Here is a 56,977-nt window from a genome sequence, read left to right as displayed (position 1 = left end):
TAGCTGCCGGAGGCATGCGCGCCACCGGTGTAGGATGCGCCCGCGTTCCACGCCGCGGCAACGTCCACGGCATCGCGCGAGACATCCACCTCGTGCACGCGCACGCCCCAGGCGCCCATCTGCGCGGAGATGGCGGTCACGGCCGCGGTGGCCGGGTCCGCGAGCAGCGGGCTGGACTCGGCACCGCGATCCTCCCGGATGGCGGCGAGGAAGCGCTTGCGGGAGGCTCCCACCAACAGCGGGAATTCGCCCTGGAGGAACTCCGGCAAGGCCTTGAGCAAAGCCCAGTTATCTTGTGGGGACTTGGCAAAGCCCAGGCCCGGATCCACGACGATATTGTCGTGGCTGACACCTGCTTGCAGGGCGCTATCGGCCAGCTTCGCCAAGGATTCGTGGACATCGCGCACAACATCCCCGCCGTGGTCGGCCACTCCGGCCGCGCTGCCGAATTGGACGGTGCGCCAGTGCATGAGGCACACCGGCAGGCCGGTCTCGGCCATGGTGCGGTACATGTCTGGGTCGGCGGCACCACCGGAGACATCATTGATCATGTCGACGCCGGCCTCCGCAGCGGCTTTGGCAACCGAGGCCCGCATCGTATCCACGGAGGTCTTAATCCCCTCCTCGTGCAGCGCCTTGATGACGGGCACGACGCGGCTCTCTTCCTCCTCGGCAGCCACGCGCACTGCGCCCGGGCGGGTGGACTCGCCGCCGACATCGATCATGTCCGCGCCGGATTCCACGAGGTGGCGGGCGTGGTTGAGCGCATCGTCGATGTTGATCCAGCGCCCGCCGTCGGAGAAGGAATCCTCCGTGACGTTAACAATGCCCATGACCAGCGTGCGGCCGGGAACAGTGAGATCGCTGACTGCCATTGCTGCTAGCTCCTAATCAGGCTCATGACCTCCGCGCGGGAGGCCGCATTCTTCTTGAAACCACCGCGCACCGCGGAGGTTGTCGTGGTCGCTCCCGGCTTGCGGATGCCGCGCATGGCCATGCACAGGTGCTCGCACTCGATGACGACGATGACGGACTGCGCGTGGAGGACCTCCACCAGTGCATCGGCGATCTGGCTCGTGAGGCGCTCCTGCACCTGCGGGCGCTTGGCGTACATGTCCGCCAGGCGAGCCAGCTTGGACAGTCCAGTGACGTGGCCGTCGGGACCGGGGATGTAGCCGATGTGCGCCGTGCCATAGAAGGGCACGAGGTGATGCTCGCACGTGGAGTAGATGGGAATATCACGCACCAGGACAAGCTCTTGGTGCTCCTCGGCAAAGGTCTTGTGCAGGACCTCAGTCGGATCCTGGTGGAGTCCTGCGAAGACCTCGGCATAGGCGCGGGCCACGCGGGCCGGGGTCTCGCGCAGGCCCTCGCGGTCGGGGTCCTCGCCCACTGCGATGAGAAGCTCGCGGATGGCTGCTTCGGCGCGCTCGTGATCGAAGTCGTGTTGCGCCGGGATGTTATCGCTCATTGGTGTCGCCATCCTTGTATGGGTTGTTGCGGTATTCGTTCTCTCCCCAGCCGGGTGCTCCCCAGGAGTGATCCTCCGGCTTGGCATGGCGGCCGCGGCGTTCCGGTTCGCGCGGTTGCGGCTGGGCTTCCGGCTGCGGTGCAGCGGCATTCGGCACACGCGGAATCTCTTGGGTGTCCTCGTGGCTAGGGCCGGCCTGTTCTGGGGCCACGGTCTCCTCTTGCGCCCCATCGCTGGCGGCCTCGTCTGCGCTGAGCTGGCGGCCGGTGGGCTCGGTGATATCGGACTCGCCGAAGAAGGTATTGCCCTTCTCCGGATCCACAAAGTCGCCTGCGTGCTGGCCAAAGCTGAAGCCGATCTCCTCGACCGGCGCCGCCGATGTCTCGGCGGCGCCATCGGGCTCCCCGCCGTTTTCCTTCGCGCGCTCGAGCTCCGCGTGGCGGCGCGCGCGGGCGGCACGGGAGGCGTCGAGAAGCGTCATGCGCTTCGGCAACTCCTCGCCGCGCTCCTGGGCCAGCTCGACCGGGGTCTTCACCGGCTCGCGGCCAGCCTGGCGCGGGAAGCGGGCGTCCTCGTTCGGGAAGACGTCGAAAGCCTCGCGCGGCTCAATGCCTTCGAAGATGCCCTCGAGGTCCGGGCGGCGCAGGGTTTCCTTCTCCAAGAGCATCTCGGCGAGCTTATCCAGGTAGTCGCGGTGCTCGGAAAGGATGTCATAGGCCTGCTGGTGCGCGCGGTCCAGCAGGTAGGCCATCTGCTCATCAATCTTGGCGGCCACGGCATCCGAATAGTCGATGGAGCCACCGCCGCCGGCGGCATAGGCGAAGGGATCGCCCTGCTCCTTGCCGTACTTGACGGTTCCCAAATCCGGGCTGAAGCCATACTCTGTGATCATGGAGCGCGCAATCTTGGTGGCGTGCTCAATATCCGAAGAAGCGCCGGTGGTGGGTGCTCCGAACACGAGCTCTTCCGCGGCGCGCCCGCCCATGGCAAAGACGAGGCGTGAGAACAACTCATCGCGGGTGTACATGCCCTTATCGTCTTCCTGCGCGGTCATGGCGTGGCCGCCGGTGCGGCCGCGGGCCAAGATGGTCACCTTGTAGACGCGCTCGATATCCTTCAGCGCCCACGCGGACAGGGTGTGGCCGCCCTCGTGGTAGGCGGTGACCTTCTTCTCATGTTCGGAGATGATCTTGCCCTGGCGGCGCGGGCCGCCGACGACGCGGTCGGTGGCCTCCTCCAGCGCGTCATAGGTAATGACGTTGCCGCCGATGCGGGCGGTGAGCAGGGCAGCCTCGTTGAGCACGTTGGCCAGGTCCGCGCCGGACATACCGGCGGTGCGCTTGGCCAGCTGCGCCACATCCACTTCCTTAGCCAGCGGCTTGTCCTTGGCGTGCACGCGCAGGATTTGCTCGCGGCCGGCCAGGTCCGGGTTGGTCACCGGGATCTGGCGGTCGAAGCGTCCCGGGCGCAGAAGCGCCGGGTCCAGAATGTCGGGGCGGTTGGTCGCGGCGATGAGGATGACGCCTTCGCGGTCGCCGAAGCCATCCATCTCCACGAGTAGCTGGTTCAGCGTCTGCTCGCGCTCATCATGGCCACCGCCGGTGCCGGAACCACGCTGGCGACCCACAGCGTCAATCTCATCGACGAAGATGATGCACGGGCTGTTCTGCTTGGCCTGCTTGAACAGGTCACGCACGCGGGAGGCACCCACGCCGACGAACATCTCCACGAAGTCGGAGCCGGAAATGGAATAGAAAGGCACGCCAGCCTCGCCCGCGACCGCGCGGGCCAGAAGGGTCTTACCCGTGCCGGGAGGGCCATAAAGCAGCACGCCGCGCGGGATCTTTGCGCCCAGCTCATGGTAGCGCTCCGGATCATCCAGGAAGTCCTTGATTTCCTGCAGCTCATCCACAGCTTCATCCGCGCCGGCCACATCCGCGAAGGTGTTGGTAGGCATGTCCTTGGTCAGCTCCTTCGCCTTGGAACCACCAATGCCGAACATGCCGCCCGCGCCCTGCTGCATGCGGGTCATCATCCAGAACAGCAGCGCGAAGAGGATCAGCATCGGCAGCAGGAAGCTGATCATGGAGCCAATGAAGGAATCCTGTGTGACCTTGGTCTGGTACTTATCCGCACCGGAATCCTTGACCGCGTTGAAGACCTGCTCGGAGGCGCGTGCCGGGTACTTGGCAATGACCTCTTCGATGCCCTCTTGCTCTTCTACCGTCACCGGCTTCTTGAGCTTGAGGCGCAGTTGCTGTTCGCGGTCATCGATCTGCGCTTCCTCGACGTTCTTAGAGCTCAACTGCTCCATGGCCACGGAGGTGTCGACCTGCTTGAAGCTCCGGGCATCGTTGCTAAAGAACGTAAAGGCGTACAGCAGAATGAGAACCAGGCCCGCGATCGAGCCATAGCGGATGATGTTCTTGTTTTTCATTAATTACCTTGCGAATTCGAGGCCTCAAACCAAAGAGGGCAAGAAAAGACTAGTCGTTGCTGTAGACCGCAGGCTCCAGGGTGCCCACGTAGGGCAGGTCGCGGTAGCGCTCCGCGAAATCCAGGCCATAGCCCACGACGAACTCATTCGGGATATCAAAGCCGACGTCGAAGAGATCCAGCTCCGCCTTGACCACCTCGGGCTTGCGCAGCAGCGTGACCACTTCCAGGGAACGCGGCTGGCGGCCCTGCAGGTTGCGGATGAGCCACGACAAGGTCAGGCCGGAATCAATGATGTCCTCCACGATGACCACATCGCGGCCTTCGATATCGCGGTCCAAGTCCTTCAAAATGCGCACCACGCCCGAAGAGGAGGCCGAATTACCGTAGGAGGACACCGCCATGAACTCTAGCTGGGACGGGATAGCCAGCTTGCGGGCAAAATCCGTCAGGAAGAAAACCGCGCCCTTGAGCACGCAGACCAAGATGAGGTCATCATCGGCGTTGCTGTATTTCTCGGACACGCGATCCGCCATCTCCTGGATGCGCGCCTGAAGATCGTCTTCGGTGATGAGAACGTTTTTGATGTCCTCTCCATAAGGATGGGCGGGGACGGCTAAATCATGGTTGTCGTGCACGTGAGCGCTCCTTTGCTGACCGAGGCAATAGTGACAGTTTGCCACCAACGCGTGCGACTTCCAACCTTGTACCTTTCTTTTCACTGCGGACGGCGACAGGGCCCTGTCCATGCCACCGCGTGCACAGGGCATCGATGCCGCGCACTGCCTCGCGAGTAACTTCTACTCCTTCCTCGCGCAGCCACGCGGCGATCGCCCGGCGACGCTTCGGTTCCGGAAGGGCGGCCAGCTCGGCGCAGTCGGAGGTGGGGGGTGGGCTCAGGAGGGCGTCGTCAAGCGCGGCGTCGTGGGCGGCCTGAGCCAAGGCCGGCACGGGGTCACCACCCACGATCTTCTGCAGGCGCGGGAGGATCTCGCGGCGCAGTGCTACGCGGCGGAAGGCCAGGTCCTGGTTTTGAGGGTCCTGCCAGACCTCCAGCCCCAGCTCCGCGCAGGCGGCCTCGGTCTGGGCGCGGCGCACGCTGAGCAGGGGGCGCACAACGCGCACGCCCTCGACATCGGAACGCTCGCGCATGCCCGCGACCTTCCCCCGCAGGGCGCTCAGCAGCAGGGTTTCGGCCTGGTCATCCGCAGTATGCGCCACCGCCACCTCGCCCCAGGGTGCGAAGGCACGGTACCGGGCGGCGCGGGCTTCTGCCTCAACGGAGCCGTGCTTGGCGACGTCCACCCGCAACACCTCCGCCCCCGCCCCCAAGGCGCGGGCCTGCTCGGCAGCCCGGCGCGCCTGCGTGGCCGAGCCTTCCTGGAGGCCGTGGTCGACACACAGCGCTGTCACCTCGTGTCCTTCGGCCACGAGAGCAGCAGTCAGCGCCAAGGAATCGGCCCCGCCGGACAGGCCCACCGCGATGGCGCGTGGTTGCTCACCCACCACGGCGCGGGCGGCCACGCGGCAGGCCAAGAAGTTGGGGCTTTTGCGCGGCCAAAAAGGTTTCTTAGAAGTCATGGAGTGCGGCGGCGAGGGCGTCTTGGGCCTGGCGGGCGGAAGTGACTTCGCCGTCGTTGACTAAGAAGGCGAAGGCGTACACGCGACCCGACTGGCCCTGGGCGGTGCCGGTTAGCGCGGAGGTTCCCGTGAGAGTGCCGGTCTTGGCGCGAACGTACCCGCGGGCGGGCGACTCGTGGTAGCGCTCGTAGAGCGTGCCCTCGCCGCCGGCAAGGGGGAGGTAGCCCAGGAGTGGGCGCAGCTCTTCGGTGGCTACGGCTTGATCTGCGATGTGGGCGAGTACGTCGGCGGGGATGCGGTTATCGCGGGAGAGGCCGGAGCCGTCCTTTAAGGTGACGCCGTTGACGTCGATGCCGTGGCCTTCAAGTACGTCGAGCATGGTTTTCGTGGCGCCCTCAAAGCTTGCCTCCGTGCCCTGGCCGACGGCCAGCTCGCGGGCGATGGCCTCCGCCATGACGTTGTCGGAGTCCTTCACTGCCTGCTGTGCGCGTAAGGCCAGCGGCTCGGATTCCGTCGCGGCGATGACCTCGGAGTTTTCGGGGGAAGCGGCGATATCCGCCTTGTCGGTTCCCAGGCGGGAGGCCAACGCGCGGGCGACGTCGAGGGCCGGCTCGTGAGAACGCGGAACGTCACCAGTCTTCTCCCCCAGGCGCCCGCCGTAGAGCATGGCCGGCTGGATGGGGGCGACGAAACCGCCGTCAATATTGTCATCATCCCAGCCCGGTGCCTGGTCGGGCCCGGCCCAGATGGAGGTGTCGATGGAGACCCGTGTGACGGTATCCATCTTCTGCTGGATCTGTTCTGCCAGCTCATCGAGGCGCTCGTCCGTCAGCCAGACATCGCCGGCGGCCTTGATAACCACTTCGCCTTCCTGCTCACCTGCGACCACTTCGGTGGTGAGGCGTTCTTCCTCATCGAGCGCGAGAGTTGCTGCGGCGAGGGTGAGGACCTTGGTGGCGGAGGCCGGGGTCAGCGGCTTCGCGGGCTCGCGTTCCCACAGCACGTCGTGGGTGGTGGTGTCGATGACCTGGCCGCCGAAGGTAGCGAGGGCCTTGTCCTTGCCCAGCTCATCCAACCGTGCTTTAAGCGCGGCGGCGTCAATGTCGCCGGGCTCGACGGGCTGGACCAGTGCTGCGGGTTCCTCCTGCTTATAGGGCTGACCGTGGTCCAGGTGATCGTAGGTGCGTTGGACTTCTACGCCCACTGCGGCCGTCGCCGCCACGACGCCGGCCGTGACGAGGGCCGCAGTACTCCACCAGACATGCTTCGCTTTCATCGCCCTTTAGACTAGCGCGGTAGACTAAGCGGAGCACATGCCAACCTATTAGTTATGGAGGATTCAGCCGTGAGCGTTGAAGTAACCATCGAGATCCCAAAGGGCTCCCGCAACAAGTACGAGATCGACCACGAGACCGGCAAGGTCCACCTCGACCGCTACCTGTTCACCCCGATGGCCTACCCGGCTGACTACGGCTTCATCGACCACACCCTGGGTGAGGACGGCGACCCGCTCGACGCACTGGTCATTCTCCCGGAACCGGTTTTCCCGGGCGTTGTCGTGGAAGCTCGCATCCTCGGCGTGTTCAAGATGACCGACGAGGCCGGCGGCGATGACAAGCTGCTCGCCGTTATCGATGACCCGCGCTGGGAGCGCTACCAGGACATCAACGATGTGGAGCAGCACATCAAGGATGAGATCGAGCACTTCTTCACCCGCTACAAGGACCTGGAGCCGAACAAGGAAGTTACCGGCTCCGGCTGGGGCGACAAGGCTGAGGCAGAGAAGATCCTCGAGGAAGCAAAGGCTCGCTTCAAGTAAGCCGCTGCTTCCGCGTGCCAGCGAGAGCACTGTCAGGTACGTTTTGGTAAATAAGGGCTGAAAACCTACCAGTTTTTCGCCACTATTTGCGAAAACGTACCTTTTTCGTTCCGGGGGGAACATTGATTGAGATTTATCGGGGACGCGATGTCTCCCGCGGGGCTCGGCGCAAGGGAGCCATCAAGATTGCGAATGGCTTTTACCTCTCAAAGGAGCCAACACCGCTTCAGCTAGCACAAATCATGTCGCGTGAATGGCCTGACTTAGCGCTTGACGGCTATTCCGCCGCTCGCCGGTACTTAGAACAGCCCCTTCAATTCCCGCTCGAGTTTATTCGCGACTCCACTCTCCCATCGAGCACGTACTTTCGCAGTCGGCGGGCGCGCCCCAAGGCGCTGGGCAGCATGAACGGAGTCAATGTATGTAGTCCCCTGCAATGCATTGAGACGATGGCGCAGGAGGATGCCGTAGCCTTCATCGAGGCCTTCTTCGCCGGGCCGCACGGACGCTCGCGCATCGAGACCGAACAGCTAGACTTTCGCCGCCTGCCCAAGCACACGCGTGAAATCCTAGAGAAAGCCATCGTTGGGGCGGATAGCAAGCCGGAGCGCGACCTCACCCGAGGCCTCGAGCCGCACGTCAAGGTCCGCAACAACGTGCGGGTTGGGTCCTACCGCTGGGACTTGGTGCTAGAGGAGTACAAGGTGGCCATCGAGGTGGACGGCTATGCCTATCACAAAGGCGAGAACCGGCAGCGTTTCGAAATCGACCGCCAGAAGCTTAACGACGCCATCCAGCGCGGCTACCGGCCCCTCCACTTCACCGCCGCCACGATTGAGCACCACCTCGACGTCGCTGTGTACCAGGTTCTCGCGGTCATACAAGGGCGGGGTGAGTTCGTGCCTCCGCCGTGGAAGTGGCACCACTACTGGCGGTGGGAAGGCGAGCGTTGGGCGGGCTAGCATTGCAGCTGTTCAGTCGCAACGTGCCGACAACGAACTGGGCTGACTAACGCTGCGGCTTACTAACACTGCAGCTAACTAACTACAGTGGGACGCGAGCCAGCCGTCGAGCTCGGATTCCGGGGCATCGGGAGCGATGGGGTCCTCGGCGAATTCCTCGCCCGTGCGCGCCTTGTCCTTGGCCGTGGTGAGCATGAGCGAGCGGCCGTCCGGATAATCCAGGACCACGTTGGCAGAGGCGTAGCCGGCAGTCGGCTCACCGAAGGTCCGCACGTTGTCCAGCCCGCGGAAGGCCAAGAGGGTGGCTTCGGCGGAGGAGGCGGTCTCACCGTCGGTCAGCACGGCGACGGGAACGTCGAGCTTGCCGCCCGCTGTGGTGGTTGCAGTACCTCCGCCGGTCACGGAGTTTCCGTCGATGACCACGTCAGTTGTGCCCATACGGCTGACGAAGGAGAGCGCGGTGCCATCCGGTAGCAGGGGGCTTAAGCCCGCATACATCGGCCCCATGTCGCCGCCGTCATTGCTCCGCAGATCCACCACGGCAGCGCAGGCCTCCGGGTGCGCGGCCAGACCTTGAGCGAGCGTATCGGCGTAGGCCTGGCCGTCATCGTGGCGGCCGATGGAGGGCACGGTCGCGCGCAGGACGCCGTCCTCGAAGTCGACCGAAGGCTCGGTGCTTTCGGCGGCCTTTTCCTTTTCGGTGCTAAAGACCTTGGAGTGCTTGCCGCCGGCGGCGTTGATGGCAGCATCGAGAAGCTCGGTGTTCGTGGGGTCCTCCTTGAAGGCCTCGCGTGCGCGCTGGAATTCCTCACTTTCGCCATAGATTCCGGAGAGCGCTGCGGTATCCACCATCGCGGTATTGATGCGCTTCTCGCTGGCATTAAAAAGAAACACGGGTTTTCCGAAGAATGCCCCACCGTAAGAGGGGCCGAAGAAATACACGGCCGCAGCCACGGCGATGAGGGCAACGAGAAAAAGTCCGCCGAAGATTTTCAGTACAGTTTTCATTCTTTTCTCCCTCCGGTTCGCAGCACGTAGCCGCGCAGGGGCTCAACAAGGATAATGGCAAGCAGCGTGACCAGCCAGCCCACGGCTAGGAATCCGAAGGCCATGAGCAGACGGCCAAGAACGTCGACATTGCTTTGTTCGACGCTGGAGAAGAACATCAGCGAGGCGATCCCACCGCCGAAGAGGAAGCCGAAGAAGCTCAACCCCACGACGGGCCCCATAATGGTCAGAACACCGGAACGGAACTGGAAACCGCGCGGCACGCCCATGAGATCCAGGGAGCGGATGAGTTCCTTGTCTTCGAAGATGCCGGAGACCTGCCCCAGAATGATGGACATGGTGGTCAGCGTGAAGCCGAAGATGAGGGTTAATAAGACACCGGTGGAGATGTCTTTGAATACCACGTTCATTCCGGGATCTTCCTTGAGCACGAGAGCCAAGGCGTCGGAGCCCAAGGGGGCGGCAACGAGGAAGCCCGCCAAGTAGCCGAAGAACGCGATGGCCGCACTTCGCTTCCATGCCGGGCGCGCATTGCCCGCCACTCGCTGGCAGGCCACGAAGTGCGCGGTGCCAGGAAAGAGAGACATGATGTGTGCGCCGAGCTGCAAGATAAAAGGGGAAATGAGGTTGATGCTCATCACCATGCCAAACATGACGACGATGACCATGGCGGTCGGCGGGCCCGCCTTCCCGGAGAGCAACACACCACCGATACCCGCGATGATGAGGAAGACGATGACGCGCCACCAACGATAGGCCGCGGGCATCTGGCGCTTGGCCACCCCCAGGGGGCTCACGCGCACGCGCTGCATGCCGACGAGTGCCGCACCGATAGCCAACACAAAGAGCACACCGGCCACGGCCAGATAACCCCACCACGGGAGAAGAATCTCGGATACAGCAATAGAACGCATCTGGAAGTCCACCTGCGTAAAGACCGGCGCGATGAGCAGGCTGATCAGCCCACCGAGCACGATGCCGATGATGGCTTGCAGGCCCGTCTCCACGATGGCCATGCGCTCCACCTGGCGGGAGCTCAACCCCAGAAGGCGGAGGGTGGCCAGGCGCTGCTCCCGGCCGGAGGCGCCGAGGACGGCGGCTTGGGCTGTGAGGTTAAACAGCGCCGGAAGAATGAAGGCGCAGGCCAAGAGGGCTAGGGCAAACCACGGGTAGAGGAAGGCCTCCATCTCGTTACCGAAGGCCTCCTTGAGCGCGGGCGCGGCTTCCTCGACGTGCTGGGCGCGTTGCCAAAACATCCACGTACCGCCCGCGACGAGGAAGGCAATGGCGGAACCAATGGTCAGGCTCACAATGGCCAGCAAGGAAACAATTCCTGTTCCGGAGCGCGCACGAATGGATTCGCGCTGCAGGTCAAAGACTAAAGTCGCGGTGTTCATCGGATCACCTCGAGGCGGCGGTCATCGTGGATGATGCCATCGCGAATCTCCACGCGGCGCTGCATCCAGTCGGCCACCTTCGGGTCGTGCGTGACCATGACCAGGCTCGCCCCGGACTGGCGCACGATGGTGGTCAGCATCTGCATGACCTCGTGACCCGTGGATTGGTCCAGCGCACCGGTGGGCTCGTCGGCGAAGACGACGCCCGGATTGGCCACCAGCGCACGCGCGATAGTCACGCGCTGCGCCTGGCCACCGGACACCTGCGCCGGGCGGCGATCCGCCAGGCCGCCCAGGCCCAGCTGGTCCAGCAGCTCCATCGCGCGCTTGCGTGCAGCACTCCGACCCATACCGTTAAGCATGGCTGGCAGCGCCACGTTATCCACGTTGCTCAGCTCCGGCAGCAATTGACCATCCTGGAAGACGAAGCCGAAGTTGCGCAGGCGGAGGCGGGAGCGGGGGCCGTCGCCAAGCGCGGAGAGCTCCTCATCTCCGTAGTGCACGCTGCCGTGCGTGGGGGTGAGCACGCCGGACATGCAGTGCAGCAGCGTGGACTTGCCGGAGCCGGACGGCCCCATGACGGCCACGAGCTCGCCCGGCGCGATGTCGAGGGAGATTCCGGCGAGCACCGGGCCGCCGCCGAAATCCTTGGTGATGTCTGTCAGGGAAAGTGTCTGTGCCATGTCTCTCATTCCACCGTGAAGGGCCCGCAGAAAGAACAGCCCTAGCGTTGCTCTTTACGGTAGTGCCAGCACTACCCCTGTAGTCGGTGGCGCCCGTTATGCTGAAAGCCGTGTTCCGAAGAAAGCCCCAGCCCGCCAACCATGAGCAACAGCAAGCACAGAAGATTGCGCAGCTCACGGCCTCGCGCCGCGCCATCGCGGATGCCTATGAGGTGGAGCGCGCACGCATCGAGCGCGACCTGCACGACGGCGCGCAGCAATACCTCGTGGCCGCGAGCATGAAGTTGGGAGAGGCACTTCTCGACGCCCCCGCAGACCTCGCCGAGCTGCTCACCGCCGCCAAGCAGGACGTGGACCGCGGCCTGCACTCCCTGCGTGCCACGGTGCACGGCATCCACCCGCAGGTCCTGCAGGATCATGGTTTGGTGGCCGCGCTTGCCGACGCTGCTTCTTCCCACGGCCCCCACGTCAGCGTCTTCGCCCCGCATCCTTTGCCAAAACTCTCCGCTTCCGTGCTGGCCTGCGGCTACTTCTTCGGCACGGAAGCTCTGACGAATGCGGCCAAGCACGCGCCCGGCGCGCCGGTCTCCGTTTTAGTGACCGCAGATGCCTCTTTAAAAATCACCGTGGTGGATGAGGGGCCGGGCGGCGCGCAGGTTGTACAAGGTCACGGCCTAGCAGGGATGGCCGAGCGCCTCGCCGCTTTCGGTGGGGAGATGACTTTATCGTCTCCCCCGGGCGGGTCCACGAGGCTGGCGTGCTCGATTCCTCTTCTTCTCGATCGCGGACAGTCAGGAGTGTAAGAAATGAGTTTGAGAATCGTGGTGGCGGATGATTCCGCCATTCTGCGTGAGGGTCTCGCCGGCCTTCTGGAGCGCCGCGGGCATTCGATTGTGGGCCAGGCGGATTCTGCGCCGGCGCTCGAGGCGGTGGTGGACAAGCTGCGCGATGAGCTGCCGGATATCGTCATCACGGACGTGCGCATGCCACCGGCCATGGGCGATGACGGTTTGAAAGCCGCCGTGAACTTGAGAAATACCTACCCGGGCTTACCCGTCATGGTGCTCTCCCAGTATGTAGCCCCCGCATACGCGGTGGAGCTCTTCGACTCCCCTGATGCTGGCACCGGCTACCTTTTGAAAGACCGCGTCTCCGAGGTGCGGGACTTCCTCTCCAGCCTGGACGTGGTGGCCCAGGGCGGTACCGTCATCGATCCCACCGTGGCGCAGGCTTTAATGAGCTCAGGGCGCAGCGGACTGGGCGAACTCACCCCGCGCGAGCGCGAGGTGCTCGAATTGATGTCGCGCGGAAAGTCCAACAAGGACATCGCCGCCGAGCTCGTCCTGTCTTCCGCCGCGGTGGCCAAGCACGTCTCCAATATCTTCACCAAGCTGCGTTTAGATCCCAGTGAAGACAACCGCCGCGTCAAGGCAATCTTGGAGTACCTCTCCGCGCACCGCTGAGGCCTGTGTCTGCCCACGCCGCCAAAGGCAACTTTGTCCTCTTGCGCCCACAGAAACCGCTGCGGGATGCCCGCGCTACGCTCACGGTAAATAAGGCCCAAATTTTCGCGATTTTCCGGCCTTATTTACCGTGAACGACATCAAGCACCCCTCGCACACTCACACAAAGAACCGGTGCCACATCCACGGCGGGTCCAGATACCGTTTCGTCCCTTGTGCCACCCCGCGCACCTGCTCCACCACCTTGTCTAGATGATGCTCAATCGTGGTCGCGGTGAAGTGGAGGGGCGTATAGCCGCGATGCACCACATCATTTAGCTTTTGACGGTCAAGCTCGAACTGCCGGCGGTTTTCCCCGCGGTGATAAGCGTAGCCGTCGACCTCGATGGCAATCTTGTGCTCTTCCAAAAGGAGATCCCACCGATAGGGACCGATTTTCGCGTTGTTGAGCACTTTAAAGAAGGGCTCCAATGCACGAGTAAGAGCTCGCTCGGGCACACTATCCGCACCGATGACTGCTTTCTCTAACACTCGCCGAGTGTGTTGCGGGAACCGCCGAAAGTCCATGGAGAGCAACTTCAGCCGCTTTTCCGCGTCCCTACCAGATAAGAACGTTTCCAGGAACTTCACCGCGTGCTTTTCTTCTATGGCCTCCACCGCCTGCAGTGGATTACAGACGTTTATCCCGTCATAGGGGAATACCCCCTTTGGGCGGGCACGGCGACCGACATAAAAGCGCGTATCCTCTAAGCCTTTTTCGCGAATGAGCTGCAGTGGAAAGCCAGGTTTCCGCTCAAGAAGCACCATCGCTGCGGAGTATCCGTCCAACGCACTGTCTGGCCAATGCCGGCTGAGCACCTGCGCTAGCTCGTATGCCGTTGGTTCACGCGGTAGGTACAGCCCCCGCGTAATTTTGATCGCCTCACCTTTGGCCGCTGCCGCTGCGCCTGCGCGGCCGACAATCTCCTCCATTTAGCCCCCTCCGATTCAAAGCCCCACCCCGCGCTTCTCACGATAAAGAACCCCCGCCACCCACGCAAGAAAACCCCGTAAGCTGGTGCGCATGCAGAACGTACAACCCACTGAAGTACCTGAAAACGCCCAGCTCATCGACGTCCGCGAGGGCCACGAGTGGAACACTGAGCATGCCCAAGGCGCCACCCACATCCCGATGGGAGACCTCGTCGAGCGCCTCGACGAGATTGACCCCGACCGCGATATCTACGTCATCTGCCATGCAGGCGGGCGCAGCATGCAGGTCTGCCAGTACCTCGAGCACGCGAAAGGCTGGGACGTCATCAATGTCGAGGGCGGCACGGACGCATGGAAGGCCCAAGGCCGCCCCATGGTTTACCCAAACTAATGGGCCATAACCCATGATTTAAGTTTGCTACGGTAGGCGCGTAGTATCGTCGGCATGCCTACCTTTAACTCCGTATCGATTCCCACCTCGCTCCTCGAGTCCCCCTCCTTCCAGCTGGAGCGCCTCCGCCGCCGCACCCGCGAAGGCGTCGAGGCCGCACTACAAACGCAGAAGACCACCCTGCGCGAGTACTGGGTTCTCACCTGCCTGGTTGCGGAAGCCGCGTCCTCCCAGTCCGCACTATCGGAAACCTTGGCCATTGACGCTTCCGACATGGTGCGCCTGCTGGATTCACTGGAGTCTCGCAATTGGGTTAAGCGTGAGCGTGACTCCAAGGACCGCCGCCGCCAAATCATTGCCTCCACCAAGAAAGGCGTGAAGGCGCACAAAGAGCTCACCGTTTTGGTAGCGAAGGCCGAGGACGAAGCCCTCGACGCGTCCACCAACAAGCAGCTCAAGCACCTGCGCAAACTGGCCACCGCCATCATCGCAGCGGACGCACCGGCTGATGCAGAAAGCAGTGATGCTTAAATGACGGAACCCGATAATCTTCCCAGTACAGGGGGCCGCCATGCCCTACACACAGACGAGCCCGAGATCCCAGTAATGCCCGAGGTCCCCGAGCACTACCTCCTTGGTGATGAGGCCGCACCCGCGCGCACCCTCTGGGATATCGTTCAAACCACCGCCGAGCACTACCCCGAGGCCGCGGCCCTCGACGACGGTGAGATCCTGACCTACGCCGAGCTGCTTGCCGACGTCTCCGCATGGGCCACCGAACTCTACGCCAGCGGTGTGCGTCGCGGCGACCGCATCGGCATCCGCATGACCTCGGGCAAGCGCGAGCTCTACCTGGCTATCCTGGCCACGCTCGCCGCCGGCGCGGCCTACGTGCCCGTCGATGCCGACGACCCCGATGAGCGCGCCGAGATGGTCTTCGGCGAAGCCGATATCGATGGTGTGTTCACCGACGAAGGTTTCCGCATGTTGCGGGAGGGCGGGGCGCGGATGGCGCGCCCCGCGTTCGACGAAAAGGATGGCGGTGGAGATGGCGTCCCCTTCGAGGAACCGCGACCCGAAGACACCGCGTGGATCATCTTCACTTCCGGCTCAACGGGTAAGCCCAAGGGCGTGGCCGTAAGCCACCGCTCCGCGGCCGCCTTCGTTGATGCCGAGGCTGCCCTCTTTTTGGTGGATAGCCCGCACGGTCCGCTCGGTCCGGAGGACCGCGTCCTGGCTGGCCTCTCCGTAGCCTTCGATGCCTCCTGCGAGGAAATGTGGCTGGCCTGGGGCCACGGCGCCTGCTTGGTCCCGGCCCCGCGCTCCCTGGTGCGCTCCGGCATGGACTTAGGTCCCTGGCTGATCCGCCGCGACATCACGGTGGTCTCCACTGTGCCGACCTTGGCCGGCCTCTGGCCCGCCGAGGCCCTGGACAACATCCGCCTCCTCATCGTCGGCGGCGAAGCCTGCTCCCAGGAGCTCACGGACCGCCTGGCCACCGAGGACCGCGAGATGTGGAATACCTACGGCCCCACCGAAGCCACGGTCGTGGCCTGCGCGCAGCGCATGCTGCCGGGCAAGCCCGTGTCGATTGGGCTGCCGCTGAAGGGCTGGGACCTGGTGGTCGTCGACAAGCACGGCGTCCCCGTAAACATCGGTGAGGTAGGCGAACTCGTCATCGGTGGTGTGGGCCTGGCTGCTTACCTGGACCCAGTGAAGGATGCGGAGAAGTACGCGCCGCTGGAGTCCCTGGGCTGGGAGCGCGCCTACCGCACCGGTGACCACGTGCGCCTGGAAGAGGACGGCCTGTATTTTGTGGGCCGCGTCGATGACCAGGTCAAGATTGGTGGCCGCCGCATCGAGCTCGGTGAGGTGGAAGCTAACGTCGCCGCGTTGCCGAACGTGTACAACTCCGCCGTGGCTGTGCAGAAGACACCGGGCGGCGAGTCCGTGCTCGTCGGCTATGTCTCCCTGGATGACCCGGATGCCGGCTTCGACCACGAGGCCGCGCACGCCCGCCTGGCGGAGTCCATGCCGGCAGCGCTCGTCCCGCGCATCTGCGTCATGGAGGAGCTACCAATTCGCACCTCCGGCAAGGTGGATAAGAAGGCACTGCCGTGGCCGCTGCCGGGAGTGGGCGTGGAGGCAGACGGCCTCAACCCCACCGAGCAGTGGCTGGCGGAGCTGTGGGTGGACACCCTGGGTGTTTCCGTCGAGGGCGTCAACGCTGACTTCTTCTCCCTCGGCGGCACCTCGCTGGCCGCGGCGACTTTGGTCGGCCGCATCCGCGAGCGCTTCCCCACCGTGGCCGTGCGCGATCTCTACGACCACCCGCGCCTGGGTTCCCTGGCGGAGCAGCTTGCCGGTGCCGAGTCCGTCGAGGACGCCGGGCCCGCGCGCGAGGTAAAACCCGTCGGCGCCGGCACGCGCATCGCGCAAACACTCATTCAGCTGCCCATCATGACGCTGGCCGCCACGACGTGGCTGGCCTGGCTGCTCTTGGGCTCCAACCTAGCGAACCTGCTGGGTGTGGAGTGGGCCATGACCACGCCATGGTGGCTGGTCATCCTCCTTATCGTCATCTTTGTCACCCCCATCGGCCGCATCCCCATCGGTGGTTTCGGCGCGCGGCTGATCACCGCCGGCATTAAGCCCGGCGAATACCCGCGCGGCGGCTCCACGCACCTGCGCATTTGGGCAGCGGAGCGCTGGGCCGATGCTTCTGGCTCGCGCTCGATCGCGGGCGCGACGTGGGTCAACAACTATGCCCGCGCGCTGGGAGTGAAGATGGGCCGCGGAGTGGACCTACACTCGCTGCCGCCTGTAACGGGCCTGCTGACCCTGGGCAAGCACGCCGCGATTGAGCCCGAGGTCGATCTCTCCGGCTACTGGCTCGACGGCGATATCCTGCACGTTGGCGCCATTGAGGTCAAGGAGGGTGCTCGCGTGGGCGCGCGCTCGACGCTGCTTCCAGGCACCGTCGTGGGCAAGGATGCCCACGTCGAGGCCGGCTCCACCGTCACTGGGCGCAAGAAGATCAAGGACGGCCAGCGCTGGTCCGGCTCGCCCGCCAAGAAGGTGGGCCGCTCCAAGCATCGCTTCCCGTCGCATGCCCCGAAGCGCCGCCCGTGGTGGGTAGCCATCTACGGCGCTACTTCTATCCTGCTGGCCCTCCAGCCCATCGTGGCGCTGGCCGTGGGTGCTGCCGTGGTCGTTGCCCTCATCGCGGTGACCGAGGGCTCTGCCTTCGTCGGCTCCATCTTCTTCGCCCCGCTGGGCGCGCTTGCGGCATTCGCCACCTTCATGCTGCAAACCTGGCTAGGCGTGCGCATCCTCTCACTGGGCATCAAGCCCGGTGTGGCACCGGTGCGCTCCGCCAAGGGCTGGCGCCTGTGGGCCATCGAACGCCTCATGGACGAGGCCCGCACGCAGCTCTTTCCCATCTATGCCTCGCAGCTCACCCCAGCGTGGCTGCGTTCCTTGGGCGCGACGATTGGCAAGGACGTGGAGATTTCCACAGCCGTCATGGTTCCCAAGCTCACCGAGGTCAAGGACGGTGCGTTCCTGGCGGATGACACCATGATCGGCGGCTATGAGCTCGGTGGCGGGTGGATGCTCACGGGTGAGACCAAGGTGGGCAAGCGTTCCTTCGTGGGCAACTCCGGCATCACCGGACCCGGACGCAAACTATCGAAGAACTCGCTGGTTGCCGTGCTCTCCTCGACGCCGAAGAAGACCAAGTCCGGTGCCAACTGGTGGGGTTCCCCGCCGGAGCGCATGCGCCGCGTGGAGGCCCACGTGGACGGTGTGGAGGGCGAATCCCTCACCTATAACCCGGGCTTTGGGGTCAAGGCCGCGCGTGGTGCGATTGAAACCATGCGCCTGCTGGCTCCGATGACCTCGGCCATGTTGCTGGCGGGAACCTTGGCATCGCTCTACGCGCTTGCCGACGCCCTCGGCATCGCCGCCGCCTGGGCCCTCGGCGGTGTCATCCTCATGGTGGCGGGCGCCATCGCGATGGCGATCACCGTGGCGGTCAAGTGGATCTGCGTGGGCACGCAGACCGCTGGCGACCACCCTCTGTGGTCCGCCTTCGTGTGGCTCAACGAGCTGCAGGACACCTTCGTGGAGGCGGTGGCCGCCCCGTGGTTCTTTACTCACACCTATGGCATGGGCGAAATCAACCAGGGCCTGCGCGCGCTGGGCGTGACGATTGGCCGCGGCGCCTGGATCGATTCCTACTGGTTCCCGGAGACGGACCTGTGCTTTGTGGGCGAAGGCGCGTCCGTCGGCCCGGGCACCGTGGTGCAAACGCACCTCTTCCAGGACCGCGTCATGAGCCTAGATACCGTCACCATCAAGGCCGGCGCTACCCTGGGCTCGCATTCGGTGGCGCTGCCGGCCTCGGTCATCGGCAGCGTGGCAACGGTTGGCCCCGGCTCCTTGGTGATGCGTGGCGACCAAGTCCCGGGCAACTCCGAGTGGCAGGGAAACCCTATCGAGCCCTGGAAGAAATAGATAAAAAAATAAAGGAGGCGGCAGGTTTACCTGCCGCCTCCTTTTATGCCTGACTCGCTAATGAGCGGTCGGGGTGCCGTGATTAGTCACCGATCTGGTCGCGACCGCGCTTGACAATCTTGTCATCCACCTGGTCAACGAGCTCGTGGTCCTTGTTGGTGTACTCAAACTTGGAGAGCACGTAGCGCATCGCGTTGATGCGGGCACGCTTCTTGTCGTTGGATTTAATGGTGATCCACGGAGACTCTTCCGTATCGGTGTAGCGGAACTGCTCCTCCTTGGCGCGGGTGTAATCATCCCACTTATCCAAGGACGCTAGGTCCATGGGCGAAAGCTTCCACTGACGGACGGGGTCAATCTGGCGAATAGCGAAGCGAGTGCGCTGTTCCTTGCGAGTCACGGAGAACCATAGCTTAGTCAGGGAGATACCCGAGCCTAGGAGCATGTTCTCCAGCATCGGTACCTCGCGCAGGAACTCTGCGTGCTGGGACTCTGTGCAGAAGCCCATGACGCGCTCCACACCGGAGCGGTTGTACCAGGAGCGGTCGAAGAAAACGATTTCACCACCGGACGGGAAGTGCTGAATATAGCGCTGGAAGTACCACGACGTGGACTCGCGCGGGGAAGGCTTCTCCAGCGCCACGGTGCGCGCACCACGCGGGTTGAGGTGCTCGTTGAAACGCTTAATGGTGCCGCCCTTACCCGCGGCATCGCGGCCCTCGAAGAGGATAATGTGGCGCTGGCCGGTTTCCTTCGTCCAGTTCTGCCATTTCAGCAGCTCAATCTGCAGGGCGCGCTTGATGGATTCGTACTCATCGCGCGTCATGCGCTCCTCGTACGGGTAGTTCTCGCGCCAAGTCTCGACAGGCGAGCCATCCGGCATGATCAGCGAGGGATCATCTTCATCAGAGTCATCGACGACGTAGCCGTCGGTCTGCGCAAGGTCGATCTCGGGGAGTTCGTCGTCTTTAATGTCAGCCATACCTTTAATTCTATCTAGGAAGCAGACATCTGGCGCGATAAAAGAAGTTGTAGCCGCGTGATTTACCCCCGTATGCCCGATGGGCGGCAGCATCCGCCCAGAATGTACGTTTCTAACAATTAGTGCCCCCGAAAGTTCTCGAAGATCTGGGGGGGCTTAAATGATCGTTTCGTACCCGCCGCGCGTACACGTTGGTACGTTTTCGCACGCAAGCTCATGAAACCGCCTGGTTTCGGGGGCTTATTTGCGAAAACGTACCATGCCACCGTGCTAGCCGGGCTCGGTCCGGCTGCCCAGCCCTGGGCGTCCGTCCGACGGCGAATTTTGGAAATGCGAAACCCCGCTGCCCAAATGGGTCAGCGGGGTTAGCGCTTAGTACTGCGTGAGCAGCGTGCTTTTTAGAGCAGGCCGATCAGCTTGGAAGCGCCGGAAGCCATGTCGCCCAGGTTGTAGAAAATGTTGAGCAGGAGGCCGATGATGCCGGAGGAAGAAAGGGTACCCATTTGAAATCTCCTTGGAATTGAAAGTGTGTGTTTAGTGCTGCCCTAAAGGGAAGCTAGTTTACTTCTTGGAGGACAGAGCCTCGAGAGCGTCGGTGTTCGGCTTAACAACGAAGGAGTCACCCTGCTGAGCAGCGCCGGAGATAGCATCGAAGACGCCAGCGAAGCCGGTGAAGAGCTTCTTGATGCCGTCAGCGAAGGTAGCGAAGTTACCGAGCTGGTCACCGATGAAAGAAAGATCCATTGTGGTCTCCTCTTGTGAAGTCCGGGTAAAGAGATTGCCCGGAGGGGGTTTGCGGTTTTGCAGACACCCTCAGCGGGCGTCACAAGGAACTATTTTGGCACACCACTGACACATTGCAAGTGAATTCGTGGGTGATTTTTCGCGCAAAGCGCTTTGACAATCAGAGTCACTTTTCAGGTTATTAATTCATCTTCTATTAACCCAGCCTGCAACAACGCGCCTATCTGCAGAAATAGGTAGCGCTCGAAATGAAGGCTTAAGAAATCTTCCTCAGAACGTAACGTTAGCTCCCTGAACCACGATTCATAGGCTTGCTTTACAGAGTAAACTCGCGAAATATTTTTCGCAGGAGCACCCCGAATTACCCCTATTCGGGGTGCTATAAGGACACAAAAGTGTCTCAAGAGGAAGAAAGCTCCCCACGGTCAACCGTGGGGAGCTCGTAATTTGTTAGGACCTGAAGTCGCAATGCGCTTCAGGCCGGGAGGCTAAGGACTAGAAGCCCATACCGCCCATTGCGTCAGCGTCCGGCATGCCAGCGCCTGCACCGGCCGGCTCCGGCTTATCAGCCACAACCGCCTCGGTGGTCAGGAACAGGGCTGCGATGGACGCAGCGTTCTGCAGCGCGGAGCGGGTGACCTTCACCGGGTCGTTGATGCCCGCAGCCATCAGGTCCACGTACTCGCCAGAAGCGGCGTTGAGTCCCTGGCCAGCCGGCAGGGAGGCAACCTTGTCAGCGACAACGCCCGGCTCCAGACCAGCGTTCTGGGCAATCTGCTTCAGCGGCGCAGAGAGTGCCTCGCGCACGATCTTGACGCCAGTAGCCTCGTCACCGGTGAGGTCCGAGAGGGAATCCAGAACCTCGGCTGCCTGCAGCAGAGCCACGCCACCACCGGCGACGATGCCCTCTTCTACGGCAGCCTTAGCGTTGCGCACGGCATCCTCGATGCGGTGCTTGCGCTCCTTGAGCTCAACCTCGGTAGCGGCACCAACCTTGAGGACTGCCACGCCGCCGGCCAGCTTGGCCAGGCGCTCCTGCAGCTTCTCGCGGTCGTAGTCAGAGTCGGAGTTCTCGATCTCGGCACGGATCTGCTTGATACGGCCGTCGATCTGCTCCTGGGAGCCGGCACCCTGAACGATGGTGGTCTCATCCTTGGTCACGACAACCTTGCGTGCCTGGCCAAGGTACTCGATCTCAGCGGTCTCCAGGGAGAGGCCAACCTCTTCGGAGATAACCTGGCCGCCGGTGAGGATAGCCATGTCCTGCAGGGTGGCCTTGCGGCGGTCACCGAAGCCCGGTGCCTTCACAGCAACGGACTTGAAGGTGCCGCGGATCTTGTTGACCACGAGGGTGGACAGGGCCTCGCCCTCGACATCCTCAGCGATAATCAGCAGCGGCTTGCCGGTCTGCATGACTTTCTCCAGCAGCGGGACGAGGTCCTTGATGTTGGAGATCTTGGAGGAAACCAGCAGGATGTACGGATCCTCGAGGACTGCCTCCTGGCGCTCCATGTCGGTAGCGAAGTAGCCGGAGATGTAGCCCTTGTCGAAGCGCATACCTTCAGTGACCTCAAGGTCCACGCCGAAGGTGTTGGACTCCTCAACGGTAATAACGGAATCCTTGTTCACGGAGCCGTTACCCACGGTGTACATAGCCTCGGCGATCTTCTCGCCGATTGCCGGGTCAGCGGCGGAGATGCCTGCGGTGGTGGCAATCTCTTCCTGGGTCTCTACTTCCTTTGCGGAGGAGAGCAGGGAGTCAACAACCTTCTTGGTGGCGGCCTCGATGCCGCGCTTGATGCCCATCGGGTTGGAACCAGCGGCTACGTTGCGCAGGCCCTCACGCACGAGAGCTTGTGCCAGAACGGTAGCGGTGGTGGTGCCGTCACCGGCGACGTCATCGGTCTTCTTGGCTACTTCCTTGACCAGCTCAGCGCCGATCTTCTCGTACGGGTCCTCGAGCTCGATCTCGCGCGCGATGGAGACACCGTCGTTGGTAATGGTCGGGGCGCCCCAGGACTTCTCCAGGACGACGTTGCGACCCTTGGGGCCGAGGGTGACCTTGACGGCGTCGGCCAGCGTGTTGAGACCACGCTCGAGGCCGCGACGTGCCTCTTCATCGAAGGCAATGATCTTTGCCATGTGTTTGTGCTCCTTAAGCTTTGTTGAGGACGACACTCACGTCTGATCTATGACGGACGCCCGCGACGGCACGGCTGGCGAGTGTTCTCCAGCCCCAACCACATAGATGATTCTGTTTATTTCTGGCACTTGCCATGTGGAAGTGCTAGCGACCATTCTGGCACTCAGCCCCCGCGACTGCAAGGTTCAACACGAACGGGCGGTGCATAAGCACCGCCCACTAGATCGCATCGCCCGTTAAACCGAACCACTCATCAACACGAAACCTTTATCGCGTTTAAGACGCAGCCTTCTTCGCCGTCCACTTGTAGGCCGCCGCGATACCGCCGACAAAGAGAATGACGCCAACGAACTTGGCTGCCGTCCCGCCTTCGAAAATCTCCAGCGGGGACTCGCCGGCCGAGGCCGCGATGATACCCGCGTTGACCACGCCGAAGAGGGACTCTCCCACGATGAGGCCAGTAGCCAGCAGCGTACCCATGCGCTTGACAAAATCCGGCTTGGACTGGCGGGCTGCCCAACGATTGTAGAAGTAACCCAGGAAAGCACCGATCGGCACCACAACGGTGATGGCTGCCGGCAGGTACATGCCCATGCCCACGGCCAGCGGCGACAGAGAGTACTTGTCGGTGAAGTAGCGCAGGCACTCGTCCACGATGATGATGACGGCACCAATTGCCGCGCCCAGACCGATGAGATCCCACGGCAGGGAGTTATCGAAAATACCGGAGGCCACCGAGGACATCAGTGCGGCCTGCGGTGCAGCCAGTGCATCCTCGCCAGCGCCCTCCATGCCCTGGAAGCCGAAGCCGGTGAGCATGACCTGGAGAATCGGCGGAATCACCAAGGAACCGAAGAGAACACCAATGATGAGCGCTACCTGCTGCTTCCATGGCGTTGCCCCAACCAGCTGACCAGTTTTGAGGTCCTGCAGGTTGTCATTGGAAATAGTCGCAATGCCGAAGACAATGGCCGCGGTAAACAGCGTGTAGGCCACAAGCGAGAGCGGCTCCGCATCCGTACCGCGGGTCACGGCGGCAATCAGCAGCGCCGCGGCGATGACCGCGATGATGCCAATAGAGGAAATCGGCGAGTTAGAGGCACCAATCAGGCCAGCCATGTAGCCGCACACCGACGCGATAACGAGGCCCACCAGCAAGGTGAAGAGCACGGAGACCGTGATCAGGACGGCCATGTGATCGTGAATATCGGTACCGCGCACGAAGTTCCACAGCAAAAGTCCAATCGGAATCATCAGGACCAAGATGGTGCCAATGACATAGGGCGCTGGAATATCGCGCTCCTCCACGGCCACGTGCTGGCCATCCTTGCGGTTGCGGGAAGAGGCGAAGGACTCAGCCATGCCCTTGACAATCGGGCCCGTAATCTTAATCAGCGTCCAAATGGCGGCGATGGCCATGGTGCCCACGCCGATGAAGCGGATCCTGTCGGAGAAGACCGTGTCGACGGTGTCCATGATCGTGGCCGGGTCACTCAGCGCCTCCCCACCGGTGAGGATGGGAAGCAGGATGAGGTAGGAGATAACCACGCCGACGAGCATGGCGATACCGACGGCCAGGCCCACGAGGTGGCCCACGCCGACCAGCGCCAGCGAGAGGGAGGTGCCTAGCGTCGTCGCACCTGAGCCGAATTTGAAGTAGGTGGCCACCTCAGAGGCAGCCGCCTTCATTGCTGCCAGTAAAGCCATAAACGCGGAGAGGATACCGCCAAAGACGATGACGCGCAGGCCCTTCGCGTTTTCCTCGTGGACGGCTTCGCCGTCCTCACCGGAGCTATCGCCCACCTTGAGGACCTCGGCCGCGGCCACACCCTCCGGGTAGGGCAGGTCCGAGCCCGTCACCAGCGCGCGGCGGAGCGGGATGGAGTACATCACGCCGAGCACACCACCGATGGCGCACACCGCGGCGGTATCGATGAAGGAAAAGCCCTGCCAGTAGCCCACCATCACCAGGCCTGGGAGCACGAAGATGATGGCGGACAAGGTACCGGCTGCCGACGCGATGGTCTGCACAATGTTGTTCTCTTTGACGTTGTGCCCGGCAAAGCGGCGCAGCACCGCCATGGAAATCACGGCGGCAGGAATGGACGTGGCAAATGTCAGGCCTACTTTAAGGCCGAGATACACGTTGGCGGCAGTAAAGATCAGAGTGATGAGTCCACCGATAATAATGCCGCGCAGCGTGAGCTCGCGGAGCGTGGACTGGGAACCTTCGGCGGTCGTCGTCGCCATGTCAGGTCCTTTCTAAGGAATAGTTACTAGAACCCGGGATATATTACTCCCTACTTGTCGATAGACCGATTCGGGGATACGAGTAGGTTGGAGGGCATGACCAAGATTTCTGAGTTTGTCAGCAACGACCGCGATACCATTTTCCAGCAGCTCAAGGAGCTCGTCTCCTTCAATTCCGTCCACAACGAGCCGGGTCTAGAGGAGCAGACCGCGAAGGCAGCGGAGTGGGTTCACGCCGCGCTTGTCGACGCCGGCTTCACCCCCGAAGCCATCACCACCGCTGATGGTTCCACGGCGATCGTCGCCAAGCGCCCCGGCAAGGAAGGCGCGAAGACGGTGCTGCTCTACTCGCACTATGATGTCGTGCCCGCCGGCAACCCGGAGGCCTGGGGCTCCGATCCCTTCACGCTGACCGAGCGCGATGGCCGCTGGTACGGCCGCGGCGCCGCGGACTGCAAGGGCAACGTCGCTATGCACCTAGCGGCCCTGCGCGCACTCGACGCTCACGGTGGAACCGACCTCAACCTCACCGTGCTTATTGAGGGTTCTGAGGAACGCGGCGGCGAGGGCCTGTCCGCACTCATCGAAGAGCGCCCGGAGCTCTTTGCTGCCGACGCCATCCTCATCGCCGATGCTGGCAACGCCAAGGTGGGTGTGCCGACGCTGACGACCTCCCTGCGCGGCGGCTCGCAGATCAACGTCAAGGTCTCCACCCTCCACTCGGCTGTGCACTCCGGCCAGTTCGGCGGCGCGGCTCCCGACGCCGTCAAGGCGCTCATGCGCGCGCTGGATTCCCTGACGGATGAGTATGGCCGCACGACTATCGACGGCGTCGATTGCGAGGGTACCTGGCCGCTGGCCGAGGGTCAGGACACCGCCTACAGCGAGGAAAACTTCCGCGCCGACGCGCAGATGCTTGAGGGCACCGAGGTCATGGGCGCGAAGGACCCGGCCGGTGCCACCGCCATCGCGGATATGATTTGGGCCCGCCCGGCGATTACCGTCACCGGCTTTACCTCCACCCCGGTGGCCGAGGCCGTCAACGCCGTGCCCGCTACCGCTGAGGCCAATATCAACCTGCGCACCCCCGCCACCATGGATCCCCGCGCCACCGCGGAGGCCGTGGCCGAGCACCTGAAGAAGCACGTCCCGTGGGGCGCACACATCGAGGTCACCATCCTGGAGGCCAACCTGGGATTCGAAACCGATCCGGCAAAGCCCGCCGTGGCTCTGCTCGGCGAGTGCCTCGGCGAGGCTTTCGGGGCCGAGACCATCACCCAGGGCATGGGCGGATCCATCCCGCTGACCGTGGAGCTGCAGGAGAAGCACCCGAATGCCGAGATCGCGCTCTTTGGCGTCGAGGAGCCGCAGTGCACCATCCACTCCGCCAATGAGTCGGTTGACCCGAGCGAAATTGAAAAGATCGCCATCGCTGAAGCACTCTTCCTCCAGCGCTTCGCCTAGGCACCAGCCCAACGCCCAGCCACAAGATCCGCCGGGCGTTGGTCTCCCTTCTCCTGAGCTAGGCAGTTGGCGAGGTGGCGGAACGCCAACAGGAGACGCATATATAACTGTATGAAACGAAGATGTGAAAACTGGGATTTCAGACTGTATCGTGAGCATTAGTGAACGCCCGCCAGCGCGGTGGGTTTAACCCAGTCCCCCGACAAGGAAAGGACGCCACCGCAACCTCGTGCTCACTCTCTTTTGCGCCTTGGTCGTAGCATCCATCGCCGCTCCATTCCTCATTTTCTACCTTGGCCGCCGCGCCTTCGGGCTCTTGGCAATCGCCCCTGCGGTCGGCTTCTTCTGGGTACTCCAGCAGCTCACTACTGGCACGCTACGCAACGGCAACCAGCTGGCTTATGACCTCAACTGGATGCCAGCCGCGCACCTCAATATCAGCTTCCGCATGGACGCGCTTTCCGCGTTATTCAGCCTCATCATCTTGGGAGTAGGCGCGCTGGTATTGCTTTATTGCTGGGGCTATTTCGACCATCCTCGGCGCCGCCTTGCCCTCTTCGGTGGCCAGATGGTGGGCTTTGCCACGGCCATGTATGGCCTGGTCATTTCCGATAATTTCCTGCTGCTCTACGTCTTCTGGGAAATCACCTCCCTGCTGTCTTTTCTCTTGGTGAGCTATTACGGCGAGCGCGCCTCGTCGCGTCGATCAGCGCAGCAGGCGCTCATGGTGACCGTTCTAGGCGGCCTCGCCATGCTGGTCGGTATCACCCTCCTCGGCCGCCAGACCGGCGCGTGGTCTTTCAGCGGTATCGCCGCCACCGAAGACCTCGCCAACACCCCCTACCTCACCGTGGCGATCGTGCTGATTCTCTGCGGTGCGCTCTCCAAGTCCGCCATCGCCCCGGCCCACTTCTGGCTGCCCGGCGCCATGGCCGCGCCGACCCCAGTCTCGGCTTACCTGCACTCCGCAGCGATGGTGAAGGCCGGTATCTACCTCGTCGCGCGCCTCGCTCCCTCGGTGCATGACATTCCTACCTGGCACCTCGTGGTCATCCCCCTGGGCGCCTTCACCATGCTGCTCGGCGGCTGGATGGCGCTCAAGCAGCGTGACCTGAAGCTGGTTTTGGCTTATGGCACCGTCTCACAGCTGGGTTTTATCACCGCCATCATCGCCATCGGATCCCGCGAGGCCATGCAGGCAGGACTGGCGCTAACGTTCGCGCATTCCCTCTTCAAGGCAGCGCTCTTCATGATCGTCGGTGCTATCGACCATTCGACGGGAACGAGGGACATCGACAAGCTTGCGGGCCTGGGCAGGAAGAGCCCCGCGCTGTATGTCCTAGCTATCCTCCCCGCGATGTCCATGGCGGGCATTCCACCGCTGCTGGGCTTCGTGTCCAAGGAAGCCACGCTGGAAGCCATCATGGGCGAGGAGCTGCTCGTCGGCATGCCGCGCAACATGCTACTCGTTGCCGTCGTCGTCGGCTCCGCGCTGACGATGGCCTATGCCCTGCGCTTCTTGTGGGGCGCGTTCTCCTCCAAGGGGCAGGAAGAGCCTTCGGAGGCAGTGGCACACATGCACCACATCGGCCCCTTCCTGTGGATCCCGCCGACGGTGCTGACCTTGCTCACCATCTTCTTTGGCCTGCGGCCGCTGCCGCTATCCCACGGCATCACGCAGCACCTGGACAACACTTTTGGGACGGAGCAGGCTTCCGAACTAGCCCTATGGCATGGCTTCACCATCGCGCTGCTGCTTTCCGTGGTCATTGTCGCCGCCGGTTTCCTCCTGCACTGGCAGCGCCAGGCGCTCACGAAGGCCCAGTTCACCTACCCGGCCCTGGGCTCGGCAGATGATTCCTACGACGCCGTGATCAACGCCCTACGCCAGCTCTCCCTGCGCATCACCGCCTCCACCCAGCGCGGTTCGCTGCAGTTCAACCTCACGGTCATTTTCGCTACGCTCATGGTGCTGCCCATCGTCATGCTCATCAACGGTGATATCACCAACGTGCACATGATCGTGGCTGAGAACCCTTGGCAGGCCATCGCTGCGGTGATCATCATCATCGCTGCTGTCGCAGCCACCGTGCTGGATAACCGCCTCTCGGGCGTCATCCTCGTCGGCGTGACCGGCTACGCCTTGTCTTTCATCTTCGCGCTACAGGGCGCACCGGACCTGGCGCTAACGCAGCTCCTTGTGGAGACCATCATCATGGTGCTCTTCATGCTGGTACTGCGCCGTATGCCGGCCAATACCGAGTGGAAGCAGGAGCCCAAAACCGGTCGCTTGCGCGCCTGGCTGGCAGTCGGCGTGGGCCTGGCCGTCACCGTGATCGGTATGTTCGCTATCAACGCCCGGCGCGAGGAACCCATCTCGCAGTACATGCCGGAGTTGGCCAAGGAGATTGGCCACGGCGCCAACACGGTCAACGTCCTGCTCGTGGACCTGCGTGCGTGGGATACCTTTGGCGAGATCACGGTGCTCGTCATTGCCGCAACGGGCATTGCCTCGTTGATTTTCCGCACGCAAAGCTTTACCCGTGCCTCCCGCCGCCCGACCTTGCAGGTCACCGGGCGCCGCTGGCTGGCTGCAGGCGTGGAATCGGAGAAGGCGCTCAACCGTTCGCTCATGGTGGACGTGAGCACCCGTATTCTCTTCCCCTCGATGATGGTGCTGTCCCTGTACTTCTTCTTCGGCGGCCACAACGCCCCTGGCGGCGGTTTTGCTGGCGGCCTCGTGGCAGCCTTGGCGCTGATTCTGCGCTACCTAGCTGGCGGCCGCGAGGAGCTCGAGGAGGCGCTGCCACTCGACGGCGGCCGCACCATGGCGGTAGGCCTGCTGTTCTCCCTCAGCGCCGTCATCACCCCGATGCTCCTGGGCTATCCACCACTGACCTCTGGGTACACGAAGATCGGCGTACCGCTCATCGGTGATGTTTCCTTGCCGTCGGCGCTCATTTTCGACGCCGGTGTCTACCTCATCGTCGTCGGTCTCACGCTCTATGTCTTGTCTTCCTTGGGTGCCAAGCTCGATGAGGAAGAAGAGATGCGTAAGCAGCGCGCCCGCGACCGCGCCCGTTCCCTGTCACGCCGGGCGAAAGAGAAAGAAACCACTGCCACCGCAGAGAAAGGACACGCCTAATGGATGCCAACCTCATGCTCCTGCTCGCTGCGGGCGTGCTCTGCGGCGCCGGGGTGTACTTATTGCTAGACCGCGCCATGACCAAGATGCTGCTCGGCATCTTGCTGCTGGGCAATGGCGCGAACCTCTTCATGCTCATGGCTGGCGGCAAGGCGGGCTCACCGCCAATCGACGGCCGGACCTCCTTGCCCTATGGCGAGGACATCGCCGATCCACTGGCCCAGGCGATGATCCTCACGGCCATCGTCATTTCGATGGCACTGACCGGCTTCATCCTCACCTTGGCCTACCGCCAATATCGCTACCGCACCGCGGACGTGATTGAGGATGACACCGAGGACGCCGCCATCGCGGCGATTGCCTCGCGCCCAGGCAACGCCTCGGCCGCCCCCGACCACGACGCTTCCAATGACCCGACCACCGGCCGTAACACCAAGGAAGGCGATAAGTTTGGCCCAGAGTTCTTCGAGGCTCCCGTGAAGGAGGCCACCGATGAGTGAGACCATCTCGCCCCTGGTGGATCTGTTGCTGCCGTATATCAGCTACCTGATCCCCCTCCCGATCATCATCCCGGCTTTGGCCGCCGCCCTGGCGATGCTCTTTGCGCGCAATGCGCATGCGCAGCGTCGCATCGCCTTCTTCTCGCTGCTCACGCTCGCGACGGTGAACGCCGCGCTGATTTTCATCGCGGATACCACCGGAATTCAGACCGTGCAGGTGGGCGGCTGGGACGCACCGGTGGGTATCACGCTCGTGGCGGACCGTTTGTCCACGGTCATGCTCTTTACCTCCTCCGTCGTCCTGTTCTCCGTCATGTGGTACGCCATTTCACAGGGCGTGCGCGACGGCACTAAGGACGAGCCGGTGGCGACCTTCCTGCCCACCTACATGTTGCTAACCATGGGCGTGAACGTGTCCTTCCTGGCCGGTGACTTGTTCAACCTCTACGTGGGCTTCGAAATCTTCCTCGTGGCCTCCTATGTGCTGCTGACCCTCGGCGCCTCGCCCGCGCGCGTGCGGGCCGGCGTGGGCTACGTCATGGTCTCCATGGCCTCCTCGCTCATCTTCGTACTGGCCTTGGCTTATATCTACGCCACGGTGGGCACGATGAACATGGCCCAGATTGGCATCCGGATGGAGGATATCCCGGCGGGCACCCGCTCCGCAGTGTTCGCCGTGCTGCTCATTGCCTTTGGCATTAAGGCGGCCGTCTTCCCGTTGGATGCCTGGCTGCCGGACTCCTACCCCACCGCACCGTCCCTCGTCACCGCGGTCTTCGCGGGCCTGCTCACCAAGGTTGGTGTCTACGCCATCATTCGCGCGCGTACCTCAATCTTCACCGATGGAGGGCTGGATGGCCTGCTCATGTGGGTCGCATTGGCCACGATGCTCGTGGGTATTTTGGGTGCTATCGCCCAATCGGATATCAAGCGATTGCTGTCCTTCACGCTGGTCAGCCATATCGGCTATATGATCTTCGGCGTTGCCCTCGGAACCGCGCAGGGATTGTCGGGCGCCATTTTCTACGCCGTGCACCACATTCTGGTGCAGACCGCGCTCTTCCTCGTGGTGGGCCTCATCGAACGCCAAGCCGGTACCTCCTCGCTGCGGCGCTTGGGCTCGCTGATCTACACCGCACCGCTCATCGCTATTTTGTACTTCATCCCAGCCATGAACCTGGGTGGCATCCCGCCCTTTTCCGGCTTCCTGGGCAAAATCATGCTGCTCCAAGCTGGCGCGAACGAGGGCTCGTGGATGTCCTGGGTCCTCATCGGCGGTGCGGTGGTCACCTCCCTGCTCACCTTGTATGTCATGGTGCTCGTCTGGGCCAAGGGCTTCCTGCGTGACCGCGGCGATGCCCCCGAGGGCAACCTCGCCATGGTGCGTCCTTCCCCGCTGGGAGAGGTCACCGAATACGTCGAACTGGCAGATCGCGATGATGTCGGCCGCGTGCCCTTCGGCATGCTGGCCTCCACGTCCCTACTCGTCATCGCTTCGGTGTCGATGTCCTTCCTGGCGGGCCCCATCTCCGGTGTCACCACCCGCGCGGCCACCTCGGCGCAGGATGATTCCATCTACCGTTATGCCGTGCTGGGTGATTCCGCCGAGGCCCCGACGCGCCACCTAGACCCCGCCGAGCGCTACGAGGAGGGCGCGGATTCCCGCAAGAACCGGAGCGAGCCCATCCCGGATCCGGAGCCGGTGGCGCCGACAACGAGGACGTCGCCAAGCGCCACGCCCGCTCTGCCCACCACCGTGCGCAAGGATGAAAAGGAGGTATCGCGATGAGATTTGCCGGGATTAAGCACCGCTTCCGGCCCTGGTTCATGGTGTGGATCATCGTCATGTGGTGCATGCTCATGGGCGAAGTCACCGTGGCGAACCTGGCAGGCGGGCTGCTTGCCAGCCTGTTCATCGTCTTCGCGCTACCGCTGCCGGCCATGCCCGTGGCAGGAATTTCGGTGAGCTGGGGCAAGCTTTTCATCTTCATGGCGCAGTGGTTTGTGGAGCTAATGGAAGCTTCCCTCAAGGTTGGCTGGCTGGCGGTGCGCCCGCAGGAAGTGCCGAAGACCGCAATTGTGAAGTTGCCGATGCGCGTGGAGAACGAGTTCGTTCTCGCGCTGGCGGTGAGCTTGTATAACCTGCAGCCGGGCGGCACGGTGTCCGATATCGATATTGCCAACCGCATGCTCACCATCCATCTCCTCAACGCTGACTCTGAGGAACACTTGGAGCGGGAGATCGCGGCGGTGCGCAAGCTGGAAGCCGATATGATTGCCATCTTCGAAAGGAGCCACCCCTGATGGATACTGACGTGTATAACATCCTGCTCACTGTGGCCGCGGGCTTCCTCGTGGTGGCCTTCCTCATCACCACGTGGCGCATCGTCATCGGCCCCAACTCGCTCGACCGGCTCATCGCCATGGACGGGCTCGTGGCCATGTTCCAATGCGCCCTGGCCACCTATATCTGTTGGACCTTGGACACCACAGTCTCCAACGCGATGCTGGTCGTGGCGCTCCTCGGATTCATTTCGACGGTCTCCGTTACTCGCTTCAGGAAGAGGGATTCATGAGTTACGCACTGATTGCCGATGTCCTCTCCATCATCCTCATCCTCGTCGGCTCGATACTCATTCTGGCGGCCGCGATTGGAGTGGCACGGTTTGGGGACACGATGGCGCGCGTGCATGCCATCGCTAAACCACAGACCACAGGGCTCATTTTCACCATTCTGGGCGCCATCATCAAGGTGACGGGTTCGGAGAGCTTCAGCGTGGCTGAGCGCGGCGACTTGGGCATCCTGGTGCTGCTTGTCCTTTTCGCCATGATCACCAGCCCGGTGACCGCACAAAGAACCACGCGTATCGCTCGCCGCGAGGGCCTGTACGGCACGCCGGATTCGATGCTGCGCAACGAGGCCCCCGCCGCGCGTTCCCTGCGCCGAAAGTAAGGACACGGGCCCCTTCTCCCAGGAAATGAGGGAGCATTAATATAGGCTGCAAAAGGCAATAATAGGTGCTCATTCGAGGAGAGTCGACGTGAAGAAGCTGCAAGGCGTACCAACGATATGCGCTGTCCTCGCACTGGGCATCGCTGTGATGGTGTACAAGTTCAGCCAATACGATGGACCCCACTCCTTCACCTACATCCTCCCCTTCGACCTCTCCATCTACCGCATGGCGGGCGAGGACCTCAACGCGGGCGGCCTGCTTTACGACGCCCCCTATATCTTCCAATTCCCCTTCACCTACCCGCCGTTCGCGGGCCTGCTGTTCAAGGTTTTGCCCTTCTTCAGCAAGGGTGCGCTGACCATTATCTGGCCCTCGCTCATGTTCCTAGCGGTGCTGGCGATCGTCGTCATGATCTTCCGCGAGCGGGGCGTGAAGATGACCCCGGCCGCGGTACTCGTCGCCGTGCTGCTCACCGCGCTCACCCCGGCGAATGAGGCGATGCACGGGTCGCTGTACTACGGGCAGGTCAACGTCTTCTTGATGCTGCTCGTGGCCTTGGATTTCCTGCCGCTTAAGCGCCGCCTGCCGGGCGTAGGAATTGGACTGGCCGCGGGCATCAAGCTGACCCCGGCCTATATGGGGTTGGCTTTGCTCTTTGAGAAGCGCTGGTGGGCCGCCGCGGGGGCGGTCATCACTTTCTTGGTCACGGTGGTCCTTGGCTTCCTCTTCGTGCCGGACGCGATGGATTTCTGGACCGATGCCATGTTCAATTCTTCCCGCGTGGGCGAGCATGCCAACCCCGGAGCAAAGTCGCTGCGCTCGCTTATGTTCCGCGAGCTCGGCATCGATGGCGGCATCTGGTGGCTGTTGGCGGTCATCGTGGTCTTCGCGCTTACCTGCCTGGCGCTGCGCACCGCATACCTGCGCGGCAACCGTACCGCGGCCTTCGCGCTAACGGGCCTGAGCACCTGCTTGGTCTCCCCCTTCTCGTGGTACCACCACTTCGTGTGGACCATCCCCTTCGTGGTCATGGTCTTCGTATCAGTCAACCAGGCGCTAACTGCTCGGCTATCCGGGAAGTTCGGCGAGCAGCTCGCCGGCCTTGCCTCCGTGGCGGCCCTGTTCGTGGTGTCGCTGCCCTTCATGTCGGTCCCGGTGTGGTTCACCATGTCCACGGCCAACCTCGACGCGATCGAATCCTTCCAGCCGTGGGCGACCTCGCTGTGGACGCTGTCTTGTATCGCCTTTATCGCCGTCTACGCCGTGTGGGGCTTCGTCGCGCCGCGCAAGCGTGCCGTGGAGAAGAGCTAGGGGCGGTTCGCCAGGTCTTGACAAGGTACGTTTTCGTAAATAGTGGCTCGAAAACTCGTGTTCTACAAGGCTTATTTACCAATCTGTACCTTCGCCCCCTAGGGCTTAGCCCTCAGCGAGCGGCAAGAGCTGCTCCATCTCATCCGCGGTGGCCTTGACCACCTTCTGCCAGCTGCCGGTCTCCTCATACAAGCGGCGTTGGCGCTCATAGCCCGCACCAGAATCGATGATCTCCTGCACCAGCTGCAGCTCCCGGGCACAGCCTAGTTCTTCTGAGAGCGGGGCCAGCTCCACCAACAGATCCGCCAGCTCATCTTTGATCCAGCGCTCATCGGTCTCGCGCGAGGTGATGACCAGCGCGTCCATGCCATAGCGCGCACCGCGCCACTTGTTCTCCGCCACGTGCCACGGCTGGAGGGTTGGCAGCTTTTCGCCCGCATCGATCATGCGGTCATAGTGCACCACCAGGCAGTGCGTGAGCGCCACGATGGCGGAGAGCTCGCGGAGATTGGAGGCGGCATCGGAAATGCGCACCTCCACGGTTCCCCACTTCGAGGCCGGGCGGACATCGAAGTGCATCGAGCCCGTGTGGTTGATAACTCCCGAAATCGCCTGGTCCCGCATGTAGGACTGCCACTGCGCCCAGTTTTCAAATTGGTAGGGCATACCCGCTGTGGGCAGCTGTTGGTAGAGCATCGTGCGGTTGGAGGCGTAACCGGTATCGAGTCCCTCCCACCCCGGCGAGCACGCGGAGATGGCCAGCAGGTGGGGGTATTTGGTCATCAGCGCATTGATGATGGGCCACACGCGCTCCTCGTGGCTAATGCCAACGTGCACGTGCGTGCCCCACAGCAGCATCTGCTGGCCCCAGTACTGGGTGCGGTTGATGATTTCGGAGTAGCTCTCCTTCGCGGAGACGGGGTTCTTCCGGAAGTCCGTGAAGGGGTGCCCGCCCGAGGCCCAGAGGCGCACATCCATGGAATTGGCCGCTTCACGCACTGCGCTGAGCGACGTCTGCAAGTCCCCCATCGCCTCCGGCACCGTCCGGCATACCCCGGTCACCAGCTCCACCGTGTTCTGGAGGAATTCCTTTTCCAAGTGGACGTCGGGGTGAGCAGCGTGTACGCGGTCAATCAGCTCCGCACCACGCGGCACGAGGTCCCAGGTCACTGGGTCAACGAGGGCGACTTCCCACTCCACGCCCAGGGTGGGTTCGGGCGAGCGGGCGAAGTTCTCTTCCGGAATGTTCACCCGTTCATCCTATCCACCAACAGGGTGAATTTAATAAGTTTTTATTCCCTAGGCCTGGGGAACGGCGAGGACCACGACGACGGCATCGCCCTTGGTGTAATCCCCGGTCAGCTCAGCCGGGTAAGGCGCAATGGCTTCCGCCGGAACGTTGCCGCCGTAGTACTGGGCGGCGACTTCCTTGGCCAGGTTCTCGGCGGCGGCATCACCCTGCGGGAAGAAGATGGTGGTCTGCGGTGCGACGAGGACGTCACCGCTGATGTTGCCTACCTCAGCCACCTTGACCTTTTCGGTCTTGAGGCGCTCTGCCTCGTCAGCGGCGTAGTTGGCGCGGCCGGAGTTGTTGAAAACGTTGACGGGGATCTCCGCCTGCGGGCGGTCAGAGTTGCCTACGGCGGCGCCCGCCTCAGCGTTCTCTTCGCGGTTCTCCTTGCGCTCCGCGCCGGCCTGGTCAGCGTTCTCCGAGTCGGCGTCGGCATCAGCCGGGCGCTCGTGCTCGGCGGCGTCCTTGTTCTTGTCGGCTTCGCCCTCCGCACCGCCGGTAGCAGCATCGCCTTCAACGCCACCGGTGGCGGGACCGGAGACGGCGGCGTCGTTGGCGGGCGCATCCTGCGCGGTGTCCTCGGAACCATCCGAGGTCATGGCGTAGAGAGCCCACATGCCGAGCATGACGGCCACGGCGATGAGCACCATGGCAACACCACGCAGCGGGAGCTTGCTAGCGGAGGCCGGGGCGGCGGCAGCCGAATCGGAATCGGCGGCGTGGCGCGCGCGGTCAGCGGACGAGGCAGATTTTTCCGAATTCACATTAGTCACACTGGCAACTCTAGTATCTATGGGCCTCAGTCCGGTGCATTGTCGTGTGCGGCGCGCCGGACGTCCTCGCGGGCGTCGCGAAGCCGGCGCAAACGCGTCACCAACAACGGGTAGGAAGCATGCGCGGCGGGGTTATCAAGGAGCACGTTAAGGCGTTGGTGATAGCGCACCGGAGTAATATCCAGCTGCGCACGGATGGCCTCCTCCTTGGCGCCGATATCGCGCGGGGCGTGGGACTCGAACTCCAAAATCGCGGCGTCTAGGTCTGACAGGGAATGCATGCTTAAACTGTATTCCATGACTATTCGTCCCATCGTTATCCACGGCGACCCGGTCCTCCACAACCCCACCGAGCCGGTCACCGAGCCCATCGACTCCCCCGAGCTACAGGAGCTCATCGCAGACATGCACGAAACCATGGATGCCGCGCACGGTGTCGGCCTGGCCGCAAACCAGATCGGCGTGAACAAGCGCCTCTTTGTCTACCACTGCCCCGACACCGACGGGCCAGATGGCACCGAGCTTCCCGAAGGCGGCATGCGGCGCGGCTGCGTGATCAACCCGGTGCTGGAAACCTCCGAGATCCCGGAGACCATGCCGGCTGACGACGGCTCCGAGGACGAAGGCTGCCTCTCCGTTCCGGGCGAGGGCTTCCCCACCGGCCGCGCTGACTGGGCGCGTGTGACCGGCAAGAATGAAAAGGGCGAGGACATCTCCATCGAGGGCTATGGTTTCTTCGCGCGCATGCTGCAGCACGAAACCGGCCACCTCGACGGCTTCGTCTACACCGACGTGCTCACCGGCCGCTACAAGCGCCAGGCCAAGAAGGCTATTAAGCGCAACGGCTGGACCGAGGCCGGGCTTACCTGGCTGCCAGGCGAGGACGAAGATCCCTTCGGGCACGACGACTAATGTCCCGCATCTTCCGCTCCGATTCCGTCCAGGTGGGCGAGCGCGTGGTGGCCCGGCGCGATTTCGGCGGCGTGCACAGTGATGTCATCGGCCACGTGCTCAGCCTGGAGCCGCTGGTCATCCGCCCCCAGGAAGTCGGCGGCTACCCCTCTTCGCTCGACGCAGTGGAGATCCCGCCAGAGCAGCTCAAGATCATTAAACGCCTCTCCCCGCGCACCGTCCGCAACTCCGATATCCGCGCCGTCGAGGTAGCCACCGCGGCTGCCTTCCCGGGCAAGGAGCACACGTGGACCTCCGATGGGCAGTGGCTCATGCGCGCGGGCGATGGCGTGACGGGCCGCTCAAACTCCGCGATTCCGCTGGGCCCTTCCGCGGGATTTCTGCCGGTACCGATGGAGGAGATCGACGCGTTTTATGCGCGCCACGATCTTCCTGTGCGCTTGGCCATCCCGGAGCGCATCGGCGCCTCCGCAGAAAAGCTCGTGGCGGCCGAACCCGAAGCCTGGGAGCTCGAGCCGGAAATCCTAGTGATGGTGCGTGATGTGACGGATCTCCCAGAACCGGAAGAGGTCACCTTCCGCATCGACGAGCAGCCCGATTCCGAGTGGCTCGACCTCTATCACTTCCGCGGTCAAGCTTTGCCGCCTTTAGCTTTGGAGTACCTGCGAAGCCACATCGAGGGAACGATGGGCTTCGGGCGCCTCCTCTCCCCTACGGGCGAAACCATCGCTATTACGCGCGGCACCCTAACGGAATCCGGGGACGGCACCGTGTGGCTGGGTTACTCCGCCGTGGAAGTGGCCGAAGGTTGGCGCCGCAAAGGATTGGGCACCGCCTTGGGCGCGCACATGCTGGCCTGGGGCAAGGCCCAGGGTGCGGAAAAGGCCTACCTGCAGGTCGTGGCAGGAAACACGGCTGGGATCCGGCTCTATGAGAAGCTCGGCTTCCTCGAGCAGCACCGCCACCGTTACGCCCGCCGCCTGCCTCAAGTACCCTAAACCACATGCGCATCGCTACCTGGAACATCAACTCCGTTCGCACCCGCGCTCAGCGCGCGGTGGATCTGCTGGCCAAGCACGACATCGACGTGCTCTGCCTGCAAGAAACCAAGGTGGCGGATGCGAAGTTCCCCCGCGAGCCTTTCGAGGAAGCCGGCTACCACGTCACCTGCCACGGGCTGAACCAGTGGAATGGCGTGGCCATCCTGTCCAAGGAAGAACCGGAAGAGGTCCAGACCTTCTTCCCCGGTCAGCCTGGGTTCCACAAGGACCCCACTAAGGAGCAGGCGCGCGAGGCCCGGGCGCTATCGGCCCGCATCCGCGGGATTGAGATGTGGTCCCTCTACGTTCCCAACGGGCGCGACATCACGGACCGGCACTTCGACTACAAACTGGACTTCCTCTACTCTTTGGCGCGCTATGCGGAGACTCGGGCGCAGTCGAAACTCTTGCTCACGGGTGACTTCAACATCGCGCCGCGGGATGAGGATGTCTGGGATATGTCGCTCTTCCGCGGCAAGACGCACGTCACCGAGCCGGAGCGCGCCGCCTTCCAGATGCTGGAGGAGTCCGGGCTGGTGGAAGTCACCCGCCGCTTCACTAAGGAGGAGCGCTGGACCTACTTTGATTACAAGTCTCTGCGCTTCCAGAAGAACGAGGGCATGCGCATCGATTTCCAGCTGGCCAGCGAAACCCTCGCACGCCTCGTCCAAGGAGCGCAGGTGGACATGGTTGAACGCGCCGGCGACAAGACCTCCGACCACGTTCCACTGATCGCGGATTTCGATGTCCCCGATTTCGCGTCAGTGCGCTAACCTGCCATGAACCTCAACATCGATCTCTCCGTCTGGCAGTTTGTACTGCTGCTTATTGATTACGGCATCAAAATCATCGCCATCGGCGTCGTTCCCGAAGGCCGCCGCCCCTCCAGCTCCACTGCCTGGCTGCTGGCCATTCTTGTGCTGCCCATCGTGGGTCTGCCGTTGTTCTTGCTCATGGGCTCGCCCTATATCAACCGCCGGCGCCACCGCATCCAGCAGGAGGCCAACGCGCTGCTTAGCGACGTCACCGCCTCCACACCCAACCACCCCTCGGGCCGCCTCTCTCCGGAGGTGGAATCCCTCATCCAGCTCAATCGCAACCTCACCGGCCACCCAGCTCTCATTGGCCACAACAAAGGCCTGCATGCCTCCTATGAGGAAGCCATCCTGGCCATGGCTCGAGCGGTGGACCGCGCTGAGAAATACGTGCTCATTGAAATCTACATTCAGTCCTGGGATGAGGTGACCGATGTTTTCTTCCAGTCCCTGGCACGTGCCCGCGAGCGCGGAGTAGAGGTCAAACTGCTGCTAGACCAGATCGGCAGTTTGAAGTACAAGGGCTACTTCACGCTGGGCAAACGCCTCACCGAGATTGACGTCGACTGGCGGCTCATGCTTCCGCTGCAGCTGCACAAAGGCCGCTTCCGCCGCCCGGATTTGCGCAACCACCGCAAGATCGTGGTCATTGACGGCCACACGGGCTTCTTGGGCTCGATGAACATGATCAAGCGTGAATACAAGACCAAGGACCGCGCATGGATCGACTACATGGTCGAGATGACCGGCCCTGTGGTGACGTCCTTGGCCTCGGTGTTCGCGGTGGATTGGTACCTGGAATCCGAAGAGCAGCTGTCCTTGGATATGCAGCCCTATGACGACGCCATGACGGCCGACTCCAACCACCTCCAGTTGGTCCCCTCCGGCCCCGGTTACACCACGGAACCCAACCTGCGCATGTTTAATTCGGTGGTGCACCACGCCAAGGAGAAGCTCATTCTCTGCTCGCCCTACTTCATCCCGGACGAGTCCCTCTTGGAGGCGGTCACCACCGCGTGCTACCGCGACGTTGAGGTAGAGCTCTTGGTGTCCGCGAAGGCAGACCAGTTCATGGTCAACCACGCGCAGTCCTCCTACTACCAGGCACTGTTGGAGGCTGGCGTGCGGATCTTTCAATTCCCCGAGCCCTTCGTGCTGCACTCCAAGTTCATTCTTGCGGACCCGAACCTGCCGGAGCGCGACTCCTTGTGCATGTTTGGTTCCTCCAACATGGATATGCGCTCCTTCGGTCTCAACTATGAATCGACCATGTTGGTGGCCAAGGGCGACCTCATCGATGACTTCACCCAGTTGGCCAGCAACTACAAGAAGGTCTGCCACGAGCTCACCCTCGAGGAGTGGAACGAGCGCGGCCTGCTGCGCCGCTACGTGGACAACGTCATGCGCCTGACCTCCGCCCTGCAGTAGGGGATGCATGGGGACCCGCACGTGGTTCCAGTCAAAAGGCTCCAGTCAGGTGGTTCCAGTCAAACGGTTCCTCTGGGGGCAAACAAACCTTCTACGAGGCGGTAGATGGTTCGTTTGGGGGCAAACGAACCATCTGACTAGAACCATCTCTGAGGATGGCAAGAGCCCCGCCCTGGTGTACTCGCCGCGCACGTGGCGCGCGCCGCAAGACATCCGACGAAGGCATCTAGTAAATGGCATCTCCCAGAAGGCATCTCTCAAAAGGTGTTTTTGGTGCTAAAAACGCCATCTAGGACCCGCAAAAGGCGTTTTTAGAGGAAAAGACGCCTTTCGACTGATGCCATTTGTGGGATGCCTTTTGCAAGGCGCCGTTTGGGTGCTCGATGGCTTGAGTTCGGCGGCCTGTGCACGAGACGGCGCGGTGCACTACGAGGCGCCGCGGGCCAGCCGCGTGGATACCACAAGGCCGCACAGCGAGATGAAGCTGCAGCACACCATTCCGATGGCCATGGTCAGCGCTGCGTTCGAGCCCCAGCCCATGAGCGGGCTGATGGCGCTGGCCAACATAGACTGGCCGAAGCCCATGATCGCGGAGACGCTACCCGCTCGCGGGCGCATGAGGCCCGTGGCCAACGCCGTGGCGTTGCCCATGATGAAGCCGGTCGGCGCCACGCAGGCAAAAAGCACAGTGAGGCAGACCCAGACCGGAGCGCCAAACAGCACCGACAGCAACAAGAGCACCCCGCACACGAAAACGCCGGTCACGCCGATGCGCAACATGACCGCCGGGGAGACCGAATCCATTGCCCGCGAATTCACCAGCGTGGCCATAAAGAGGCCCACGGAGTTGATGCCGAAAACCAGCGAATAGCCCAGCGGCGAAAAGCCCCACTGGTCTTGCACCACGAAGGCCGAGGCCGAGATGTAGCAAAACATCGAACAGAAGCCGAAGGCCATGGTCACCAGGTAGCCCCACACCCGGGCATTGGTCAGGACCGCCCAGTAGTTTCCCGCCACCGTGCGGAACAACCCAGCGCGGGAGCGCCCACCCGCGGTTTCCGGGACGATGGCAATCGCCAGCACCAACTGCACCGCATGCAGCCCGGCAAGCACCCAAAAGATGCCGCGCCAGCCCAGCGGCTCCGCCAGGACACCGCCGAGCACCGGGGCCACCGCCGGCGCGATGCCCTGCAGCGCCATGAGCAGCGAATAAGCCTTCGCGGCAGCCGCGCCGTGCACGAGGTCAGGTACCACCGCGCGGGCGAGCACCACGCACGCGCCGCCGCCGAGGCCCTGCAGCACGCGGGCGGCCACGAGCACCGTGGCGGTCGGAGCCAGCGCCGCCAGCACGGAGGCAACCAGCGCGAGGGAGGCACCGGCAATAAGGAGGCGTTTGCGCCCGATGGCGTCGGACAGCGGGCCCATCACGAGCTGACCCACCCCCATGCCAATGAAAAAGCCTGAGATGGTCAGCTGCACCATGGACCGGGTGGTGCCCAGATCAGAGACGATCTCCGGCATCACCGGCAAATACATATCTGTGGCAAAAGGCGCTGTTGCGGACAACAGCGCCAATGTAGCCAAGAGTGGATAGGGAATCACGCGTCGCGCTTCTCCAGCACGATGACGCCCACGATCCACAGAACTGCGGCCCAGCCGAAAAAGACGAGAGCCTCAAAGCCTACCGATGACCACGGCGCGTTCTCATCCACATAGTTCACCGCCCAGTTCTGGAAGGCGGTAAAGGGCATGAAGTGAATGACTTTATCGCCCACCAGCGGCAGCACGCGCACGATATTTTCCAGGCCCATGTACAAGATGAGGGAAATCGCCACCGTGCCGGCGGTCTGCCGTAGCAGCAGGCCCAGCCCCTGCACGAAGAGCACCGCGCCAAAGGCCGCGATGGGGAAGGCCCACAACATGTACTTGCCATCGTCGCTAGAGAAAGGCTGAAAGGCCTCCGCCGCAGATTCGTTCGTAGTCACATCCGCCAACACGAAGATGTACACCAAGCCCAAAAAAGCAATAATCGCCGCAATGACTCCGTAGAGCAGCAGCTTGGCGCAGGCCACGGTCCAACGCTTCGGGTTGGCCATGAAGGTCAGGGATTGCGTCCTATAGCGGTACTCCGTAGTCACCACCATCGCGGCCTGGATCATGATGATCGGCATGCCCATGAGCAAGATGATGGAGCCCAAGCTGCGCTCCTGCAGCGGGCTAATGCCCAGCACGGCTTCGCCCGCGTTGAGCGAATTCAGCAGCGTCCAGCCGGTAGTGATAAGAAAAATGAGGGCCGTGGTCCACCAGAAGGACTTCGTCGTGCGCAGCTTCGTCCACTCCGAGTGAACAGTATTGAGAAACATTAGCGGTGTACCCCTTCCTGCGGTGCCTCCGCCTGGTACTGCACCGCGCGATCCGTCATAGCCACATAAGCCTCTTCCAGCGAGGCGCGGTGGAGCGTCAATTCCGTCAGCGGCACACCCGTGGAATAAGCCAGCTGGCCCACGTAGTCCGTGGTCTGGTGAGGAATCACTAGCGTTGGTCGCTGTTCCTCATCAGCCGACTCGTGGTAAAAAATCCCGGCTTCCTTGAGCGCCGAGCCGAACTCGCGCAGGTGCTCCGAGCGCACGATGACCGAAGAGCTGGAATTCTCCTTCACAAAGTCATAGGTACGCTGATTAGCCAAGAGCCTGCCGCGGCCAATGACCACCAAGTGGTCGGCCGTCTGCGCCATCTCCGCCAGCAGGTGGGAGGAGATGAGCACCGTGCGGCCTTCTGCTGCCAGCGCGCGCACGAGCGAGCGCACCCAGCGAATGCCCTCCGGGTCCAGGCCGTTGACCGGCTCATCCAAAATCAGCACGCCCGGGTCCCCCAGCAAGGCAGCCGCCAAGCCCAGGCGCTGCCCCATGCCGAGGGAGAAGCCGCCGGCCTTCTTGCCCGCAACATCAGCCAAGCCCACAAGCCCGAGCACCTCATCAACGCGGGAGGTGGGGATGCCGTTGGCTTGCGCCATCCACGTCAGGTGGTTAGCGGCGGTGCGGTTGGCGTGGACCGCTTTGGCGTCGAGAAGCGCGCCCACCTCACGCAGCGGGTTCTTCAGCTCGCGGTAGGGTTTGCCGTGCACTAGGGCGGTGCCAGCGGTGGGCTTGTCCAAGCCCAGGATCATGCGCATCGTCGTTGATTTTCCAGCGCCGTTGGGCCCCAGAAAGCCGGTCACTTGGCCCGGCTCCACCTGAAAGGTGAGGTCATCGACGGCGCGGACAGACTTGTACTGTTTGGTCAGTCCGGCTACTTCAATCATGTCCTACAGCGTGCCACAGGTTCCCGCCGCGCGCCTGTATCAGCTGCCGTTTTCTTCCCAATACTTCAGCAACCGCGGCAGTGCTTCCCGGAAGGGAGCCAAAAGCTCCAGCTCTTCCATCTGGTTAAAGGGCACCCAGCGCAGCTCTGCGGATTCTTCGTTGGCGGTCGTGGCTAAGCGCTGCCCCGAAAGAGTCCGCGCTAACACCGTGGTATAAGTCCAGCCTTCCTCGAAGGGCCCGGCGGTAACGAGCGAGCCTAGAACCTCGACGTCCGCCGGCGAGATTCCGGTTTCTTCCTCCGTCTCCCGCAGCGCGGCCTGCTCCGGCGACTCCGGCTTATCCCGCGCCCCGCCCGGGATTCCCCAGGTCCCACCGTTATTCGTCCACGTAGCGCGATGCTGCAGCAGCACTTGGTCCCCCGCCACGAGGAAGAGGCCAGCGGCGCCAAACTTGCCCCATACCGGCACCCCGCCCGGACCTTTAGACCAGCCATCACCGGAAAGCTCTGGGTTAACGCGTGTACACATGTCTTATACGATACGCGAGAATAAGCCCACGCCACCCTGCCCCAAATCATCGCGCGATGGGGTGCGGGGCGCTATCCTAAGGGAATGACCGGCCCGGCCACCGAACTGCGCGAGCACTCCCCCGAATCATGGGGCGATCATTGGCTCGATGAGGTCACCGAGCCTGCTGCCCCGGCTTTCAGCCGCCCCACGCAGCTGGCCATGAGTTCCTTCTCCGGCCCAGCGCGCGTCCTCCGGCGCTTTTATAGCTTTGCTTCCACCACGCCCGGCAAGCTGTTTACGGTCACCGTCATCCTGACCGCCGCGCTCGCGGCAGCCGGGTTTTCTATGTCTTCTTCCTCGGCCGCGCGCCACGATGACCTGGATACTCTGCTGACTTCCACGGAGCCGATGTCGAATGCGGCGCATCACCTCTACACCAACCTGTCTCTGGCCGATACCGTGGCCACCACCGGCTTCGTGCAGGCGGGCGTCGAACCGGAGCATAACCGCAACCGCTATAACGAGGCCATCGATGCCGCGTCGGTCGCCGCCACGCAGGCCATCGTGGGCACCTCCGCCGAGGATGAGCGCGTGCGCGAGCTCGTCACCTTTATCCAACGCGAGCTGCCGGTGTACACCGCCCTCGTGGAAAAGGCGCGTGTCAATCACCGCGCGGGCCACGCCGTGGCGAATTCCTATATGTCCAACGCCTCGGCGCTCATGCGGACCCAGATTCTCCCCGCCGCCGCGGAGCTGTTCACCCTGACCTCGGAGAAGGTGAGCCAACAGCAGCAGCGTCTGACCCGCCCGCAGTGGGTTCCGCTGTCCGGGCTGGTTGCCGCACTCATTTTCCTCGGCTTGGCGCAGTGGTGGCTGTGGCGGCTGACCCGCCGCCGCTTCAACCGTGGCTTTGTGGCGGCCACGGGGTTGTTGTTCCTCGCGCTGGTGTGGGCCTCCGCCTCCAACTTCGCCACGTGGGCCTCGGGCCACCAGGGTTTCGAGACGGTGTCGCGCCCCTGGGACTCACTGACTGCCTCGCGCATCGAGGCCCAGCAGATGCGCACCTCGGAGACTCTCGCGCTAGTCTTGCGCTCCTCCGAGCAGGACATGTCCGTGCACTTTAGCTCCACGGTGTACTCCGTTAACCAGGCCCTGCGGGATTATGAGCAGGCGCTTAACGACGACGACTTCCCCTCCTCCGATCCCTCCCTGATTCCCCGCGCCAAGCAGGCAGTGGAAGACTGGACATCCACGCACGAGAAGTTCACCGAGGACCTTGCCATGGGCGACTACGATGCTGCCCTCTACCAGGCCACCGCCATCGATCCGGATGGTGACCCGACCGCCGCCAGTGCTTTCAACGCCGTGGATAGCTCCTTGGCAGCACTCATCGATCAAGCCCGCGATGCCATGCGCACCTATCTGGTCCAGGGGCTCAATGCCATGACGATGGTCTCGACCGGCGTGCTCCTGGCCACCTTTGGTGCGATTATTGCCGTGTGGCTAGGTATTCGTCCCCGTCTGCAGGAGTACCTGTGATGCGCCGCCCTACCAAGAACCGCCCGGCCTGGACCGCGGCCCTGCTCCTGCTCAGCAGCGCCGTGGCGCTCAGCGGCTGTGAGCCGGAGCCGCCCAGCACACAGGACCCCATCCTCCCCTCCACCGCGAACCTCGATTCCACGCCGGGACCACCACTGCCGGAGGATGCCATCATCGAGCCCGCTGGCGCCGGTGAGGCGTCCAAACAAAGCACCGAAGAGGCCTATGGCTCCTACCGCCCGGACGATAAGAAGCCGGAGGAGCGCGTGCCCGATATCCTGGCGCGCGGCCGGCTTATCGTGGGTGTGGATCGCTCCAATAACCTGCTCAGCTACCGCGATACCGCCAGCGGCGAGGTCCGCGGCTTCGAGGTCGATATTGCTCGCGAAATCGCCCGCGATATCTTCGGGGATCCCAACAAGGTGGACTTCCGCTTCGTGGAGGCTTCCGAACGCGCGCGTGCGCTCAATGATCGCACGGTGGATATCGTCATCCGCACCATGACGATTAGCCCCAGCCGCCAGCGCGAAGTCTCCTTCTCCATTCCCTATATGCAAACCGACGCGCGTTTGCTGGTGCTGAAGAACTCCGGCGTTGAGTCCATCGCGGATACCGCTGGGATGACCTTGTGTGCGACAAAGGGTTCCACCATGGTGGACGCGATACGCACGCACGCGCCTGCTTCCGACATCCTGGAAACCCGCGCCTGGGGCGATTGCCTCATGGCCCTGCAACTGGGGCAAGCGGATGGCATCGTGGTAGATGATGCGCTGCTCTCCGGCATGCTGGCCCAGGATCGCTACACCGAGATTGTCGGTGGTCCCCTCGAAAGCCAAAGCTATGGCGTGGCCGTGCGCAAGCCCGATGGCTCGTATGATTCGCGCCCGCTTATCCGTCAGGTGAACTCCACGCTGGAGCGCATTCGCAAGGACGGGACCTGGCAGAGGCTCTTCACAACGTGGCTGGGGGATTATATGGAACAGCCGGTGCTCCCGGCACCTAAGTACCTCGATGAGACCCCACCCGCGACGGAATCCCAGCCGAGTTCCCCAACCAGCAACCCACCCGGCGAGAAGAAGGAGGGACACTAATGTCGCACCGCTTCAGCGAGGATGAGCTCGATCACCTCACGCCCGAAGAGCACGAGACCGCGGAGCCCGAAGGTCCTGCCGACGCCACGCAAGCCGTCCGCTTCGATCCTTTCGCGGATGACGATGACGATTATTCGGAGGATCACCTTCTCGGCACCTCGCCTGCGAAACCAGGCGATCCGAGAACAGCAGCCTCCGGCGCCGACAACACGGAAGCCTCCGACCGCACCGCGGCGGTACCTTTCGATCCCTTCGCCGATGACTTCGATGAGGATGACCCCGCCGCCACTGGCGCCGTCCTCTCCCCCGCCGGTCAGCCCGGCGCGCACGGCAGCGCGACGAACAAGCCTGGCGATGGCGAATACGTCGATTCAGACAATATCGCGGCACTGATCGAGGAGCTGGGGCAGCTGCGAGATCGTCGCAAAGCAGAGGACCCTTCGCAGGCCTCCCGCCGCCGCGCGCTCGATACCTTCCGCCAGCGCCGCAGCACCAAGCGCACCGACCGCGAAGTGGCCGATGGCATGGCCACCTTGCCCTTCGTCGTCCCGGATGATCCCACTCAAGCCCTCATCGATCCGCAGGATGCGCCCCGCGCCGCCCCGCCGCAGCTTAAGCCGGGTGACATGGTGGCGGGCCAATACGAAATCCTCGGCGTGCTGGCGCATGGCGGGCTGGGCTGGATCTACCTGGCCAATGACCATTTCGTCTCCGGGCGCATCGTGGTGCTCAAGGGCATGCAATCCACCAACTCCGCCGAGGAAACGGCGACTGCGGAGGCGGAGCGTGAGTTCCTCGCGGATATCACGCACCCGAATATCGTCAAGATTTTCAACTTCATCGATGATCCCCGCGTGCCCGGCGGCTTCATCGTCATGGAATACGTCGGCGGACCTTCGCTCAAGCAGCGCCGCAACGACCAGGCCAATGACCGCTTCCCGGTCGATACGGCCATTGCCTATATTTTGGAAATCCTGCCCGCCCTGGATTACCTGCACGCCCGCGGCGTGGTCTACAACGACTTAAAGCCCTCCAACATCATCGTCACCGAGGACCAGGTCAAACTCATCGATCTGGGCGCGGTCTCCGGCATCGGTGCCTTCGGGCATATCTACGGCACGCAGGGTTTTCAGGCGCCGGAGATCTCCACCCAGGGCCCCTCGGTGGCCAGCGATATTTATACCATCGGGCGCACCCTGGCCTGCCTGACGTTGAAGCTGCCGGTGGAGGATGGCGTCTATAAGCCCGGCCTGCCCTCCCCCACGGAGGAGCCGCTGCTGCGCCGCTACCTTTCTTTCTACCGCCTGCTCTTGCGCGCGACTGACCCTGACCCGGAGCAGCGCTTCGCATCGGTCTCCGAGCTGCGTGACCAGCTCTTCGGTGTGCTGCGTGAGGTCATCGCGCTCCGTGATGGCATCCAGCACCCGGCCCAGCACTCCGTCTTTTCCCCGCAGCGTACGACCTTCGGCACGAAGCACCTGGTCTTCCGCACCGACCAGCTCATCGATGGCATCGACCGCACCGTCCGCATCACTGCCCCCGAGGTGGTATCCGCGCTGCCCATCCCGCTGGTTGTCCGCTCCGATATCGGAGCCCCGCTGCTGCAGGGCTCCTCCTATACCGAGCCGCAGGAAGCGCTAGAAACCCTGCGCCAGGCCATGCAGGCCCCGGAGTACGAAGAATCCGCCGAGATTCCCCTCGGCGTGGTGCGCGCCATGATTGACCTGGGCTATATCGGCCAGGCCCGCGAGTGGTTGACCTCCATCGAGGAGCGCTTGGGCAAGGACTGGCGCTTCCACTGGTACTCGGGCGTGACCGAACTGCTCTTGGACAAATACCGTGAGGCCCAGGCCCACTTCGCGCACGTCCTCGACGTGCTACCCGGTGAGGCCGCACCGAAGCTGGCCATCGGCGCGGTCAACGAGCTCATCCTGCAGCAGCTGGGTTTTTCGGAGGCCGCGCTTATCGACGCCTCCGTTGCCCGCGCCTGCGCCAACCTCACCACCTCGCTGGCGGATTTGCCCAATGATGCTTTTGAGGACCAGCCGGGCATCTGGGACCACATCACCGATGATCCGGCCCACCTGCGTTTCAATTCGCTGCGTCTCTACGGCATCGTGTGGGCGACGAACCCGACGACGGTCTCCTCCGCCTTCGGCTTGGCCCGCCAGCTGCGCGCCGAGCACCAGGTGGAGCTCGCCGTGGCCACCTTGGATAAGGTCCCCAATGCCTCGCGTCACCACCGCATGGCCCGCTTGACCACGGTTCTGCAGCTCATCGTGCACGACCTTTCCGAGTCCCGCATCCGGCGCGCCGCCCGCCGCCTGGAGGAGATTCCGCAGAACGAGCCGCGCTTTTTGCAGATCAAGATTGCGGTCATCTCCGCCGGGCTGACCTTCCTGCGTGAATCAGACCTCGATGCTGCGGCCTCCCCCAACGATCTTTTCGAGTTCCCCTTTACCCAGCGCGGCCTGCGCTATGGCCTGGCGGATACCCTGCGGGCACTGGCCCGCCAGGCGCCGTTCGCTCGCCACCGCTACGCGCTGGTGGACCTGGCCAACAAGGTCCGCCCAGTCACGATGTTCTAGTACAGGCCCGCCTCCCGGGCCATGGCCGCGATACCCGCGGACTTCTGTGCAATAGCCAGCTCCTCGTTCGTCGGCACCACGAAGACCTTGACCTGGGAATCCGCGGTCGAAATCATGCGCGGCTCCTTCGAGCGCACCAGGTTGGCTTCCTTATCGAAGTCAATGCCGTACATGTCCAGGTTGTACAGCGAATCCTGGCGGACCTCAGTATCGTTCTCACCCACGCCGGCGGTAAACGTAATCGCGTCCACGCGGCCCAACGCAATCATGTATGCACCAATGAAGCGGCGCAGCTGGTGGATGTAGATGTTATAGGCCAGCCAGGCATCCTGGTCCTCGTTGTTGATGCGCTCGCGCAGCACCCGGAAATCGTTGACACCCGCAATACCCTTCACACCGGAGCGCTTGTTCAGAAGGTTGTCGATCTCATCGATCGACATACCCGCCTCACGCGAGAGGTGGAAGATAATACCCGGGTCAATATCGCCCGAGCGCGTGCCCATGGCCAAACCTGCCAGCGGGGTCAGGCCCATCGAGGTATCGATCGGGCGGCCGTTGCGAATCGCCGCGGCGGAGGCACCGTTGCCCAAGTGCAGCGTGATCTGGTGAACATGCCCCGGGTCGCGGTCAAGAAGCTTCGGCACCTGCTGCGAAACGAACTCGTGCGAGGTTCCGTGGAAACCGTAACGGCGGATGTCATATTGCGAGGCCACATCATTGTTAATGGCGTAGAGTGCTGCCGCCGGCGGCATGTGGTTAAAGAAGGCCGTATCGAAGACCGCCACGTGCGGGATCTCCGGCAGCAGCTTGCGCGCCACGCGGATACCATCCAGGTTCGCCGGGTTGTGCAGCGGCGCGAGCGGAATGAGGTCCTCGATCATGGACTCGATCTGATCCACGATGAGCTGCGGCTCACTGAACAGGCGCCCGCCGTGCACCACGCGGTGGCCCACGGCGATGACCTCGACATCCGTCGGGCCCACGCCGTGCTCATGCATGATGCTAAACGCGCGGTCCAAGCCGAAGGAGTGGGTGGGAATCTCCAGCTCTTCCTTGTATTCCTCACCGCCCGTCTTGACGGTCACCGCACCCTGCGGCTCGCCGACCTGCTCCACCAAACCCGAGACCAGCGGGGTATCCGTGGCCGAGCTCTCCGGGTCCACGAGCTGGAACTTTACCGAGGAAGACCCCGAGTTGAGAACGAGTACGTACGCCATCTACTTCACCCCTGCCTGAATAGCGGTGATAGCCACCGTGTTGATGATGTCCGGAACGGTCGCGCCACGCGAAAGGTCATTGACCGGCTTGTTCAGACCCTGCAGAATCGGGCCCACCGCCAATGCACCACCGGTGCGCTGCGCCGTCTTATAACCAATGTTGCCGGCCTCCAGGTCCGGGAAGACGAAGACCGTGGCCTTACCTGCAACGTCGGATTCCGGCGCCTTCTTGGCTGCCACGCCTGGGTCGCAGGCAGCGTCGAACTGCAGCGGACCATCCACCGCCACGGAGGAGTCAATGCCGCCAGCCACCTCGACGGCCTTGACCACCTTCTCCACGTCCGGGCCCGCGCCCGAGGTTCCCGTGGAGTAGGACAGCAGCGCCACGCGCGGGTCCAGGCCGAACTGTGCTGCGGTCTGGGCGGACACGATGGCGATCTCGCCGAGCTGCTCCGGAGTCGGGTTCGGGTTCACCGCGCAGTCACCGAAGGCCCACAAGCGCCCCGGCATCACCATGAGGAAGATGGAGGAGACCACGGAGGCTTCCGGCTTGGTCTTAATGATCTGGAAGGAAGGCTTGATGGTGTGCGCCGTGGTGTGCGCTGCGCCGGAGACCATGCCATCGGCCAAGCCCTTGTGTACCATCATCGTGGCGAAGTAGGACACGTCTTTCATGGTCTCGCGCGCTTGCTCCAGCGTCACGCCCTTCTTCTTGCGCAGCTCCGCAAAGTCTGCCGCAAACTCTTCTGCCAGCGGGGATTCCAGGTGGTTGATGATGTCCACGCCGCTCAGGTCGATCCCGAGTTCCTGGGCGCGCTTTTCGACGCCCCCGTCACCCAAAATCGTCAGCTTCGCCACCTTGCCCTTAATGAGCTCCCCCGCGGCCTGCAGGATGCGGTCATCCTCTCCCTCCGGCAGCACGATGTGTGCCCCGACCTCGCGGGCCTGGTCCAGCAGCTGCTTTTGGAAGAGCTCCGCGCACATATAGGGCTCGATGTCCTCCAGGGAAGAAATCGCACTGGGAACGGAGGAGACGTCATCCACCGCGCCCACCACGGTGGCTCCCACCGAGCGCGCGTGGTTCAGCGCCAGCTCCGCGGCGCGTGCGGGTGCGGCGGAAATCAGCACGAAGGGCAGGCCCAGGGCGGCGGCGGCCTTGGCATCAAAGTCCATAACTCCGGTGCCTTGGAGGACCAGGTTGCCCGCGGGGGCATTCTCCAGGACTTCGCTGAGCGTGGTTCCCAAGTCATCTACCTGGGCGAAGGTGGCCCCCAGTTCCTGAGCCACAGCAGCAACGTCCAAACCGTCGAAGCCGCGCCCAATGACGCTAATGAAGGCGGAATTCCGTGAGGACTTGGCGGTCATGACAACCCTTTCTCTGCTTAGAAAGCGTGTACCCGGGATCACACAGTGGGGCACACAGTGACACTACGACACTTTCACAGTACGGGAACACACCCCTTCTCGCCGCCGACTTAACACTGACCATCAGCAACTCCCCAGGCCACTGCCACCTCACCCGAAGCCAAAGTGTGCTATCACACAGAAACTTGTCCTCCCTTGTTCCCTCGGAGTAGGCTCCTAACCAGGATTGTTACTTCGGGCAAGACCTAGGCTCCCCGCTCTTAGCCGTGTGGGGATGGTTCGCTTGTGAACCATTGTAGCCTAGGTCTTTTGTGGTTTTTAGCCACAGAGCTCACTTACTCTCGAAAGGATTCTCATGTCGACTGAAGTTCGCTCGGCAGCTGAGGCCATCCTGGATGGCATCGGCGGGGCGGAGAACATCACCTCTTTCACGCACTGTGCTACGCGCCTGCGCTTTGAGTTGGCTGATGCCTCCAAGGCAGACAAGGACGCCCTCGAGGCCATCCCCAAGGTCATGGGTGCCGTGCCCCAGGGCGGCCGCAACTACCAGGTGGTCATCGGCGGTGACGTGGCCACGGTCTATGACCAGATCAATGCTCTCCCCCAGATGAAGAACGCCGGCTCCTCCGCCGGCCGCTCCAACGATGATGTCAAGGCTGCCGCCCGCGCTAAGTCCAAGGGCAAGCTGCCGTGGATGGACACCTTCTTCGAGTACCTCTCGGATTCCTTCCGCCCCATCCTCGGCGTGCTGCTGGGCGCTTCCCTCATCATCGCCTTCGCCTCGGTGCTGGACGCCGCAGGCGTCGTGGACTTCCGCTCCCCGGATAAGCCCGCCTCCTGGTTCTTCGTGGACGCCATGTGGCGTTCCGTCTTCTTCTTCCTTCCCGTGATGGTGGCCTATAACGCGGGTAAGAAGCTGCGCATCGACCCCTGGGTTCCCGCCGCAGCCATGCTCGCGATGTTCACCCCGGAGTTCGCCGGCCTTTCGGAGAACCCCGCCGTGCAGTGTGTCACCAACGACACGCTGTCTGCTGAGCAGTGCTCCATCGATATCTTCGGCATGACCATGCAGCTGCAGGACTACGGCGGAAACGTCTTCGTCCCGCTCATCATGGCTGCCGTCGCGGCACTCTTCTACAAGGGATTCCAGAAGATCATCCCGTCTGCGGTGCACATGGTCTTCGTCCCCTTCCTGACTCTGCTCTTCGTTATCCCGCTGACAGCCTTCCTCATTGGCCCGTTCGGCGTGTGGGCCGGTAACGGCATTGGCGCCGGCCTGTCTTGGATGAATGACCACGTACCGTTCGTCTTCGCCCTGGCCATCCCGATGCTCTACCCCTTCCTGGTCCCGCTGGGTCTGCACTGGCCGCTCAACGCCCTCATGCTGGTCAACATCCAGACCTTGGGCTATGACTTCATCCAGGGCCCCATGGGCGCATGGAACTTCGCCTGCTTCGGCGCCACTGCAGGTGTCCTGGCACTGTCCATCCGTGACCGCGACACCGTGATGCGCCAGACCTCCGGCTCTGCCCTCCTGGCCGGCCTGCTCGGTGGTGTGTCTGAGCCTTCCCTCTACGGTATCCACCTGCGCTACAAGAGGATCTACCCGCGCATGCTGGTGGGCTGCTTCGCCGGTGGCCTGACCGTGGCTCTGCTGACCCTGGGCACGAACGGTATTACTACCGACGCCTTCGTCTTCACCTCCCTGCTGACCATCCCAGTCTTCACCCCGATGGCCAAGTACGCCATCGCCATTGCGGTGGCCTTCTTCGTGGCCTTCTTCCTCATCCTCTTCACCGACTACCGCACCCCGGAGGAGCGCGCTGAGGCCAAGGCCGCCCGCGAGGCAGCCGAGCAGGCCGAGCTCGACAACGCCAACAACGCCGGCAACGCTGACAACGCCGCGCTTGCCGACGCCCCCGCAACCACCGCTGCCGCCGGCGCTGGCGCTGGTGCCGCCACCGCAACCGCCACCAAGGCGGATGCCCCGGCCACGGCCACTGAGCCGGCCGCTGGCACCACCACCGACATCGCTTCGCCGTCGACCGGCAAGGTTGTCCCCATGGCTGAGATCGATGACCCGGTCTTCTCCGCCGGCACGCTAGGTGATGGCGTGGGCATCGTCCCCGAGGGCGACGAGGTCTACTCCCCCGTCAGCGGCACGATTGTCAGTGCTATGAAGTCCGGTCACGCCTACGGCATCAAGACTGAGGACGGCGTGGAGGTCCTCGTCCACATCGGCATCAACACCGTGAAGATGAAGGGCGAAGGTTTCGCCCCAGCCGTCAAGAAGGGCGACACGGTCAAGCAGGGCGAGCTGCTTGCCACCGTTGACTTCGCCAAAGTCACCGAAGCCGGCTACGACACCACCATCGTCCTGGCCGTGACCAACACCAAGGCGCTGTCCGCCGTCACCCCGGCTGGCCTGAACCACGCCGCCGCTGGCGATACGGTCATCACCACGACCCGCTAAAGGACCCACTAGGGAACCTTGAGCACGCCTTTAACGAACCCTGACTAAGCTGGCTCGATGGAACCACCATCGTGGCCGGCTTTAGTCGTTTTAGCTCCAATCGGCTAGCCTTAACCGGTTAACCCCAACCAGAAAGGTGCCTTGTGCAACTGTTGCGAGTGTTCAATAACAACGTCGTGCTCGCACGCCGCGGCGCGGAGGACGTCATCGTCACCGGCCGCGGAATCGGCTTCCAGGCTCACCCCGGCACTGAGGTTGACCCCGCCAAGGTGGTCAAGGTCTTCGTCCCTGATTCCGGCCGCGACCCGGACCACCTCGCCGCCATGATCGCCGGTATCCCCGGCGAGTACGTGCAGTTAGTCATCGATGCCATGCACTCCGTCGACATGTCTGAGGCACTGCGCAGCAAACTCACTCTGGTCGTGGCGATTGCGGATCACATCCACGGCGCGGTCAGCCGCGGCAACACCGTGTCCTATCCATTGGAAGCTGAGGTACGCCACCTCTACGCCGATGACTTTGCCCTCGCACAGCAGCTACTCGACGCCATCAACAGTGGCCTGCACAAACCACTGGCTCCTGATGAGGCCGTGGCCATCACCCTGCACCTAGTCAACGCTGGGTTCGCGGTGGGGGATCTCTCCGGCACCTACCGCATGACGGGCCTCATCCAACAGATCCTGGCCGTCATCGGTTCCCACAACGATACGGAGCTCAACAGCGAGGACATCTCCGTCGCCCGCTTCATCACGCACTTGCGCTATCTCTTCGTGCGCATGGCGGAGCACCAGCAGCTCGACTCCGACGACCGCCAGGTGGCCACCGCCATCTCCGCGCGCTACCCCGATGCCGTCGAGACCGCCCAGATGGTAGCCAACCTCATTGAGCTGCGCCTCGACAGCGCATTAACCCCCGATGAAGTCTCCTACCTGACGCTGCACATCGCGCGCCTGGAGGAGGCCTCCGCCTAAGCCACCGGCGCCTCAGCGCCACCTTCCACCGGTGCCACCGGCTCGGCTACGGTGATGATGTTGTCCTCGTAGCCCAGCTGGCCACCAACAAACTTGCCACCGCAGGTGATGAGGACCAGGCGGTTCTCTCCCTCCGTGTCATTGACCACGTCCGGGAAGCCCGCGCCCTTCTGCAGACGGTACGGTGCCTCAGTCACGCGGAAGCGGCGCTCCTCACCATCGATGAAGACGGTGAACTCCTGGCCCTGCTCCAGGGTGGTGAACTTCTCGGCGAAACCTGTTCCCTGCCCCTGGTAGTTGATGTGGCCGGTAATAACGCTGGAGCCAACCGGGCCAGCAACTCCCGGGACAGCGGATGCGGAGTACCAGCCCAAGCGCTGCACATCGCGCGGGGGAATCAGCATTCCGGTATCAGTGACCTGAATCGGGTCCACCGCGGCGAACTCATCGTTGATGCCCAGGGACATGGCACCAAAGCCACGGAACTCACCCGGTGCGGCATCAATCTCCTGATCCTGCTCACCGGAGTCATCCACGAAGGGATCATTGTTCGTCGTGGGTGCGGCAGACTCAGAGCTTTGCGACGTCTCCGCCGAATCCCCTGCATTATCTTCCGCAGAATCATCGCCATTGCGGCCCGCATAGATCACCAATTGCACGATGACCAAGATGATCGCAATGAGCGCCACCAGACCAATGAGGAGCTTCTTATTGCCCTTCTTCGGCTCGCCCGCTGACTGCTCCTCACCGGCACGGTGCTTCGCTGCGGCAGCCTCCCCGGCAGTCTCACCCGTGGAATCGGAGGGGTATTCCGGAATATCGTTCTGTTGGCTTTCGTCAGCCATAATCTCTGCTCCTTGCTCCTGTCTTCTAATTATGGGCGTCTAGCTTCTAAAAGTCTTCGCTATGGGGTTTCGCTGTAAACAATAGTCTAAGAGTCATACGACGAATCCCCTCCAGCGTTTTCACCCTGGAGGGGATTGTCCTAATCATTGTCTGCCCCTACCACGCCCAGCCGGTGAGGGCCGGGATGGTGTTGCAGTGCGGACTACTTGATGAAGTCCTGCATGCCTGGGTCAAGCTGGGTTGCACCGGAAGGTACGTGCTTGATCTCCACGCGGTGCGTGTTGGACGGCACCGGCTGACCGAAGTCCTGCGGCTGGTTGGCAGCATCCTCCGGCGGGGTTGCATCCAGGACGGTAACCTCGCGGTCATCGCGGCCGGTGTTGTCATGGGACTCACCGTGGTTGTTGCCACCATCGTGGCCACCATTGCCACCATCATGGCCACCGTCGGAGATGATCTTGATCAGGCCCAGACCCGGGATGAGCAGCAGCCACCACGGCAGGTCCTTCTTCGAGCTGCCCTTGTCTCCATCATTGTCCTTGCCGTCGCCCTTATCCGGGGTGTCGGAAGGCTTGTCGGAGTCAGAGGTAACCGTCTGGTTCTTGTCGTTGATGTCCTTGTGC

At 62.9% G+C, this 56,977-nt stretch carries 49 protein-coding genes (1 of these 49 cut by a window edge); 24 read left to right on the top strand and 25 right to left on the bottom strand.

The features are described from left to right. The 6 genes in view from folP to dacB are tightly spaced (at most 49 nt apart) and all read right to left on the bottom strand, a layout consistent with a single transcriptional unit that may run on beyond the window. Window positions 1-875 carry the 5' portion of a dihydropteroate synthase gene (folP, locus tag HMPREF3147_RS05965; protein ID WP_070445890.1) on the bottom strand. The gene continues 55 nt to the left of window position 1, outside the view, so the window shows 875 of its 930 coding nt (coding positions 1-875); the start codon lies at window positions 873-875; the stop codon falls past the left edge of the window. Window positions 876-880: 5 nt separating this feature from the next. Next, window positions 881-1,471, bottom strand: a complete 591-nt coding sequence (gene folE / locus HMPREF3147_RS05960; protein WP_070445888.1) for a GTP cyclohydrolase I FolE — start codon at window positions 1,469-1,471, stop codon at window positions 881-883. Then, a complete protein-coding gene (gene ftsH / locus HMPREF3147_RS05955; RefSeq protein WP_070445885.1) occupies window positions 1,461-3,908 on the bottom strand; it encodes an ATP-dependent zinc metalloprotease FtsH in 2,448 nt (815 codons plus the stop codon). The genes folE and ftsH overlap by 11 nt, the downstream gene beginning before the upstream one ends. A gap of 49 nt (window positions 3,909-3,957) precedes the next feature. Next, complete coding sequence (gene hpt, locus HMPREF3147_RS05950) at window positions 3,958-4,545, bottom strand: hypoxanthine phosphoribosyltransferase (RefSeq protein ID WP_070445882.1); 588 nt, start codon at window positions 4,543-4,545, stop codon at window positions 3,958-3,960. Continuing rightward, window positions 4,529-5,488, bottom strand: a complete 960-nt coding sequence (gene tilS, locus HMPREF3147_RS05945; protein ID WP_083276449.1) for a tRNA lysidine(34) synthetase TilS — start codon at window positions 5,486-5,488, stop codon at window positions 4,529-4,531. Before tilS ends, hpt begins: the two co-directional genes overlap by 17 nt. Further along, window positions 5,478-6,764: a D-alanyl-D-alanine carboxypeptidase/D-alanyl-D-alanine endopeptidase gene (dacB, locus tag HMPREF3147_RS05940; protein WP_070445876.1), complete on the bottom strand. Its 1,287-nt coding sequence runs from the start codon at window positions 6,762-6,764 to the stop codon at window positions 5,478-5,480. The genes tilS and dacB overlap by 11 nt, the downstream gene beginning before the upstream one ends. Window positions 6,765-6,833: 69 nt before the next feature. On the opposite strand from dacB, the gene HMPREF3147_RS05935 reads away from it, so the two are divergent. Together HMPREF3147_RS05935 and HMPREF3147_RS05930 are read left to right on the top strand one after the other, a co-directional pair. After that, a complete protein-coding gene (locus tag HMPREF3147_RS05935) occupies window positions 6,834-7,307 on the top strand; it encodes an inorganic diphosphatase (protein ID WP_070445872.1) in 474 nt (157 codons plus the stop codon). A 404-nt stretch (window positions 7,308-7,711) separates the two neighbouring features. Then, window positions 7,712-8,269, top strand: a complete 558-nt coding sequence (locus tag HMPREF3147_RS05930) for a DUF559 domain-containing protein (RefSeq protein WP_236659381.1) — start codon at window positions 7,712-7,714, stop codon at window positions 8,267-8,269. A 78-nt stretch (window positions 8,270-8,347) separates the two neighbouring features. Here HMPREF3147_RS05930 and HMPREF3147_RS05925 read toward each other — a convergent pair whose 3' ends face one another. The 3 genes from HMPREF3147_RS05925 to HMPREF3147_RS05915 are packed head-to-tail and all read right to left on the bottom strand — an operon-like array spanning window position 8,348 to window position 11,357. After that, window positions 8,348-9,277: a S41 family peptidase gene (locus tag HMPREF3147_RS05925; RefSeq protein ID WP_070445869.1), complete on the bottom strand. Its 930-nt coding sequence runs from the start codon at window positions 9,275-9,277 to the stop codon at window positions 8,348-8,350. Next, on the bottom strand, window positions 9,274-10,674 hold the full coding sequence (locus tag HMPREF3147_RS05920; RefSeq protein WP_070445866.1) for an FtsX-like permease family protein: 1,401 nt from the start codon (window positions 10,672-10,674) through the stop codon (window positions 9,274-9,276). The genes HMPREF3147_RS05925 and HMPREF3147_RS05920 overlap by 4 nt, the downstream gene beginning before the upstream one ends. Further along, window positions 10,671-11,357: an ABC transporter ATP-binding protein gene (locus HMPREF3147_RS05915; RefSeq protein WP_070445863.1), complete on the bottom strand. Its 687-nt coding sequence runs from the start codon at window positions 11,355-11,357 to the stop codon at window positions 10,671-10,673. The genes HMPREF3147_RS05920 and HMPREF3147_RS05915 overlap by 4 nt, the downstream gene beginning before the upstream one ends. Before the next feature lie 98 nt (window positions 11,358-11,455). Here HMPREF3147_RS05915 and HMPREF3147_RS05910 point away from each other — a divergent pair, with 98 nt between their 5' ends. Then, complete coding sequence (locus HMPREF3147_RS05910) at window positions 11,456-12,160, top strand: sensor histidine kinase (RefSeq protein WP_070445860.1); 705 nt, start codon at window positions 11,456-11,458, stop codon at window positions 12,158-12,160. Window positions 12,161-12,163: 3 nt separating this feature from the next. Then, window positions 12,164-12,820: a LuxR C-terminal-related transcriptional regulator gene (locus HMPREF3147_RS05905; RefSeq protein WP_070445857.1), complete on the top strand. Its 657-nt coding sequence runs from the start codon at window positions 12,164-12,166 to the stop codon at window positions 12,818-12,820. Window positions 12,821-12,979: 159 nt separating this feature from the next. Here HMPREF3147_RS05905 and HMPREF3147_RS05900 read toward each other — a convergent pair whose 3' ends face one another. Then, complete coding sequence (locus tag HMPREF3147_RS05900; RefSeq protein WP_070445854.1) at window positions 12,980-13,792, bottom strand: endonuclease domain-containing protein; 813 nt, start codon at window positions 13,790-13,792, stop codon at window positions 12,980-12,982. A 91-nt stretch (window positions 13,793-13,883) separates the two neighbouring features. Between HMPREF3147_RS05900 and HMPREF3147_RS05895 the strand changes: the two genes are divergently transcribed. Genes HMPREF3147_RS05895 through HMPREF3147_RS05885 form a run of 3 tightly spaced genes read left to right on the top strand, consistent with a single transcriptional unit; the run spans window position 13,884 to window position 18,701 of the window. Then, the gene (locus tag HMPREF3147_RS05895; protein WP_070445851.1) at window positions 13,884-14,183 is read left to right on the top strand and encodes a rhodanese-like domain-containing protein; all 300 of its coding nucleotides are present in this window, start codon (window positions 13,884-13,886) and stop codon (window positions 14,181-14,183) included. A 54-nt stretch (window positions 14,184-14,237) separates the two neighbouring features. Then, complete coding sequence (locus tag HMPREF3147_RS05890; protein ID WP_070445848.1) at window positions 14,238-14,714, top strand: MarR family winged helix-turn-helix transcriptional regulator; 477 nt, start codon at window positions 14,238-14,240, stop codon at window positions 14,712-14,714. Then, on the top strand, window positions 14,715-18,701 hold the full coding sequence (locus HMPREF3147_RS05885) for a Pls/PosA family non-ribosomal peptide synthetase (RefSeq protein WP_070445845.1): 3,987 nt from the start codon (window positions 14,715-14,717) through the stop codon (window positions 18,699-18,701). It begins immediately after the preceding gene. An 82-nt stretch (window positions 18,702-18,783) separates the two neighbouring features. Here the strand turns inward: HMPREF3147_RS05885 and ppk2 are convergent, their stop codons facing one another. The 4 genes from ppk2 to HMPREF3147_RS05865 form a co-directional block, all read right to left on the bottom strand. Next, window positions 18,784-19,683, bottom strand: a complete 900-nt coding sequence (gene ppk2 / locus HMPREF3147_RS05880; RefSeq protein ID WP_010188788.1) for a polyphosphate kinase 2 — start codon at window positions 19,681-19,683, stop codon at window positions 18,784-18,786. Between the two features lie 561 nt (window positions 19,684-20,244). Next, on the bottom strand, window positions 20,245-20,427 hold the full coding sequence (locus HMPREF3147_RS05875; RefSeq protein WP_070445841.1) for a PorH family porin: 183 nt from the start codon (window positions 20,425-20,427) through the stop codon (window positions 20,245-20,247). A gap of 495 nt (window positions 20,428-20,922) precedes the next feature. Further along, window positions 20,923-22,569: a chaperonin GroEL gene (gene groL, locus HMPREF3147_RS05870; RefSeq protein WP_070445838.1), complete on the bottom strand. Its 1,647-nt coding sequence runs from the start codon at window positions 22,567-22,569 to the stop codon at window positions 20,923-20,925. Between the two features lie 277 nt (window positions 22,570-22,846). After that, a complete protein-coding gene (locus HMPREF3147_RS05865; protein WP_070445832.1) occupies window positions 22,847-24,820 on the bottom strand; it encodes an OPT family oligopeptide transporter in 1,974 nt (657 codons plus the stop codon). Window positions 24,821-24,916: 96 nt separating this feature from the next. Between HMPREF3147_RS05865 and HMPREF3147_RS05860 the strand changes: the two genes are divergently transcribed. From HMPREF3147_RS05860 to HMPREF3147_RS05825, 8 genes are all read left to right on the top strand, one after another. Continuing rightward, on the top strand, window positions 24,917-26,284 hold the full coding sequence (locus tag HMPREF3147_RS05860) for a dipeptidase (RefSeq protein WP_070445829.1): 1,368 nt from the start codon (window positions 24,917-24,919) through the stop codon (window positions 26,282-26,284). 229 nt (window positions 26,285-26,513) lie between these two features. Continuing rightward, the gene (locus HMPREF3147_RS05855) at window positions 26,514-29,429 is read left to right on the top strand and encodes a Na+/H+ antiporter subunit A (protein WP_070445826.1); all 2,916 of its coding nucleotides are present in this window, start codon (window positions 26,514-26,516) and stop codon (window positions 29,427-29,429) included. Beyond that, window positions 29,429-29,929: a Na(+)/H(+) antiporter subunit C gene (locus tag HMPREF3147_RS05850; protein WP_070445823.1), complete on the top strand. Its 501-nt coding sequence runs from the start codon at window positions 29,429-29,431 to the stop codon at window positions 29,927-29,929. The genes HMPREF3147_RS05855 and HMPREF3147_RS05850 overlap by 1 nt, the downstream gene beginning before the upstream one ends. Further along, window positions 29,922-31,718 (top strand): Na+/H+ antiporter subunit D, encoded by a 1,797-nt coding sequence (locus HMPREF3147_RS05845; RefSeq protein WP_070445820.1) that lies wholly within the window; start codon window positions 29,922-29,924, stop codon window positions 31,716-31,718. Before HMPREF3147_RS05850 ends, HMPREF3147_RS05845 begins: the two co-directional genes overlap by 8 nt. Next, window positions 31,715-32,233, top strand: coding sequence for a Na+/H+ antiporter subunit E (locus HMPREF3147_RS05840; protein ID WP_070445817.1), 519 nt, complete (start codon window positions 31,715-31,717; stop codon window positions 32,231-32,233). The genes HMPREF3147_RS05845 and HMPREF3147_RS05840 overlap by 4 nt, the downstream gene beginning before the upstream one ends. Then, entirely contained in the window at window positions 32,233-32,505 is a 273-nt protein-coding gene (locus HMPREF3147_RS05835; protein ID WP_010188770.1) for a monovalent cation/H+ antiporter complex subunit F, read from the top strand. The genes HMPREF3147_RS05840 and HMPREF3147_RS05835 overlap by 1 nt, the downstream gene beginning before the upstream one ends. After that, window positions 32,502-32,882 (top strand): monovalent cation/H(+) antiporter subunit G, encoded by a 381-nt coding sequence (locus HMPREF3147_RS05830; protein ID WP_070445814.1) that lies wholly within the window; start codon window positions 32,502-32,504, stop codon window positions 32,880-32,882. Before HMPREF3147_RS05835 ends, HMPREF3147_RS05830 begins: the two co-directional genes overlap by 4 nt. Window positions 32,883-32,970: 88 nt before the next feature. Further along, window positions 32,971-34,194: a glycosyltransferase 87 family protein gene (locus tag HMPREF3147_RS05825; RefSeq protein WP_070445811.1), complete on the top strand. Its 1,224-nt coding sequence runs from the start codon at window positions 32,971-32,973 to the stop codon at window positions 34,192-34,194. Between the two features lie 105 nt (window positions 34,195-34,299). On the opposite strand, the gene HMPREF3147_RS05820 is transcribed toward HMPREF3147_RS05825, so the two are convergent. From HMPREF3147_RS05820 to HMPREF3147_RS05810, 3 genes are read right to left on the bottom strand one after another with little or no spacing between them, the layout of a single operon-like run. Continuing rightward, window positions 34,300-35,445: a glutamate--cysteine ligase gene (locus HMPREF3147_RS05820; protein WP_070445807.1), complete on the bottom strand. Its 1,146-nt coding sequence runs from the start codon at window positions 35,443-35,445 to the stop codon at window positions 34,300-34,302. Between the two features lie 48 nt (window positions 35,446-35,493). Beyond that, window positions 35,494-36,258 carry a LytR C-terminal domain-containing protein gene (locus HMPREF3147_RS05815; RefSeq protein WP_070445804.1) on the bottom strand — a complete coding sequence of 255 codons (765 nt, stop codon included), beginning with the start codon at window positions 36,256-36,258 and terminating at the stop codon, window positions 35,494-35,496. Between the two features lie 26 nt (window positions 36,259-36,284). Further along, window positions 36,285-36,539, bottom strand: coding sequence for a DUF3263 domain-containing protein (locus HMPREF3147_RS05810; RefSeq protein WP_070445801.1), 255 nt, complete (start codon window positions 36,537-36,539; stop codon window positions 36,285-36,287). Between the two features lie 16 nt (window positions 36,540-36,555). Here HMPREF3147_RS05810 and HMPREF3147_RS05805 point away from each other — a divergent pair, with 16 nt between their 5' ends. The 4 genes from HMPREF3147_RS05805 to HMPREF3147_RS05790 are packed head-to-tail and all read left to right on the top strand — an operon-like array spanning window position 36,556 to window position 40,453. Next, the gene (locus tag HMPREF3147_RS05805; RefSeq protein WP_070446058.1) at window positions 36,556-37,170 is read left to right on the top strand and encodes a peptide deformylase; all 615 of its coding nucleotides are present in this window, start codon (window positions 36,556-36,558) and stop codon (window positions 37,168-37,170) included. Continuing rightward, window positions 37,170-38,168: an N-acetylglutamate synthase, CG3035 family gene (locus HMPREF3147_RS05800; RefSeq protein WP_070445798.1), complete on the top strand. Its 999-nt coding sequence runs from the start codon at window positions 37,170-37,172 to the stop codon at window positions 38,166-38,168. The genes HMPREF3147_RS05805 and HMPREF3147_RS05800 overlap by 1 nt, the downstream gene beginning before the upstream one ends. Before the next feature lie 5 nt (window positions 38,169-38,173). Next, window positions 38,174-38,983 carry an exodeoxyribonuclease III gene (locus HMPREF3147_RS05795; RefSeq protein ID WP_070445795.1) on the top strand — a complete coding sequence of 270 codons (810 nt, stop codon included), beginning with the start codon at window positions 38,174-38,176 and terminating at the stop codon, window positions 38,981-38,983. Between the two features lie 6 nt (window positions 38,984-38,989). Continuing rightward, on the top strand, window positions 38,990-40,453 hold the full coding sequence (locus HMPREF3147_RS05790; protein WP_070445792.1) for a phospholipase D-like domain-containing protein: 1,464 nt from the start codon (window positions 38,990-38,992) through the stop codon (window positions 40,451-40,453). Between the two features lie 426 nt (window positions 40,454-40,879). On the opposite strand, the gene HMPREF3147_RS05785 is transcribed toward HMPREF3147_RS05790, so the two are convergent. From HMPREF3147_RS05785 to HMPREF3147_RS05770, 4 genes are read right to left on the bottom strand one after another with little or no spacing between them, the layout of a single operon-like run. Next, window positions 40,880-42,055 carry a multidrug effflux MFS transporter gene (locus HMPREF3147_RS05785; protein ID WP_070445788.1) on the bottom strand — a complete coding sequence of 392 codons (1,176 nt, stop codon included), beginning with the start codon at window positions 42,053-42,055 and terminating at the stop codon, window positions 40,880-40,882. After that, window positions 42,052-42,816 (bottom strand): ABC transporter permease, encoded by a 765-nt coding sequence (locus HMPREF3147_RS05780; RefSeq protein WP_070445785.1) that lies wholly within the window; start codon window positions 42,814-42,816, stop codon window positions 42,052-42,054. Before HMPREF3147_RS05780 ends, HMPREF3147_RS05785 begins: the two co-directional genes overlap by 4 nt. Then, window positions 42,816-43,754: an ABC transporter ATP-binding protein gene (locus HMPREF3147_RS05775; RefSeq protein ID WP_070445782.1), complete on the bottom strand. Its 939-nt coding sequence runs from the start codon at window positions 43,752-43,754 to the stop codon at window positions 42,816-42,818. The genes HMPREF3147_RS05780 and HMPREF3147_RS05775 overlap by 1 nt, the downstream gene beginning before the upstream one ends. Window positions 43,755-43,793: 39 nt before the next feature. Beyond that, window positions 43,794-44,282, bottom strand: a complete 489-nt coding sequence (locus tag HMPREF3147_RS05770; RefSeq protein WP_070445779.1) for an NUDIX domain-containing protein — start codon at window positions 44,280-44,282, stop codon at window positions 43,794-43,796. Between the two features lie 84 nt (window positions 44,283-44,366). Between HMPREF3147_RS05770 and HMPREF3147_RS05765 the strand changes: the two genes are divergently transcribed. Genes HMPREF3147_RS05765 through HMPREF3147_RS05755 form a run of 3 tightly spaced genes read left to right on the top strand, consistent with a single transcriptional unit; the run spans window position 44,367 to window position 49,482 of the window. Then, window positions 44,367-45,803: a hypothetical protein gene (locus tag HMPREF3147_RS05765; RefSeq protein WP_070445772.1), complete on the top strand. Its 1,437-nt coding sequence runs from the start codon at window positions 44,367-44,369 to the stop codon at window positions 45,801-45,803. Beyond that, window positions 45,803-46,894 (top strand): glutamate ABC transporter substrate-binding protein, encoded by a 1,092-nt coding sequence (locus tag HMPREF3147_RS05760; RefSeq protein WP_070445769.1) that lies wholly within the window; start codon window positions 45,803-45,805, stop codon window positions 46,892-46,894. Before HMPREF3147_RS05765 ends, HMPREF3147_RS05760 begins: the two co-directional genes overlap by 1 nt. Beyond that, entirely contained in the window at window positions 46,894-49,482 is a 2,589-nt protein-coding gene (locus HMPREF3147_RS05755; protein ID WP_070445766.1) for a serine/threonine protein kinase, read from the top strand. The genes HMPREF3147_RS05760 and HMPREF3147_RS05755 overlap by 1 nt, the downstream gene beginning before the upstream one ends. On the opposite strand, the gene HMPREF3147_RS05750 is transcribed toward HMPREF3147_RS05755, so the two are convergent. Beyond that, on the bottom strand, window positions 49,479-50,699 hold the full coding sequence (locus HMPREF3147_RS05750; protein ID WP_070445763.1) for an acetate kinase: 1,221 nt from the start codon (window positions 50,697-50,699) through the stop codon (window positions 49,479-49,481). The genes HMPREF3147_RS05755 and HMPREF3147_RS05750 overlap by 4 nt on opposite strands. Beyond that, window positions 50,700-52,064 (bottom strand): phosphate acetyltransferase, encoded by a 1,365-nt coding sequence (gene pta, locus HMPREF3147_RS05745; RefSeq protein ID WP_070445760.1) that lies wholly within the window; start codon window positions 52,062-52,064, stop codon window positions 50,700-50,702. It abuts the gene before it with no gap. Window positions 52,065-52,419: 355 nt separating this feature from the next. Here pta and HMPREF3147_RS05740 point away from each other — a divergent pair, with 355 nt between their 5' ends. Further along, window positions 52,420-54,537 carry a glucose PTS transporter subunit IIA gene (locus tag HMPREF3147_RS05740; protein ID WP_070445757.1) on the top strand — a complete coding sequence of 706 codons (2,118 nt, stop codon included), beginning with the start codon at window positions 52,420-52,422 and terminating at the stop codon, window positions 54,535-54,537. A gap of 143 nt (window positions 54,538-54,680) precedes the next feature. Next, window positions 54,681-55,508, top strand: coding sequence for a PRD domain-containing protein (locus HMPREF3147_RS05735; RefSeq protein WP_070445754.1), 828 nt, complete (start codon window positions 54,681-54,683; stop codon window positions 55,506-55,508). Here HMPREF3147_RS05735 and HMPREF3147_RS05730 read toward each other — a convergent pair. Continuing rightward, window positions 55,505-56,353: a class F sortase gene (locus HMPREF3147_RS05730; protein ID WP_070445749.1), complete on the bottom strand. Its 849-nt coding sequence runs from the start codon at window positions 56,351-56,353 to the stop codon at window positions 55,505-55,507. The genes HMPREF3147_RS05735 and HMPREF3147_RS05730 overlap by 4 nt on opposite strands. A 203-nt stretch (window positions 56,354-56,556) precedes the next feature. Further along, on the bottom strand, window positions 56,557-56,977 hold a 421-nt coding region (locus HMPREF3147_RS12850; RefSeq protein WP_210384571.1), incomplete at its 5' end, for a hypothetical protein.

Source organism: Corynebacterium sp. HMSC05D03, from assembly GCF_001807205.1.
Taxonomy (GTDB): Bacteria; Actinomycetota; Actinomycetes; order Mycobacteriales; family Mycobacteriaceae; genus Corynebacterium; species Corynebacterium aurimucosum.
Note: the sequence above shows the minus strand (reverse complement) of the source record. Positions and strands in the feature narration are given on the sequence as shown.

What these genes read in the sequence shown, in the direction of transcription:
- folE (WP_070445888.1), bottom strand. Translation starts at nt 1,471, where the DNA reads ATGAGCGATAACATCCCGGCGCAACACGACTTCGATCACGAGCGCGCC.
- ftsH (WP_070445885.1), bottom strand. Translation starts at nt 3,908, where the DNA reads ATGAAAAACAAGAACATCATCCGCTATGGCTCGATCGCGGGCCTGGTT.
- tilS (WP_083276449.1), bottom strand. Translation starts at nt 5,488, where the DNA reads ATGACTTCTAAGAAACCTTTTTGGCCGCGCAAAAGCCCCAACTTCTTG.
- dacB (WP_070445876.1), bottom strand. Translation starts at nt 6,764, where the DNA reads ATGAAAGCGAAGCATGTCTGGTGGAGTACTGCGGCCCTCGTCACGGCC.
- HMPREF3147_RS05930 (WP_236659381.1), top strand. Translation starts at nt 7,712, where the DNA reads ATGAACGGAGTCAATGTATGTAGTCCCCTGCAATGCATTGAGACGATG.
- HMPREF3147_RS05925 (WP_070445869.1), bottom strand. Translation starts at nt 9,277, where the DNA reads ATGAAAACTGTACTGAAAATCTTCGGCGGACTTTTTCTCGTTGCCCTC.
- HMPREF3147_RS05920 (WP_070445866.1), bottom strand. Translation starts at nt 10,674, where the DNA reads ATGAACACCGCGACTTTAGTCTTTGACCTGCAGCGCGAATCCATTCGT.
- HMPREF3147_RS05915 (WP_070445863.1), bottom strand. Translation starts at nt 11,357, where the DNA reads ATGGCACAGACACTTTCCCTGACAGACATCACCAAGGATTTCGGCGGC.
- HMPREF3147_RS05910 (WP_070445860.1), top strand. Translation starts at nt 11,456, where the DNA reads ATGCTGAAAGCCGTGTTCCGAAGAAAGCCCCAGCCCGCCAACCATGAG.
- HMPREF3147_RS05905 (WP_070445857.1), top strand. Translation starts at nt 12,164, where the DNA reads ATGAGTTTGAGAATCGTGGTGGCGGATGATTCCGCCATTCTGCGTGAG.
- HMPREF3147_RS05900 (WP_070445854.1), bottom strand. Translation starts at nt 13,792, where the DNA reads ATGGAGGAGATTGTCGGCCGCGCAGGCGCAGCGGCAGCGGCCAAAGGT.
- HMPREF3147_RS05895 (WP_070445851.1), top strand. Translation starts at nt 13,884, where the DNA reads ATGCAGAACGTACAACCCACTGAAGTACCTGAAAACGCCCAGCTCATC.
- HMPREF3147_RS05890 (WP_070445848.1), top strand. Translation starts at nt 14,238, where the DNA reads ATGCCTACCTTTAACTCCGTATCGATTCCCACCTCGCTCCTCGAGTCC.
- HMPREF3147_RS05885 (WP_070445845.1), top strand. Translation starts at nt 14,715, where the DNA reads ATGACGGAACCCGATAATCTTCCCAGTACAGGGGGCCGCCATGCCCTA.
- ppk2 (WP_010188788.1), bottom strand. Translation starts at nt 19,683, where the DNA reads ATGGCTGACATTAAAGACGACGAACTCCCCGAGATCGACCTTGCGCAG.
- HMPREF3147_RS05875 (WP_070445841.1), bottom strand. Translation starts at nt 20,427, where the DNA reads ATGGATCTTTCTTTCATCGGTGACCAGCTCGGTAACTTCGCTACCTTC.
- groL (WP_070445838.1), bottom strand. Translation starts at nt 22,569, where the DNA reads ATGGCAAAGATCATTGCCTTCGATGAAGAGGCACGTCGCGGCCTCGAG.
- HMPREF3147_RS05865 (WP_070445832.1), bottom strand. Translation starts at nt 24,820, where the DNA reads ATGGCGACGACGACCGCCGAAGGTTCCCAGTCCACGCTCCGCGAGCTC.
- HMPREF3147_RS05860 (WP_070445829.1), top strand. Translation starts at nt 24,917, where the DNA reads ATGACCAAGATTTCTGAGTTTGTCAGCAACGACCGCGATACCATTTTC.
- HMPREF3147_RS05850 (WP_070445823.1), top strand. Translation starts at nt 29,429, where the DNA reads ATGGATGCCAACCTCATGCTCCTGCTCGCTGCGGGCGTGCTCTGCGGC.
- HMPREF3147_RS05845 (WP_070445820.1), top strand. Translation starts at nt 29,922, where the DNA reads ATGAGTGAGACCATCTCGCCCCTGGTGGATCTGTTGCTGCCGTATATC.
- HMPREF3147_RS05840 (WP_070445817.1), top strand. Translation starts at nt 31,715, where the DNA reads ATGAGATTTGCCGGGATTAAGCACCGCTTCCGGCCCTGGTTCATGGTG.
- HMPREF3147_RS05835 (WP_010188770.1), top strand. Translation starts at nt 32,233, where the DNA reads ATGGATACTGACGTGTATAACATCCTGCTCACTGTGGCCGCGGGCTTC.
- HMPREF3147_RS05830 (WP_070445814.1), top strand. Translation starts at nt 32,502, where the DNA reads ATGAGTTACGCACTGATTGCCGATGTCCTCTCCATCATCCTCATCCTC.
- HMPREF3147_RS05810 (WP_070445801.1), bottom strand. Translation starts at nt 36,539, where the DNA reads ATGCATTCCCTGTCAGACCTAGACGCCGCGATTTTGGAGTTCGAGTCC.
- HMPREF3147_RS05805 (WP_070446058.1), top strand. Translation starts at nt 36,556, where the DNA reads ATGACTATTCGTCCCATCGTTATCCACGGCGACCCGGTCCTCCACAAC.
- HMPREF3147_RS05800 (WP_070445798.1), top strand. Translation starts at nt 37,170, where the DNA reads ATGTCCCGCATCTTCCGCTCCGATTCCGTCCAGGTGGGCGAGCGCGTG.
- HMPREF3147_RS05795 (WP_070445795.1), top strand. Translation starts at nt 38,174, where the DNA reads ATGCGCATCGCTACCTGGAACATCAACTCCGTTCGCACCCGCGCTCAG.
- HMPREF3147_RS05790 (WP_070445792.1), top strand. Translation starts at nt 38,990, where the DNA reads ATGAACCTCAACATCGATCTCTCCGTCTGGCAGTTTGTACTGCTGCTT.
- HMPREF3147_RS05780 (WP_070445785.1), bottom strand. Translation starts at nt 42,816, where the DNA reads ATGTTTCTCAATACTGTTCACTCGGAGTGGACGAAGCTGCGCACGACG.
- HMPREF3147_RS05775 (WP_070445782.1), bottom strand. Translation starts at nt 43,754, where the DNA reads ATGATTGAAGTAGCCGGACTGACCAAACAGTACAAGTCTGTCCGCGCC.
- HMPREF3147_RS05770 (WP_070445779.1), bottom strand. Translation starts at nt 44,282, where the DNA reads ATGTGTACACGCGTTAACCCAGAGCTTTCCGGTGATGGCTGGTCTAAA.
- HMPREF3147_RS05765 (WP_070445772.1), top strand. Translation starts at nt 44,367, where the DNA reads ATGACCGGCCCGGCCACCGAACTGCGCGAGCACTCCCCCGAATCATGG.
- HMPREF3147_RS05760 (WP_070445769.1), top strand. Translation starts at nt 45,803, where the DNA reads ATGCGCCGCCCTACCAAGAACCGCCCGGCCTGGACCGCGGCCCTGCTC.
- HMPREF3147_RS05755 (WP_070445766.1), top strand. Translation starts at nt 46,894, where the DNA reads ATGTCGCACCGCTTCAGCGAGGATGAGCTCGATCACCTCACGCCCGAA.
- HMPREF3147_RS05750 (WP_070445763.1), bottom strand. Translation starts at nt 50,699, where the DNA reads ATGGCGTACGTACTCGTTCTCAACTCGGGGTCTTCCTCGGTAAAGTTC.
- pta (WP_070445760.1), bottom strand. Translation starts at nt 52,064, where the DNA reads ATGACCGCCAAGTCCTCACGGAATTCCGCCTTCATTAGCGTCATTGGG.
- HMPREF3147_RS05740 (WP_070445757.1), top strand. Translation starts at nt 52,420, where the DNA reads ATGTCGACTGAAGTTCGCTCGGCAGCTGAGGCCATCCTGGATGGCATC.
- HMPREF3147_RS05730 (WP_070445749.1), bottom strand. Translation starts at nt 56,353, where the DNA reads ATGGCTGACGAAAGCCAACAGAACGATATTCCGGAATACCCCTCCGAT.